This window comes from Pandoraea terrae, from assembly GCF_902459695.1.
In the GTDB taxonomy this organism is placed as follows: domain Bacteria; phylum Pseudomonadota; class Gammaproteobacteria; order Burkholderiales; family Burkholderiaceae; genus Pandoraea; species Pandoraea terrae.
The window spans coordinates 56,963-114,159 of record NZ_CABPRZ010000009.1 but is presented as its reverse complement, the minus strand read 5'-3'; the positions used below and the strand labels follow the sequence as shown (position 1 = coordinate 114,159).

Sequence of the window (57,197 nt, the reverse complement as noted above, 5' to 3'; positions counted from 1 at the left end):
TTCCGGGCCATGATGTTCAGGCGATGCGTGTTACGCGACGACCGGAATCTTGCCGATCCTGGCTTGCCATTCCTTCGGTCCGGTCTGGTGCACCGACACGCCGGTCGAATCGACCGCCACGGTCACGGGCATGTCCTGGACGTCGAACTCGTAGATCGCTTCCATCCCGAGGTCATCGAACGCGAGCACACGTGCGGCGCGAATGGCTTTCGACACGAGGTAAGCGGCACCGCCAACGGCCATCAGGTAGGCGGCCTTGTGCTGCTTGATGGCTTCGATCGCGGCCGGGCCGCGTTCGGACTTGCCGATCATCACGGCCAAGCCCGTCTTCGACAGCATCATGTCGGTGAACTTGTCCATGCGCGTGGCCGTGGTCGGGCCTGCCGGGCCGACGACTTCGTCGCGCACCGGGTCGACCGGACCCACGTAGTAGATCGCGCGGCCCTTGAAGTCGACCGGCAGTGCCTCGCCCTTGGCGAGCATGTCGGCGATACGCTTGTGGGCCGCGTCGCGGCCCGTGAGCATCTTGCCCGAGAGCAGCAGGGTCTGGCCCGGCTTCCAGCTTGTGACTTCTTCCGGCGTCAGCGTATCGAGATTGACGCGCTTGCTCGTCTCGGTGTTGGGCTGCCAGTGCACATTCGGCCAGGCGTCGAGCGGCGGCGGCGCGATCAGCGACGGGCCCGAGCCGTCCAGCACGAAATGCGCGTGGCGCGTGGCCGCGCAGTTCGGGATCATGGCGACCGGCTTCGACGCAGCATGCGTCGGGTAGTCGAGAATCTTCACGTCGAGGACCGTGGCCAGGCCGCCGAGGCCCTGCGCGCCAATGCCGAGGGCGTTGACCTTCTCGAACAACTCGATCCGCATTTCTTCGACCCAGCTGTTCGGGCCGCGCTTGATCACGTCCTGAATGTCGATCGGGTCCATCAGCGATTCCTTGGCCAGCACCATCGCCTTTTCCGCGGTGCCGCCAATGCCGATGCCGAGCATGCCCGGCGGACACCAGCCGGCGCCCATCGTCGGCACTGTCTTGAGCACCCAGTCGACGATCGAATCGGACGGGTTCAGCATCACGAACTTGGACTTGTTCTCCGAGCCGCCGCCCTTGGCCGCGACCGTGATGTCGACCTTGTTGCCTTCGACGATCTCGTAATGGATCACGGCCGGCGTGTTGTCTTTGGTGTTCTTGCGGCCGGCTTCCGGCGGCGCCACGATCGAGGCGCGCAGCACATTGTCCGGATGCAGGTAGGCTTGGCGCACGCCTTCGTTGATCATGTCGGTCAGGCTGCGCTTGGCTTCCCAGCGCACATCCATGCCGACCTTGACGAACACCGTCACGATGCCGGTGTCCTGGCACAGCGGACGGCGGCCTTCGGCGCACATGCGGCTGTTGGTCAGGATCTGGGCGATGGCGTCGCGCGCGGCGGGGCTCTCTTCGAGTTCGTATGCGCGGCCGAGGGCCTGGATGTAATCGAGGGGATGGTAATAACTGATGTACTGCAGGGCGCCGGCGACGCTCTGGATCAGATCGTCCTCTTTGATGACGGTAGACATGAGTTTCTCGGTTTGGTGGGGATTCGTTGCAGTGGCGCAGGCGCCTGGGCGAGGCTGCCGTGGGTCACTTTATACCGGCGGCATTTTACAACGTCTCGGCGGAACGGGTCGGCCGATCGTGACCGCCCGCTGGTCGGGCCGCGTCAGTACGGCTTTCCGGACACGGCGCGGCGAGCTCCCGCGGGCAGGGCGGCCAGCACGATGCCGGTCACCGTGAGCGCCAGCGCGGCGCCTTGCGGCAGGGAGAGGCGTTCCCCGAGGAACAGCACGCCGTAAGCGGTCGCGGAGACGGGCACCATTGCGGTGAACACGCCCGCCAACTGGGCCGGCACGTGACGGATGCCGCGCATCCACAGGAAGAACGAGAACACGCTTGCCGCGAGCCCGTACCAGATCAGCATGGCCCAGTTGCCGGCGCCAAGCACGCTGTAATCCGTCGACAACACCGCGCCGATGCCGACGGGCAGCATCAGGCATAGGCCGAGCAGGTGGGTATAGGCGCAGATATCCAGCGCGGGCAGTTGCGCCGACAGGCGTTTGGAGGCGATGACGTAGACGGCTTCGCAGAACACTGCGCCCAGGACGAAGGCGTTGCCGACCCACGAACCGCCGCTGTCCGCGCCATCCGGGCCATGGCCGGCGGCAGACGCGCCCTTCGACAGGTTCAGCAGCACCACGCCGGCGATGGCCAGGCCGATGGATACGAGTGCGCGTCGTGACGGCGCCTCGCGCAGCAGCGCCCACGACAGGAGGGCGACGCATGCGGGCAGGGTCGCGGTGATGACGCCGGCGGCGGTTGCCGTCGTCTGACGGACCCCGTAGAGCATGAGCAGCGTAAACAGGAACGTGCCGAAGAACGTCTGGATCAGCAGATGCCACCATTGGTTGGCCGAAACGCGGCGCATCGCGGACGGCCGATAGCGCGGCGACAGGGCGATCACGGCGATCACGTAGCGCAGCAGCGCAAATGCCGTGACGGGTATGAGCGCGACCATCGTCTTGCCGATGCCGACGTTGGTCCCCACGATGGTCATGGCGACGGCGAGGGACAACGTCGGGAAATTGGCGAAATTCACGATGGCCTGATTTGGCTGAAACGAGTAGGATTGTAGCGAATGCGCCACGCCTATGGCGGGGGCGCGCCGAACGACGCGTACGTCCCGACGCGGCGAAGAGCGCGGTTTCGCGCCAGTGTAAGGCGTTAGTAAGCCGTTCGTCTTAATGTGGCGTTATCGGCGATTTGCATTTCTGTATTTCCATATAAGAGAGGGGACAACTCATGGCAGCAATCGAATCCGTAATGCAGGAGCAGCGCGTGTTCGCACCGCCTCAGGCATTGGTGGAAAAGGCCCGCATTTCGGGCATGGCCGCTTACGACGCACTCTGCGCCGAGGCCGACAAAGATTACGAAGGGTTCTGGGCGCGTCAGGCGCGCGAGAACCTGAGTTGGAAAAAACCCTTCACGAAGGTCCTCGACGAATCCCGTGCCCCCTTTTATACGTGGTTCGAGGATGGCTTGATCAACGCCTCCTATAACTGTCTCGACCGTCAGATCGAGAACGGGCTCGGCGACAAGAACGCCATCCTGTTCGAAGCCGACGACGGCACCGTCACGCCCGTGACCTATCGGGACCTGCTCGGCCGCGTGAGCCGTTTCGCCAATGCGCTGAAGGCCAAGGGCGTCAAGAAGGGCGACCGGGTGGTGATCTACATGCCGATGTCGATCGAAGGCGTGGTCGCCATGCAGGCGTGCGCCCGGATCGGCGCGACGCACTCTGTCGTCTTTGGCGGCTTTTCGGCGAAATCCCTGAACGAACGCGTCATCGACGCCGGCGCCGTGGCTATCGTCACGGCCGATGAGCAAATGCGCGGCGGCAAGGCCTTGCCCCTGAAGGCCATTGTCGACGAAGCGCTCGCCATGGGCGGCTGTGATGCCGTCAAGTCCGTGATCGTCTACAAGCGTACGGGCGGCAATGTCGCGATGCAGGCTGGCCGCGACGAAGTGCTGCAGGAACTGGTGGCGCAGCAGTCGGAGACGTGCGAGCCCGAGTGGGTGAGCGCGGAGCATCCGCTGTTCGTTCTCTATACGTCGGGCTCGACCGGCAAGCCGAAGGGCGTGCAGCACAGCACGGGCGGCTACCTGCTGTGGGCGTCGCTCACGATGCAGTGGACCTTCGACATCAAGCCGGACGACGTTTTCTGGTGCACGGCCGACATCGGCTGGATCACCGGGCACACGTATATTGCCTACGGCCCGCTCGCGGTGGGCGCCACGCAGATCGTGTTCGAAGGCGTGCCGACATACCCGAATGCAGGCCGGTTCTGGGAGATGATCGCGCGTCACAAGGCGACCGTGTTCTACACCGCGCCGACCGCGATCCGGTCGTTGATCAAGGCGGCCGAGGCGGATCAGGCGATCCATCCCAAGCGATACGACCTGTCGAGCCTGCGCATTCTTGGGACTGTCGGCGAGCCGATCAATCCGGAAGCGTGGATGTGGTACTACGAGAACGTGGGCGGCGGCCGTTGCCCGATCGTCGATACGTGGTGGCAGACGGAAACCGGCGGTCATATCATTTCGCCGCTGCCGGGCGCGACGCCGCAGGTGCCGGGTTCGTGCACGTTGCCGTTGCCGGGCGTGGCCGCGGCGGTCGTCGACGAAACCGGGCACGACGTGCCGAATGGCCAGGGCGGCATGCTGGTCATCAAGCGTCCCTGGCCGGCAATGATCCGTACGATCTGGGGCGACCCCGAGCGCTACAAGACGAGCTACTTCCCACCGGAGCTGGGCGGCAAGATCTATCTTGCGGGCGACGGTTCCATTCGTGATGCCAAGACCGGCTACTTCACGATCATGGGGCGGATCGACGACGTGTTGAACGTCTCGGGCCACCGCATGGGCACGATGGAAATCGAGTCGGCGCTGGTGGCGAACCCGATCGTGGCGGAGGCCGCAGTCGTGGGCCGCCCGGATGAAACGACGGGCGAGGCAATCGTTGCGTTCGTGGTGCTCAAGCGCGCCCGCCCGACGGGCGAAGAAGCCAGGCAACTGGCGCTGGAGTTGCGCAACTGGGTGGGCAAGGAGATCGGCCCGATCGCCAAGCCGAAGGACATCCGGTTCGGCGACAACCTGCCGAAGACGCGTTCGGGCAAGATCATGCGCCGGCTGCTGCGCGTGATTGCCAAGGGCGAGGAAATCACGCAGGACACGTCGACGCTTGAGAATCCCGCGATTCTCGATCAACTCAAGCAGGCGCAGTAAGGACTGCGCGCAGGTGGCGCATACTTCGCAATCCTCGGCGTTTGACGCGATGCCGCCCGATGAGGCGGCATCGTTTCATGATGCCGACTGGCATGCGGCAGCCGCCGACGTTGCCGGGCGGCACTGGCGGCGCTCGTTGTGGCTGGTGGCCGTGTTGTTGGTCATCGGGTTCTGCGTCACCTTCCTTCCGCCCTTCTGGGCGCGCGAGTGGTCGTCGATCCGCTTCGCCGGCTGGCCGTTGCCGTTCTATATGGCCGCGCAAGGGTCGATCCTCGTGGATATCGTTTTGATCATCGTGTATGCGCTCGTGCAGCGTCGCAACGACGCGGATTACCGGCGTGAGCTGCATGCGCTTCGCGCGGCGCGCCATGCAGCGTTGTCGTCCGGGCGATGACTTTCACACGGCGTCTCATTCGTTATTACGCCTACTACACGGCGGGGCTGATTGCGTTCGTGCTCATGATCGCGATGCTCGAGCGCGCGAACGGACCGGGCGTATGGATCGGCTACGCGTTCCTGTTCGTGACGATCGCCGTGTACGCGGTGATCGGCCTGATCTCCCGGACGTCGGACGTGACCGAGTATTACGTCGCGGGCAGGCGTGTGCCGCCGGTGTTCAACGGCATGGCGTGCGCGGCGGACTGGATGAGCGCGGCGTCGTTCATGGGGCTTGCGGGTACGTTGTACGTCTCCGGCTTCGAGGGGCTGGCGTATGTGATGGGCTGGACGGGCGGGTATTGCCTGGTCGCCTTCCTTCTGGCGCCGTATTTGCGCAAGATGGGGCGATATACGTTGCCGGATTTTCTGGGCACGCGTTACGACAGCAACGTGGTGCGCGGGCTGGGCGTGTTCTCGACGATTCTGTGTTCCTTCGTGTATCTCGTCGCCCAGATCCAGGGCGTAGGCCTGATCGCGTCGCGGTTCATCGGCGTCGAATTTACCGTCGGCATCTTCTTCGGCCTTGCCGGGATTCTGGTGTGTTCGTTCCTGGGCGGCATGCGGGCGGTCACATGGACCCAGGTCGCGCAGTACATCATCATGATCGCGGCGTTCCTGGTGCCGACGGCATGGATCGGGCACCAGACCGGCAACGGCTGGTTTCCGCAGTTTACGTACGGGCAGGCGTTATTGAAGGTGGAGGCGCTGGAGCGTGAGCTGCTGGATTCCGAGCCTGAGCGCGAAGTGAGGGACTACTACCGCGAACAGGCCGAGCAGATGCAGCGGCGGCTCGATGGTTTGCCGGACAGCTTCTATCTCGAGCGCGCAGCACTGGAGCGGCAACTGCTCGACACGAAGCGGCGCAACGGGCCGCTGCGCGACATCAAGGTATTGGAGGCAAAGCTGGACGCCTTCCCGCACGACGTGGCGGATGCGCAGAACCAGTGGTTGGCGCTGCACAATAGCTACACGGCGCGGTCGGAACCGCCGCATGCGATGACGGAACCGTTTCCGGCCGCAGACGAGGGGGCGCGGCAGTCGCAGCGTTTGAACTTTCTCTTGCTGATGCTGTGCCTGATGATCGGGACGGCGAGCTTGCCGCACATTCTGACCCGTTACGCGACCACACGAACGGTCCAGGGCGCGCGAAGTTCGGTCGCGTGGACCTTGTTTTTCGTGGCGCTGCTGTATATCAGTGCGCCGGCGTTGGCGGTCATGTTGAAGTACGACGTGCTGCTCCATCTGGTCGGTGCGAGGTTCGATGCGTTGCCGGCATGGGTGGTGCAGTGGCGGCATGCGACACCGTTGCAGCTGGATGTGTCGGACGTTTATCGCGATGGGGTGGTGCAGTGGGGCGAGATCTGGATGCAGCCGGACATGCTGGTGCTGGCGGGGCCAGAGATCGCGGGGTTGCCGTATGTGATTTCCGGATTGGTGGCGGCAGGGGCATTGGCGGCGGTGTTGTCGACCGCGGACGGTTTGCTGTTGACGATTGCGAACGCGTTGTCGCATGACGTTTATTTTCACATGATCGACCAGAGCGCATCGGCCCAGAAGCGGGTGACGACGTCCAAGATTCTGCTGCTGTGCGTGGCGATGTTTGCGGCTTACGTGACGTCGTTGAAACTGGGGAACATACTGTTTCTGGTCGGGGCGGCGTTTTCGTTGGCGGCGTCGTGCCTGTTTCCGGCGCTGGTGCTGGGCGTGTTCTGGAAGCGGACGACCCGCGTGGGCGCGACGCTGGGCATGGTCAGCGGGCTGTCGGTGTGCGTGTACTACATCATGACGACGTATCCGTACTTCACGCGTTTGACGGGGTTTGTTGGCGCCCGGTGGTGGGGCGTGGATCCCATCAGCGCAGGCGCGTTCGGGGTGCCCGTGGGGTTTGCGGTGGCGATCGTATGCAGCCTGCTCGGACCGAAGCCGACGGCGCGCGATGTCCATCTGGTGGATCATTTGCGACGGCCTTGAGTGTCCGGCCGCGGCGTCGGCCAACGAAGTGCCGGTGGCGCGGGCTTGGGTAAACGCGAAGAAACCTGCTATAATGCGCGACCTTCAGGAGAGATGGATGAGCGGTTTAAGTCGCACGCCTGGAAAGCGTGTATAGGTTAATAGCCTATCGGGGGTTCGAATCCCCCTCTCTCCGCCACCTTATTTCATGCGGGTTTCAGCGGTTTTAACGAAACCCGTTTGTGCCATAGATACAGGGTTGTGCCATTCAACCCTTCGATTTGAGCGGATTCACTCGCTCTGCCTTGCGTCGATAGACGCGCTCCGTGGTCTTGCTGTCAGCGTGCGAAAGCAGTGCGCGGGCGTGTTCTACGGACTCCGCATCGCTTGCAACCTTGGCCCGAATGTCGTGCTCGTTGAACGGCACAGTGACTTTGGTTTCGGTCATTACACGGTCCATGAAGTTGCGCCACAGCGACTCCCATCCGCCGGCGCGGCCGGTCTTTTCGTTGATATACCCCACCCCCTCGCGATTGCAGAAAAGCCACGGGGAGATGTTCACCGGTCGTGCAGCCTCTGCATCTTTCACGGCGGCGCGCAGATCATCGTTCCACAGGTAGATGGTTCGCTTGCCGGTGCTTCCCGCTGTCTTGTGTCGTTGGACGTGAATCCCGTCATCCTTGAAGTCGACAGCGGGTCGCAGGCGCAGCAGATCCCCTCGGGCCAGCCCCGTCAGTTGCTTGATGCGAATGTATGCCTGTGCGGCCCGCACGCTGCCTTTCCGGCGCTTCGACGCGAGCGATAGACATTCGGCTATCTCCCAATCCTCCACGTACCGATCCCGTGGCTTCTCGCCTTCCAGGCGCACTTCGCGTGCAAACGGATGGCGCTTCATGTAGCCCCATTGCACGGCTTTGGTGAACGCATGTGATAACACCTCCAACTCGCGCAGGGCGGCGGTACGAGCTTTAACTCGCTGTGGTTTGCCATCAGGCCCCGTCACGGTCTTTGTGCGGGCGTCGGCATAGGTGTAGATGTGGTGCGGCTCGATGGCCGTCAGTGGCCATGCGCAGAAGGTGAGGCGCAGCTTCTTAAGGGCGACCTGATTCTGTGCCTGCGTTGTGGGGGCCTTGGTCGGGACGACCTCCAGTGCATATCGATCGAGCAGCTGGCCGATGGTGGTTGCCTTGTCCTTCGCGCCCATGCGCTCGGCCCACGCTCGATACGCATCGGGGAGCGAACTGCCAAGCCGAAAGCGAGTCTTGCCGTCCCACAGGGCCTCAAGGCCGGGCGGCACGCGGTAGTAGTATGCGCCGTGGGTAAGCTGCCAGCGGGCGGGCAGGCCCTTGTTCTCGGTTTTCCGCTTGCGTGGCATTACATCAGACTCCTATCGATTTCGTACTCGTGGCTTCGGGGGCGCTTGCTCGTGCCGCAGCCAAGCAACTGCTCAACGTGCGCGCGCAAAACAATCATGCTTCCGTCCGGGCGTACCTTGTGCTCTATGCCCAGAACCGATAGGACGTGATCCTGCGACTTGAACTTCGTCCGTCCAGTCAGTTCCCGTACTTCGTCTTGGGTGAGGAATGTTTGGCTCATCGCGATTTCCCCGCCGGCAGTGTCGGGCAAAAGCTCTTTGACGAGGTGAGTGAATTTCGGTCGCGCTTTCGCTCACTTTGAAGAATTCGGCATACATCGGTGATGTCATACGTGCGTGTCACGGTTACCCCCTTGACGTCAGACCATGGCTGCCACTGTGCCAATGGCAGCCATGGTTGCGGCTATGTCCGCCGCCAACGCTCCCTCACATTTAGGAACGACGTGGCGCATGCTGTCCCTCATCATGCCCTTCGTTATGATCAATGCAAGGGCGCATTGGGTCGACGCGACCACGGGTGGTAAATACCGAGCTTTTTCAACTGCGATCGCACGGTTTTCGCGTCTACGCGCACCCCGTGTCGACGATCTATTTCGACAGCGACCGACCGGCATGAAAAGCGGTGTGAGTTTGGGTAGGCTGCCTTCTTGACGGCATACTCGCGCATGGTCGCGACGATGGCTGGATCGTCCAGCTTACTCGCACGCGCGCGCGAGGCCTTATTAGACATGGGCATTCTCAGCTCTCCTTTGTGGAATGAGCGATCAAACAGAAGGGGAACGGCGGGCGCCACGGCTCGAGGTCCGGTGGCAAATCTGTTTCTGTTTGACGCGCGCACTCGTCGCCATGGAGAGCGGTCCGGCCCAGTGGGCCATTTCGGATAGCGGAGATGAACCCGCTGGGCGTCATGCCGAGCGGGCGCGAGGTCTCGCGCGAGATTGCTGGTTTGGTTGGCGCGCCGCAGGCGCGGTGGCGCATGATCAGTCGCGGGACGCAACAGCGTTCCGCTGCAATTGACGAGTTTTATTTCATGCTGATTTAACAGCAGCTGTTAGTTTTCCAACCTTCTCAGGCCGTGTCAAGGGGGCTGCCCGTCTCGTGTCGAGAAATTGAGGCGTCGCCAGGCAGCCCGTCGGCGGCGCTTACTTGAAGTACGAAGAGAAGGCGTGATTGACGTCTTGTGAGTTCAACTCCCCTGATAACCCCTGATGCTGTCCATCTGCTTGCTGCGGAGCGATGTGCCTAGGCTCGTCTTGACACGTACGATTTCTCACATCCTCAAGTGCCTTGAAGTGTGTCTCCAGAATCGACTTCAGGTAATCCGCCCTGTTCCGCGCTGAGCCAAACCCACGGAGCGCCCGCGTCGCGCACGGGTAGGCCGCTTCATTGAAGCTCAGTTGGATCTCAATGCTATCTCGCATCAGCGGGCTCCATTGGCTTTGAGAGCCGCCTCGGCGGCGGTCAGGAACCCCAGCGCATTAGCCATATGAGACCTATCTACATGGCGCACGGCGAAACCCATGGATTTCGAGAGGGCGTCCACATAAAAACGAGCGCCACCACCACTGACGAACACGGTCAGGTCCTCACTAGTTTTCAATGCGGTCAGTACCGCGTCAGTAATTTGCTGTGTGTCCTGAAGTGCCACGCGAAGAAACGGACGGAGGTCCACGGCTTCACCCGCGACAGGGAGATGCTCGCCGGTACGCAATGCATAGTCGACGCGATCAAGGTTGTCTACACGGGTGCCTGTTTTCTCGCTGGTGAGTCGTGCCACCTCACGAACTACGCGAGCTGCACCGCCAGATAAGCCAATGCTGCGGTCGAGGTCCGGGGTGCCATCTTGTTCAATGACGATCGCGTCGGTGGTATGCCAGCCAACGTCCACAATGCAAGTATTCGTGCGGCGCTCGGCGGAGATCAGACCCTGAGCGCGCAGTGTCGCGAATGTGCCCAAGGGCTGCGGGAGTACTACCACTTTGTCAACCACGCACACACCATGCGGGCTCAAATGATGGGCCGCAGAGAACCGCGATTTCAGATAATCCGTGTGTTTGTGCATCGTATGAAGAGGCAGGCCCAACACCAGGCACCTAACCCTCGACGCGCGAATCTTCTGGAGGCACGCCAAGATCAATGCGGCGTATGGCTCGGACTGGGGAAAATTGTCCACCTCGGTGCGGACGACGGACGAGCCCGGCAGAGCCGACATGCTAGTGTCCACGCTATAGGTCGTGCCACCGACGCAGACCTCGACACGGTTGGGATTTTTTCCGAAGTATTCTGCACTGGAGCGAAGGGTGGTGCGCGTTGCGCGAGATACGACGCTGGGGAAGCTGAACTTTTCGACTGACCCGCGGGCACGGTATGCCGCCTTGACGGCGAAATACCCGATGTCGCATGCGAGCACATCAACGATGTTTTCCATCTCGTTTCCTTTCCTTTGTAGTAAATGACAACAACAATCCGACACGCACGCCCAAAGCGTTCATGGCTCGTGAGCGTGACATTGATCGGACAGCGGCCAATCAGCGGCATACCCCGCTGATTGCATTGGGACAGCATCACATCCAGAGCGACGAACGCAAATCGCGATCGGTCGAACGGAGAGCACCTGTGCTGGTCGCTGTCCTTGTGCACAGGGGCGTATTGAAGCAACTTCACGCGCTCGAGCGTGGGCGTCTGCAGCGTAACGACAGACGCGCCCCGTTGCTTAAAGGGGCGCTAAGGTAATTCGATGAAAGGTGAAGTGACGCAAAGTCACGCGTGGCCTCGCGAGGCCACGGCTTTAGTTGCGGTAGGCACGGCGTGATTGCCGTGTTCGTTACTGGAGGGTTGGTGACGGGGCGACGCCGCGGCGCGCTATCGAAAGCTGGAGTGACCAGACTTTTCAGGTTGCGTCGGTGCGCCACGTTGAGATTGATATGCCAATGCGGCTGTCGCCGAGCGAGACCACCCGGCTGACATTGTTTGCTTAGCCGAGCAGGCGAACGAGCTCATACGGGGCTGCTGCGTGCCAAGCTCCGCCTTAGCGCAACGTGGATTGCTGCCGAGGCAGTATCGCGAAATATGAGACGCCCATCATGGCTCGTGACGCTCTGAGCGAGAGGCTTCCCATTTATTGCCGGAAGTTTTCCGGCTTAATTGTTGGAATCCAAATTTATGTGATTCATGCCGCAGAGCGGCTAGTTGCATAGCCTTAATCCTACCGGGCAAAACAACGATCTGCAACGGAGGGGGCGATAAATTGAGGCGCTTCGTTGGGCAATTGATCGTCCACACGGCCGGCACCTAGACGTTCGCAGCCTATGTCGCGTGGCCTCGTCCCCCTGCGCATTGAGGTGTTTAGTGACGTGTGTGAAGCAAGAAGAGAAATGTATCCAATTGATATAAAAAGAAAATTGACTCTTCTCTGGATGTGACACAGCCGTATTTTTATTCGAAAACCTTTCCATCCGCCGCGCAGTGGTTAACGACCGGGAAGATGCTGCCATGTTGGGTACGAAGGTCAACTTCTGGGATGGGGGCGCTATCGATTGCTTTGAAACGACTGACGCGCGGTTCAGTCATGCGCAGCCGACGAGACGCGCGTTAGTGGCGTAGCCGCACGACGTTTGAGTTGATCGCGGCGAAAGAAAAATGGTCGGGATTTTTCGGGAAAGTTAGCTTCGGTAGAGGAGAACGTGGTTCATGGAGCGCAACATGCTCCTGAGCCGCCCCAATGTCCGACTTGGGCCGGAGATTCCTCTTGAGATTGGAGGGGTGTCCAGAGAAGTCGGACTTACGGAGGACTTCCGTCGGATTTGGGCCCTATCGTTTGCCATGAAAGAATGGGACGACCGCGTCCGTCCCCGTCTTGCGCCCCGGTGCTTGAAGCGTCACCAAATACGCCTGCCGGGACCTGTGGATACGCGCTAGAATTTTTCCTTTTCGGGAGAGAGAGGCATGACATCAGCGCTGCTTGTGATCGATTTTCAGAATGGCCTAGTCAGTACGACCCCGTTGCCTGGCGACGTCGCTGAAGTAACAGCCAACATAAACGCATTGACTTCGCGCGCGCGGGGCGCGAACGTGCCAGTGGTGTTTGTCCTGCATGAAGACGATGAGGAGTTACTTCACGGTTCGCCCGCTTGGGAGCTGTCACGGGCTCTGCACGTCGAGCCCGGTGATCATAGGATCCATAAACGCGCTCCCGACTCATTTCTCGACACCGAACTTCAACCGCTGCTCGTGGTGCGCGGCGTAAAGCACGTCGTGGTTTGCGGGTACGCGAGCGAATTCTGTGTTGATACGACGGTCCGTCGCGCTGCCGCAAACGGCTACACGGTGACAATTGCCTCCGACGCACACACCACGCATGACAAGTCGCATTCGGATGCGGCGCGTATTCGTGAGCATCACAACGCGACGTTATCGAACATCGGAAGCTTCGGCCCTAAGATCGCCGCTATACCGACCGACGCGATCAATTTCAAAGTGCCGCTTTGAGTTGCCTGATGGGGGCACGTCACTGAGGGGTTGGTCAACAACCCTGAAAAGTTGAGAAAAAAAGCAAGAGTGACGACGGCGAAATAGGTATCGAGATTGCGCTGAAAGCGTATGCGGATTTTGCCGAAACTGGCCGGCCAGACATGGGCGTTCCATAACCCGATGACGGTGACTGCCTTTCGCTGCTCTCGATGCCACGACGGGCCATACGCGCAGCGATTCGTCGTCGTTTCAAACACCCCAGTCAATTGCATGGTGTCTGCACAGCCGTTCAAAAAACGCCAGCAAGTCATGCCGCTGCTGAATCGATGCGCCTGGGTTTGGTTCTCATATGGGGGATTTTTGCAGAGCGAACGGAATCCCGTTTAATGCCACAGGATCGCGTACGTGAGGACGCCAGTTTTCTTGACGAGAGCGCCGCCTTCGCAGCAATGGCTCAAGCGGTTGCCAAAATTGTCATTAGTTCTCTGGCTTGCCATCCGAAGTCAAACGGTGCCCCTTACTTCCCGATGAGAGGCCTTGTTGGCGAGTCTTGGCCGCCCACCCATCTCTCGCGACCGCTGTGAACGAACGGCATTCGAGAAGTCTACATGGCGGGTCTCGACTCCGCGGTCTTATTGCTGGTCTTCGTCTGAATCTTTTCTAACGGTGAGTTGCTGATTGTCTCCGCCCTCTTTCCGGCGCTCTTGGCGCAGGCGCTGAATCACCAGCTTTCGCGCCACGGTCAGATCGATCTTCCCTGGGGGAAGATGCCTGACACGCGTAGGGGAAATCAGTGCTTCTGTGAGGTCACGAACGGTAAGTTTTGATAAGGGAGGGAGCAGGTCGTTACGGTGACTGTTTTCAAGCGCGAGGGTCGCGGCCCGTTTTGCCTGCAGAAGTTGGTCTTGCAAATGCGCCGGCGCACCGCTGCCTAACCGAGGCGACACTGGATCTGTGTCGCAATGACAGATTGTGCCGTCTGGTACCTTCGGGTCGAGCAACTGCGCTAGCAGTTGCTTCAATTCGGATGTGGAGTACGGGTAGATAACATCCGCAAGTTCTAGCGTCACCCGTTCGCTGTGACTTGGCACCGACGCCCACGGGCAGGCACCGATCACGTATTCATGTCGCTGCATGAATTCCCAGATTCTTCGGAAGAGACGAACAGAATCGAAATTGCGTGTGTCGGCGTGCTGGTCCAGCCATTTCTGGTATGCCGGCAGGCTGGGGATGCCGGATGCCGTTGGGTTGCCGCATTCAGTGAAAAACGTGCGCAACAGTTTCAGTTCATGCGCTCGCCGAGCATCCGCATGCCGGTCAGTTGGGCGAGGATTGCATTTCTGAAACTGACTCAGAAGATCCAAAGTGGACAGACCGTCAGGCCGCGTGGCTAGAAGCAATTGGCGTTGCAGCATCTGGTATTGTTCCAGCGCGTTCGCAAGATTTTTCCCCAGCGCAACCTCCTTGAATCCTGGCGCAGAAGAAAAATAGAAATAGGTGATCCCGCTGCGTTGACGACGGGCACGAAGGCTCGTTGGAAGATTCCCGATATCCATTATCAGCCCCTTACGGTGGTGTAGTGCAGCGTGATGTCTTTGCGGAAGTGCCCGACTTCTTGGGCGCACACTTCGAGACTTTCCAGAAATGTGAAGCCCTGCCCTTGGAGCTCGTTCAACCTACGTTGAACATAGCTATGTCGTAGGCCATGGATGCCAAAGGAGAAGCCGAGCGCCTTTTGCGATGCGCGAGTAAACGCAAGCGACAGCGCCTGTCCCGCCGCAAGATCGAAGGTTGGTGTGTAGGACTTCCTCCTGTCTGACACGATCGTAGGCCAGACGAACCGCAACTGGTTGATTTCTTCGTACATGACTTTAGGGATCGCGACACTTCTGGCCAGTCCTCCTTTTCCCACGGTGGTGCAGCGCACGAAGTTTGTGAGACCGGAAAATAAGTCGCTTCGCCATGGCCGGTCGGGCGATGGTGAGCACTTGTCAACGTCAGACAATGACAACAGCTCGAATGCCCGCATTCCGGTTGCCGAGATCAAGCGAGCCGACAAAGCGTGACGTTGACTCATCTGAGAGACGATGAGGTTGATCTCATCGTTTGTATACGCCCGGGATCGGACGAATGTCGGAACGGACGCGCGGTATCTCGGGAGCTCAATGCATAGAACCTTGTTCAGTGCCTGGCGGTGCTGGTCCAGCGTCTTCTGCTGCCACACAAGACTGTTCAGAAAGAGAAATTCGTCGGCTTCCGCTCGCAAGAATGGCCCCTCTGCCGGCACCTTGCCTGTTGAACGGAAGGCAAGAAAATTCGACACACAGTCTTCATAGACAACGGCGGTTTGACGTGAGCGGATCAGGTGCCGATGAGCGTCGCCCATCGCCTGCTTCTTAACGGAGTAGAGGCACGCATTTCTGATGAGACGTTGAGCGATCTTTCGATGGTTCGTCACGGCTTTGGTAGGCACATCCAGAGTTGGGCGAATTGATCGGAAATTCCCTGGAGGAATTCTGTCGATGCAAGGTATCCAACCCCGCACTTTCAGATAAGTAAGCCTCTTTGACACGCTGTGTCCAGCAATACGCCTCGATTTTTTGGGGCCGGTGATATTGGATGCGCTTGCGTCAAGGCTGCGTGCTTTGAGTATGGGACGGCACAGATTTTGAGGCGTTACGCTTGATTCCCCGCATCGCCCGTGAAATATTTGTCCCGGTCGAGGATGGGAGGTGAACGGTGTCGTGCGCGTTCGATGAAACTGATCTCGACACGCTTTTTCGGCAATCAAAAAAGGGAAAGAAGATGGAAGAAAAGAGTACGAAGCGGTTTCTGCCTAACCCTGCGCGCGTCACTGGTATATCCACCGGGCTTCTCCTGGAGAGCTTCGATCAGCTTGAAGGGTTTCTCCAGTTTTTAGAGCTGACTGAGAGCATGCTCAATGAGCTTCAAATGGAAATAATCAGTCGGTTCAAAAAAGACGCTCTGACGTTCTCGCAAGATATGCTCCTCGCAGAGAAAGATAGCGGGGAGATTGCGCGCCGAATTCGGGAGCGATAGGTTTTTTGAATAACGGCAGGGAAGCACAGACCGTTTCGCCTGGCGCGTTTGCCAGACCGATGCAGACGCCCGCGAATGTGACTGGTACTTGGGGAATGTGTCGACTCCAGACAAGGACTTCAAGGAAAAGCGCCCGCTCGAGGGGCGCCGACTTCGGACGCGGAATGAAGCGTTTGGGGGAGTATTTTGCGGCCGGCTGCCAGCGTGGACCCCCGGAGCATCACGAAAAACTAGCAGCGTACAGGCAGCGCAGGAATCAATCGCAAACCCGATCGATCAGGGCCCAAAGGAGTAACCGTGCCGGTAAAGATCCTCGTTATCCATTCGACCAGTCTCGTTGGCAAGAGCACTATCGTCGCGTCCCTGCTGCATCCGCAACTCAACTCGCCGGGCGTGTTCTCAGTCGAGACGCAAAACCAGGGGGCGGGCAGATACGGTATCGACGTCGTTCGCTATTGCGCCAGCAACTTCCAGCAGCTGTTCGATGACATTATCCTGGAACCCAATGACTTGATCGTCGATGTCAGCGCATCACAGTACTTCTACATCATGGATGAGTTCGACCGCGTTCGCGGTGCCATCAACGACTTCAATGTTGTGATCGTTCCGACGACGCCCGACGGCCGAGTTCAGGAGGATACTATCGGGGCGATCGAGATGCTCCGCAAGGTTGGGCTGCAACTGGAAAAGTTGCGCGTCCTGTTCAACCGCGCAACCGCCGACCAGGACAATGACCCGGATATCCAGTTTGAACGCGTCATCAGGTACCTGAAAGAGACCCCGGGGCTTTACTACTACGAAGGTCTCGTCGTCTACGAGAGTCCAATTCACGCAGATCTTCATGAAGAAGGTCTGTCCTTCCATCAGATGATGAACGACCGCACGGATTACCGCACAGCTCTGGACGAAGAGATAAGACGGGATCCGCGGGGGGCGGAGACAATTCGACTAGTTCGCACGCTCGCAATCCAGCGCACCGTGGCCAGCGTCAAAGAGAATCTTGATCACGTGTTCGCGGCACTCCGCCTCCCGGCTGTCAATGGCGAGACGTAGGCGTAAGCATGCTATTTGGTGGGCCGCGCAGCGCGTCGCACGGGTCTACTTGGCGCCCACCTGGAGTCACTTTGAGGCGGCGGGGATAGTGCCTGAGTGGCCATCCGCGCATTCTAGAATGTGCGAGAGTTCACGACGGTTGCGAGCGCGTAATTCGGCGATCTGCTTCCGCCAAGCCGGTATCACCATCCGCACGGATGGACGCGTCCATGTAGCCCGTGACCCCGGACTCGGTGATGGTTTTCAGAACTTCACGACCATTGGTTGCGATGAACTTTTTCATGATGGAATGACACGTCCGATTCACGGGTTCCAATACTTGTCTTTTGTCCAAGACGACTGCGCGAGCATTGTTGAATCAGTGTCTCATCCGCACCGTTTAAGCGGTGATCCGATGACCTAGAGATTGCTGACCTGGACCCCATGCCAGAGGATGACGAATATCTCGTTGCGGCCATCACTATGGCACGATGGCCGCTCGCCGCAGAGTCATTCCCCCAGCACCGCCCGCACCCCGGCCTCCACATCGGCGACCCGAATATCGGTCGTACGGTCCCGAATCCTGCTTAGCGCCGCCACGCCAAGTGTCTTGTCGAGGATCGCATCGGCATCGGCAATCGAGCGTCCAGTCACCGTCAGCCTCGTCAATGAACACGATCGCAGGCCGGAGGGCTGATTGAATTGCGCCGGACAAGTGCAACTACCAGATCGACGATGCCTCGCCTTAGCCGAATGTGCCAAGGCTGAGCGTCTCAAGCTAGAGGATGTGCTCGTCCGCCTTAACGCAAATATCTGTGCGTCGCACAGTTACTGTGTGTACAGAACGCCGTTTGCCGATTGCGGACCTCACATCAGAAAAAACTCTCGCGATGCTCTATTTTCAGAAAGGTACGTCTATCGACACTCGATGTCGTCTTCTCGCCGTTTCGTCTTGCGTTGCAGTGGGCATGGTGTTCGGCAGCACGCCGGAGCACGCTCATGACGGCGTCACGATATACGGCCTTATCTCAACCGGCTTCAACTACGTTGGCAACCAGAACGGACAGCCACTGTTCTCTGCGATGAGCGGCACGATGCAGGCACCGCGTTTCGGCGTGAAGGGCCGGGAGGAGCTGGGCGACGGAACGGCGGCGATCTTCCGGCAGGAGAACGGATTCAATGTATTGACCGGCGGTACATCGCAAAGGGGGCGCATGTTTATGCAGCGCGTTCGACCGAGTGGCGATGTCTGGTGATTGTTTGAACTCGGACAAACTCATCGCGCAAGAGTTGGCACCACCAAACATCGGGGCGGCCCCGTGAGACCTATTACGAGATGCGCTGAAGGTCGATGAGCTTTATCGGGACGAAGATCACATAGCCGGTCTGCGTCGCGAAGCCGGGCACCGACCAGCCGACCGGCGTGTGGAAGAACGCGAACGCGTTGGCCTGAATGCCGACTATGCTATCCGCCTCTTTGCGGCCCGTGACCCTCGCCAGATCATCCGGCGTCATCGGCTTGATCTGCTCCTTCAGCGGCTCCCAGGCGCCGTTGCTAAAGTCGGAGACGGTGTACTGATCGCCGTTCTTCTCAACCTTCAGAAGCGGCGTGACGGTATCGCCGTCCTTGACACCTCACGTACCGGCGAGCGGATCGCTCGAACCTGCACGGCCGCCACAGGCCGCGAGCATGAGAGCCATAACAACTGCACCCAGATACTTAAACATGAGTTTCCTCGATAAAGTAGAAACGCGCGGTATGGTTAGTGGGTTGGTTTTGAGCAAGCATGCCGCGCGATTCACGTTGCTCAGCGAATACGGAATTTATCCTGGTTCCTGGCTGATGCAAGCCAACCCGGCATGCGAGGTGCTGGTGCAAATAGGTAAGCTGGTTGAGAAGGTTCCTATTAGCAGGACATCCTCCAAGGAACTACACAGTTCCACACGAAGTTAACAGACCCACCGCAAGCACTGTTGCGTGTATACGTCAGCTCGCCCGACAAACTGATTTATGCAACAACGCCCCGTACTTGCCGCGCGAGTTGTAGAAGGTCGCTGTGCTGATGCCCAATTCCCTGCAAATCTCCGGCACCGCCAAACCTGCTTCCGCCCGCTTGAGCGCATTCATGATCTGGCTGTCCGTGAACTTCGACTTCTTCATTCTGTAGAACTCCCTTTGCTGGAATATTCTCCTTTCACGCTCGCTTGCTGGGCGGAGGGATTGCCCCTGACAAAGCAAGTTTTTTAAATTATTGATTTGTTTGATTTTTTCTATTCATGGCCTCTCTTTTTACGCCCGCTTGCGATTTGTGTGAATGGTGTGGTTGCTTTATAAAAACCATGTCAAATTCACCGACATTCGAAAAAATATAGCTAGGCGCATCACCCAAAATTCTCCTCACGCCGAAAGTTTTCGGCGCAACACTACGTGAGGAGTCTCCATGCGATCTGGAAAAATGTTTTTGCGTTGAATTAATTGCGACTGTCAAGATTTTTATGCGTTTTTTGAGTAATATGACAGCGAACCGGAAATTTTATACGCGAACATCGGAACGTAAATCGACAAAACCATTACCGTGCAACGCTGAGAAGGGGGCGCATCAGATATGAATCGATTTTCCGTGGAAAGAAAAGACACGCTCATTTCCGATTTTATCGGGCGTATGAGGGAGCATGGGAGCACGGCTAAGACATTTCGCGGCGCTTTGCGCTTTGCAAAGACTCACATGCCAGTTTGTATTCCGGGAATTGGGCATCTGAAACTGCCGGGCCGCGACCCGGTTACATCGACGGGGCGAACGATTGATTTTGACACGCAGTACAACCGCTCCCACAGTGAACGCATCAAGCGCCGCGCTTTGGCAATTTGCCTGCCCCTCGCTGGGGAGACGCCACTTGAGCGGATTCATCTTCGCCACAGCGTCTGCCGGAACGGAACACCGGACCTTCGTCGTGCTATCGAGACACTATCCATCGAAGCAGCAGAGCAACAGGTTGGCGCGATGCTCATTGAAAATTGGCCTTATCGCCAGTCGGAAAGTTCTTGGGCCGGTGGTGAGCATTCGGTCGCCATCAAGATTGCAGAAATACCCGATGCTACCGGTACAAGCAGACGTGTGTGGTCGGCTAACGGCAAATGGTCGGGCAACAACAGCGCCGCGCACCTAAGCATCACCGAGCGGTGCCTGCACCAACTCGGCGCCAATCTCGTAGTTGGCCGGCTGGTGACGCTTGACGCCGGGCGGATAGGGCCTCGCGAATATAAGGCAGTCTGGGCGGAGCAGGGTCGCGGCTTTGGGCTGAAGGTGGTCGAGGGCTGGATCATCCGGGGATACCACGTCGCTGGCGGGACGGAGGTGGCGGCTCGCAGGAAAGCATCAACTGCTCGTCGAGCAAGACTCGACTCACTTCTTGCCGCACGCAGGCGCTATCGACTTGGTGATGACCGGCACGATTTGGCGTCGGTGACCGTGACGCCACTTGACAGCCTTGCAGTAGGGAACTGCCGTAGCGGCACGAGCTCGTTTATCAAGAAGTTCGACCACCAGATTGCGGGCCGTTCAGCGGTGTCAGGTGCAGAGTTGCTGGAGTGGCGCGACGACAGCTATACCAGGGCCGCACTTTCAGCCGCCTTGGCGCGGACGCGCTCAAAAGATTTCTGAGCGCATATAAGTAACCGGCCGGCAATGCGCGCGTAGACATGCTAGTCTAGCCAGCCTTAGCATATTGTTAATGCCCAAAGAAACGTGTAATTCCATGCATATTGAAATTCCTGAACTGAGCTTGGTCATGCTGGTCGGCGCCTCTAGTGCCGGCAAGTCAACCTTCGCACGAACACACTTTCTACCAACTGAGGTCGTCTCATCTGACCGCTGCCGTGCGATTCTCTCGGATGACGAAACCGACCAGACAGTCACCAGGGATGCGTTCGAACTCCTGCACACCATCGTCGAGAAACGGTTGAAGCTCCGCAGATTGACGGTAGTGGATGCGACGAACGTTCAACCTGCGTCGCGAAGAAAACTTATTGCGATTGCACGGGCGCATAACGTCGACAGCGTGGCAATCGTCTTTGATCTGCCTGAGGACGTTGTGATGAAACGCCATGCCGCACGGACTGACCGCGATTTTCCCGTTCATGTTATCGGTCGGCAGCGGCTTGAACTGTCGAGGTCGTTTCATGGACTGCAGGACGAGGGCATCCGATTTGTACACGTTTTCGCGCAAGCGAGTGATGTTGACGCGGTCACGGTCGGCAGGGCACGTCCGCTGCAGGAGGAAGCCCATCATGGAAGAGGGGCTTGAATGCACCTCATTACACACAACTTCTGGCGGCTGGTGCTCCGCAGAAAGTCGTTTACGGTCAATGACATAGCGGGTGGGGTTGTAAACTCTTTCGGATTGTCGTTCACTCTTGCATTTTGGCCGGCACATGCAGCAAGAGGAAACGAGTTGGGCAGCGACAGAATTCAAGGACATTGACTTGGGCGACCAGCGCCTGAACAAACGGGCCGTGCTGCTAGCGGAGCGGCTCGCAGAGAAGCCGACGGCAAGCATACCCAGCGCATGCGGCGGGTGGGCGGAAACGGCTGCGGCGTACCGCTTCCTGGCTCAGGATGAACTGGACTGGCGCGACATTCTGGCGCCCCACTGGCAGAGTTCTGCGGAGCGGATGCGAGCTTGCGAAGTGGTGCTATGCATCCAAGACACCACGGAGCTGGACTTTAACGGCCAGACCATCACAGGCTTGGGACCGCTGTCGTATGAGGCGCAACGCGGGCTGTATCTGCACCCGACTTACGCGGTGACGCCATCGCGCGAACCGCTGGGCGTGCTTGACGCCTACATGTGGGCGCGCGAGCCGAAGGGTGCGGATGGCGTGCGCCCCGGCATCAAGGAAAGTACCCGCTGGACCGAAGGGTATGAGCGGGTTGCCGAACAGGCGGCTGCACTGCCGGCCACGCGACTCGTCTATGTGGCTGACCGGGAATCGGACATCATGGCGCTGATGGTCAAAGCAAAGGAGTTGGGCCACCCGGCGGATTGGCTACTGCGCTCGCAGCACAATCGCACCTTACCTGGCGGCGGCAAGCTGTGGGACAAAGTGACTGCGGGTGAGCCAGTGGGCAGGATTCACTTCACGCTGGCAGCCCGTCAGGCTCAGCCTGCGCGCGCGGTACGGCAGCAGGTGTGGGCGCAACGTGTCGCGTTGCCTGATGCTGCAGGCGGCGTGGTGAGTGCCACTTGCATCGTCGCCCGGGAGGTCGACCCGCCGGCAGGCGTCAAGCCGATTGAATGGCGACTGCTGAGTAATCGCGAGGTGGACGACCTTGACGCGGCAGCGCAGCTTATTGACTGGTACCGCGCGCGTTGGGAGGTGGAACTATTCTTTCACGTGCTCAAGAACGGCTGTCGGGTCGAGGCGTTGCAACTCGCATCGATGGCACGGCTTGAGCGTGCCTTGGCGCTGTTCATGGTGGTGGCATGGCGTATCGCTCGGTTGATGCGACTGGGTCGAACTTGCCCGGACCTGGATGCCGGGCTGCTGTTCGAGCGGGATGAATGGCGCGCGGCGTTCATTCTCAACAAGAAGAAACCGCCGAAGACGTCACCGCGTCTGAATGAGGTCGTGCGCTTGGTCGCCATGCTCGGCGGCTTCCTGGCGCGCAAAGGCGACGGCGAACCCGGAGTCAAGACCATCTGGCAAGGCCTGCAGCGAGTGATGGATTTCGCCGCCGGCCTTAGGTACGCCCGAGAACTGGGCGACCGACTTGTGTGTAATCAAATGCCTCAAAGGATCGTGGAAATTATGTTGAGCTCGCGTAAGCTGAAATTGCCGCCGGACCGCTTGCGGCGAGGCTGTTGCGGCAAAAGCTCATGCTACTTCACATAATCACGCACTTTGCATAATCGGCCTTGTACTAAACCGCTGACGCGGTAGTGGTGTGGAGTCGATGTCAGTGCCTGGCGTTCGGCCCAGGCGGTAAGTTGACGCTGTACGAGAGCAAGCTGTCGGCGAAGGCAGGCGATCAACGCACTCGATGTGGGAGCAAGGAGAACGCTCGATGATTCAGGTCGACCATGTCGGTATCGCTGCTCGCGACGTGAAGTCGTCCGCGTACCACCTTGACGAAATTCTTGGGATCGGCAAGCCCATTGTCGGCGGCGTTAACGGCGATATGTACCGGCTCAACTTCGGACACGGCACCTTCGTGCTTTTCAACCCGGCCGAGGCCACCTCTGTCTCATACCGGCCGTTGAAGTGGTGATCCCCCACCGCAACGACCGAAAGACAGCCAAACGAGACCCCGTGCCAACTGATGACCATTCCCACGACGCGGTCGTCACCATGGCACGATGGGCGCCCAACACAGCATCATTCCCCCAGCACCGCCCGCACCGCCGCCTCCACATCCGCCACCCGAATATCGGTCGTACGGTCCCGAATGCGACGCAGCACCGCCACGCCAAGCGTCTTGTCGAGGATCGCGTCGGCATCAGCAATCGAGCGCCCCGTCACCCGCCTGTGCAGGAGGTCGACCGCCTCGGACTGCACCCGCCAGCGATTGCCCAGCTTCTTCCTGAGGGCCCCGCGCACATAGCCTGCCATCGCTTTGGGCCCCGGCACGGCGAAGGTGACTTTCTCCTCGAAGCGCCCACCCCGCAGGGCGGCCGTGTCGATGCGATCGTAGAAATTGGTCGCGGCAATGAACATCACGTCCCGCATGCGGCCCCCGGCGCCGTCCATGGTCGTGAGGATCCTCTCGGTCAACATCCCATAGTTCGTGTGCCGCCGGTCCTGCAGGATACCGTCCGCCTCGTCAATGAACACGATCGCCGGCCGGATGTCGCACGCTTCCCGGTAAAGCTTGTCCCAGGAGCGCGGCTCGGCGATGATCTGCGCGCCGGTGAGCTGGAGAAACGCCCAGCCGCTCGCCTTGGCCAGCGCCATCGCCGCCTGCGTCTTGCCGGTGCCCGGCGGGCCGGTAAAGATGAGCCCACGGGGCAGGCTCGCCCCCAGCTGCTCCAGCCGCTCGGCCTGCTCCATCTTGAATGCCAGATCCCGCAGCAGATCGCGAGAGGCTTCGGGCATGATGATGTCCCCGATCGCCTTGACGTGTTCCGGCAGTTGCCCCCGGCGGCCCTGCAGCAGGCGCATCGCCTGCATGCCGATGTCAAACGTGACCGGTCCCCTGAATCCCCCATCCCGGCGCAGCTCGCGCAACTGGCCTCCCAGGGCAGACAGGCGGGCCGCACTGAACCCCTCCCACCGGCCCGCGAGCGCCTGGATGGCCGACCGGTCGATGAAGTCTGCCCCCAGTTCGTCCCCAATCGCGCGGTCGAGCAGTGCCACGCGGGCCGTCAGATCCGGGGCCGGGATTTCAATCTTGAAGTCGAACCGGCCGTCGCGCTTGCCGGCCCCATCCAGCGCGTCCAGCGCATTGGTGGCCGCCACCAGGATGACCCGTGAACCGCGCAGGGCGACGATCTCGGTGAGCATGACATTGGTCAGATCCCGATCCATCGCGTGCGCCCCACCGTCGCGGGCCTTGATGAACGAGTCGATCTCATCGACAAAGAGGACGCAGGTGCCGACCTTGCGCGCCGCAGCAAAGACTGCCTTGACCTTCTGGGGTGTTTCGTTGACCCACTTGGAGGCGGTATCGCCATAGGCAATCGCGAGGAAGGGCACGCCGAGCTGACCCGCCAGGGCCTCGGCAAACAGGGTCTTGCCGTTGCCCGGCTCACCGAAGAGCAGGATCCCGTTACGTGGCCGGACCTGCGCCTCGATGATGTCCTGCGCGGCGCCGAACAGGCGTTTCTTGGTCTCGGTCATGCCGACGACGTCAGCGAAGGTGTAGCGGGCCTCGCGCACGTTGTCGCTGAAGTCATACTCCGGCGCAGCGGGCTGCACGGCCCGTTGGGCGCGAGGTGCCGAGGCGGTCGGCGGCGGGGCAGGGACCGCAGGAGCCACGGGGGCGACTGGAACCCTGGGCACGACGGACGCCGAAGGCGCTACCGGTACTGCAGGCGCTGCCGGTGCGGGGGCTGCAGCTGGCGTGGCCGACGGTACCGAGGGGCTGATCTTGATGGCCAGCGGTATCCAGACCTGGGCGCCAACGATCTCCATGGATGGAACGATTGCAGTGCGATGCAGGTGCCAGAGCCTGATGCCGGCGACGGTCAGTACCAGTACCGCGGGAATGCTGAACAGAGACCGCTCGTATCCTAGGGGCACCAGGCTCAGGCAAAGCACAAGGAATGCGACCCACGTCCAGCCGCGCACGCGAGGGTTGGGCAGCCAGATGAGCGCGGCCGCAACGACGGTCGCACCCAGCACGGTGCCGTTTCGGAGAGCGCCGGCGTGAGCCAGGCCGGGTAATTGGGTGAGCACGGCAGTCAGGCTGGCCAATACTGCGAGAAGGCGGATGCGCTGGAGGGAGCGGGAGTAACGCTGTTTCATAGGGACCTCGGCATTGTGGTGGTCGACGGGGCGCGGCCTTGGCAGAACCGCGCTTCCTGAGGTTCAGTGTCCAACCCGATTGCGCCGATGCAAGTCGGCTTCGAGATGCGGATGTGGGGATAGTTGCGGCTTCAACGCACTCGTTGGGGCCCGAGCCACGTCCGCATCTTCGATGCCAGGCCTGGGGGACTTCCGTCGGTATGGCGGCGTCGATGGGGACGGTAACGCGGCCTTGGAGCCACCGAACGACCTGCCGGCCGTTCGGTTTTGTGATGTGCCTCGGTCGTCCCCAAGCCAAGGGACCGGAATCCGCGGGGGGCCGCAGGGTCTCACTTGCGGCGCCGGCGACGTGCCCACTGGATCGCAGCCATCAGGGGCCGGAGGTAGTCGCGCAGGCTCTGGCGCAGTTCATCGAGAAAGATCTGCCATAAGCGGGGTTGCCGGTTCATCACAAAGCGCTCCTGAAATGAAGGACGAGGCCGTCGGAGACGGTGGGGCGTCACGCGAGATTGCGTGGCCGAGGGGCTTCGGATGTCAGATCAGGCAGGTGGAGGGCGATTTACCGCCGTGTGGCTGGACAGCGCAGAGAACGACCGGCACCTGCCTGGGCGTCCGCGTCGAAGCCACAGGGCAGGCTCAACATCTCATCGAGTTTTGCGGATGCAAGTCGCAGTCACAAAACAACCCATTCAGCAGTTCAACACGCCTGGAATGCCGTCGGCGATGGTCGGCCCCGACGCGATTCGCGAGGGCGTCAATCTGCATCTGGTTTCCTTGGCATCGGGACCAAGGGCCGATCAGTCGAAGAGCTTGCGCCGGACATGGGGGCTGAAGTCTCGAGCCCGATTGGCGCGGGCGCCGACGCACCGAGTCATACCGCCCATCACCACTGATGAGTTTTGCCCTGGCCGTTGGGGAGGTTCAAACCATACGGCCAGGCACCATTTCAGACGAGCGGCTCCGCTGAAAGGGCTGTCATAGTCGGCTGATTGAATTGCGCCGGACAACCGCAACTATCAGATCGACGATGTCTCGCGTTGGCCGAATGTGCCAAGGCTGAGCGTCTCAAACTGGGGGACGTGCTCGTCCGCCTTAGTACTACAGCCGTGGATGCAAGGACACTGGGGGGCACACATCCATGTTTTCGGTAGTGGCACTACTAGGCGCGGTACTGGTGTCGGCGCCGCCATGCCGACCAGGACAACACGTACGCGATAGAGTGAGCGCCGCGCCACAGGATGCGGCAGAGCAGCCGGCGGATCTCCTGCACACTGAGCGGCACCAAACCTTCAGGTGTTATTTTGCCGCGCACCCGCAGGGTGACGAGTACCGCATGGGCCAGCAGGGCCAGCGTGATGTGGCGATACCAGCCCTGCCATCGGCGCACCTCGTACTGATCGAGTCCGCATTCGCCTTTGGTCGCCTCGAAGCCGGTCTCGATTTCCCGCCTGCGGCCCGCGACGTTCACCAGGGCTTGTCGTGTGGCCTTACTGCGCGGCGCGTATACGACGCAATACGCATGTTCGCGTTCCTCGTCCAGGCTGCGTCGCACCAGCAGGTAATGCCCGAAGCGACGCTCCTCTTCGGTGATCTGCAAGCGCCACAGCGGAGTCAGCGCCCAGTCATACAGGCGCTCGCCCTTGGCGCCGGCACCCGCTGACACGCGGCGCCATGCTCTTGCCGGCAGGGCTTGGGCGATCCGGTCTGCCCGTACGTAGTCTGGACCTTTCCACCACAGGGGTTCGTTCTTCGCGATGGCCAGCACGAAAGACTGGTCGCGCGACTCGAGCCACAGCCGCAGCTGGCGGTCACCGCCGTAGACTTCATCCCCCGTGACCCAGCCGCACGGCACCCCTGCGTCCAGCGCCCGCTCGAGCATGCGGCGCGCAAGCTGCGGCTTCGTTGCAAACTCCACCGATCCGGGAATGCCCGCTGCCTCGCAGCGCACACGGTCATCGGTCCACGCCTTGGGCACATACAGTTCGCGGTCGATGAATGCACTGCCGCCACGACCAGCATAGCAGAGGAATACGCCGATCTGCCTGTTCTCGATACGGCCTGCCGTGCCACTGTACTGGCGTTGAACACCGGCCGAGTGCTGTCCCTTCTTGATGAAACCGGTCTCGTCCACAATCAGCACCGCGTCACGCTCGCCCAGTTCTTCGACTACATAGCTGCGCAGCACATCGCGAGCGGCATCAGCGTCCCACTGTGCCCGCTCCAGCAGGTGCTGTACGCCATCGGGTGTCGCTTCGCCGATCCATTCGGCGAGTTGCCAGCCGTTCTTGCGCTCGACTGTACCCAGCAGGCCCTTCAGGTATGCGAGCGACCGCTGTCGGGGCTCTGGACGCCTGAACAGTTCCCCGAGCCGCTGGTGCAGTACCTCCAGTTCACGCTCCCACGCTTTTGCAGTCGAATGAATAGTTTAGACGTGAAGTATTGCTAATTAATATAAGTATAGTAAAAAAATCTACGGCTGTAGTACTAGGCTATATTGCTCGTTTCGGCTTAGCAACAAGGCTCCCGGCAAAATGGATATTTTCGGTGTTATAGAAAAATGGAATCTTGATCGTCCCAACCTTGATTTCAACAGATTCAGTCGGAAAGCCGCAGGGCAAATGGCCGATGACATCCAAAATTGTTATTTGAAAGCCTTGCCGCCATCGGTAGGACGCTTCAATCAGAGTCTTTTCACAGCGACAGAGATTGTCGAAGGCAGGAAGCGCACGGAAGAGCTTGCGTTACCTCTGCTGTTCTCGAAGCAGGTCATGTTGCCGGACCCGCTGTACAGTCTGTTGGCACCGCGCGCTTCGGCGCTATGGAAGCGTTTGCCGGAAAGTGGCAACAAGAGCTATTCCAAAACCCCTCAAATAATATCGTCGTGGAAGAACTATTGGTCCACTGACGTATCCGAGCGCTTCGCGTTCCTCAACTCGACGCTGCCACCGCTGGTCGCGCAGTTGCTTAAGCTTCGACCTATGACCGACGCTGGGCATATCGTCCTTCAACCTTGGGAGGTCGCGGTGGAACCCGAAGTTGAATTACTCAGGAAGTCGGTCGTTGATCTGCTGAAGAAGCCAGATGTGATCAAGGAAATTACGCAACGGTTTGAACAGGCCAAATATTCAGCTGGCGTGCGTCTTGGCCCGATCGGCCTCCAAGTCGCTGAGGACTCGCCATCACAAGGACTGCTGAAGGGCGATCCGATGTGGTTCGGAGACAAGGCAGAAATCCTAGTAATAGGATTCATACATTCCATCGTTGCCAGCAGATATTCATCGAGTCTTTTTGATACGTTACCGGGCGACCGGCTCGTTTACGACTATGTGCGAACGGGTGGAATCCTTAAACCGAAAACTGATCAGATCGTCAGTTCCGTAAAGGTTCCGAATCTGTCGGAAGCGCTTTGGGACGACATTATCGCAATCAAAAACGATTCTGAGCTGCTGAGTCAACTCAAGGATGCGATTGCCGAGGTCGCGTACTGCAATGACGACGACCAGAAGGTGCTCATCAAGGAGGAAATCACGAGCATCGCATCAAAGCTGAAGGCTGAAACGGCTCTGAAAAAGTACGCCAGGTTTTCCGTCTCGGACTTCGGTGTCGGGCTGATTTCCGGCACCGTATCGAATGCAATGACCGGCTCTACCACTGCGATCGCAGCGACAGCTGCCGCTGTCAGCGCAGGCATGTCATTCGGGTACAAGCTCGTTTCGGAATATTTCGGGGCAGAGAACAAGAGTTTGCGGCGGCGCAGGGATGTGATTGTCCGCATCAACCACAAGCTGTAATTCCCGGTCGCGGGTCATGCTCGACGGCTTGAGGCCCGGAGACGGTCGCGATGTGCGTTGCGTGGGCAATTCCCGCTAAAGCGGATGTACAACGGCAGTTCGACCTTCGAAAGGCGACATTCGAAGGTTGATCGCTCGTAAGTCCGCTCAGGGTCGGGGGCAGCCGCTCCCCGTGTCCGGAAACGGTCCCTTTTGAACACCCGCTCACTCCCTGTCCAAAAATCTGCTTGACACCATTTCGTACTTCCCTAAAGTTCCGTACAGGCTTTTTGGACGGGAGAATATGAATGAGCCGGGTGTTTGCCTACTGCCGTGTATCTACGGCAGATCAGACCACAGAAAACCAAGTGCGCGAGATACACGCGGCCGGCTTCAACCTTGAGCCTCGCCGGGTGATTTCCGAATGCGTCAGTGGCTCAGTAGCGGCGAACTTGCGCGCGGGGTTCGCGAAACTGCGCGACCGGTTGGAAGCCGGCGATGTTTTGGTGGTGACGAAGCTGGACCGGCTCGGGCGCAACGCAATGGACGTTCGGGCGACAGTCGACGAGCTTGCGCGCGCCGGTGTCCGTGTTCATTGTTTGGCTCTGGGGGGCGCAGACCTCACGAGTGCTGCCGGCAGGGTGACGATGTCGGTCTTGGCGGCAGTCGCAGAATTTGAGCGGGACTTGCTGCTGGAGCGCACAGCGGCAGGCATTGCGCGCGCCAAGGCGGCAGGTATGTCACTCGGGCGCCCAAGGTCACTGACCGCGAAGAATGAGCGGTTGGTAAGAGAGCGTCTCGTGGAGGGCGCACCGATTGCCGCTATCGCTCGCGAACTGGGTACAAGTAGGCAAACCGTAATGCGTGTAAGAGCGAGGTTTGACGGGGAGCTATGACGTTAATATGGGGGGCGTTGTAGTGGGGAGCGTGCACTGACGGCGTGTCCGATTCAAATCCGGCTCGCGAAGTAATCCGAAGATGGCCAGCTAGAATGCCGAAAAAACGGTGTGTGCTTACTTCGTGCAACCAGTTGCAAAATCGTAGAATCCAGACTTGTGATTAATTCAGTGCTGCCTAGCGCATCACCGAGGCGGAAATTGCGGCGCCACTTCTGACTATCCCAGGGGGTGGCGCAAATGCCCATAATACAGACCACATACAACATGAAAGCGTCGGAAGCGATCCAGCAAATACTGACGGATGTAGCGAGCGCTAAAGCGAACGGGAACCAGCAGATTATCATCGCCAACCTTGAGGCGTATTTGGCCTCGGCGTTAACGAAAGCTCAAGCCGAAGAGTCATCCGCCGGCGCCGAACAGATCACCGAGGCCGAGCATAATCTGGAAGTGTGGAAGGCGCAGCTTACCGCTAGCACTAACCACAGCATCGAGATGTTCAAGTCGGTAATCGAGGCGGGACAGACCGCTCTTCGTTCAGCAATTGTTATCAATGGAGGTGCTGCGGCCGCGCTGCTCGCTTTCGCCGGAAACGCGATCACCAAGGGGCAGTCGTTGTCAGGTGACCCCCTCCTGTCCAAGGTCGGCCTCGGTCTCGGGTGGTTTGTTGCCGGAATCGGCTTCGCTGGTTTCGCCACCGGCCTGCGGTATTTGGGCCAGTTTGCCTATTCCGCGTGGCATGCCAATCGGCAAAGGAGCTACGCGAGGGTGATCGGCGACGTGATTAATTGTATGACTATCGCCTTAGGCATCGCATCATTCACAACCTTCTTCATCGGTGGTTATTCGACCTACTCCGCTATCGCTAAGCCCAGCGAGACGCCGATTACCTATGTAACTCCGCAGCGGGGAGGGTAGCGTCAGATTGGGCCCGAGGGCTGACGAAGGAGTGTGGCGTATCCCATCCGACAATTCTTAAGGTGTGAAATGAGTTCAAGCAAAAAAGGCCAGATCGAGAGCGCCAAGATCGTCATCGGCGATGTGTTTTCGCGCTTCTGGTTCCGCATTCCCGACTATCAGCGTGCCTATGTGTGGGGCAAGGACGAGATCTCCGAACTGATCGATGACGTGAATTACGCCAGTGAACACAACCCGGAGGGGCAGTATTTCCTGGGCTCGATGGTGCTGCGCAAGGCCACACGCACGTCGGACGGCGTGAGCTTTGAGGAATACGAGTTGCTAGACGGGCAGCAACGCCTGACCACTCTGATGCTGATGCTCGCTTGCATTCGCGACCGGGTGACGGATGCCAAGCTCAAGGGCGCGTGTCGCGAGATGCTGTTCCAGGAAGAAAACAAGTGGAAGAAGATTCCTGGCCGCAACCGCATTGTTTATGACATCCGCGACAATGTTGGCACCTTCATTGAAAGGTACATCAAGGCCGATGGTGGTTCGCGCAGCGCGGACCTGCCAGGCATCGCGGCCAGCAAGAACCTGTCGCTGGCCAATATGGCGGCGGGCATGCAGACCATTCATGCCAGCATCGATGGCGCCGAGCGCTTCCCCAGTGCAGCCGACTTTGACCGCTTTGTCGGCTTTCTGCTCAACAACGCGCTGTTCATCTATGTGGCCACGGAGGATCTGGACGATGCCTTCCGTCTCTTTACGATCCTCAACGACCGAGGTATTCCCCTGTCGAACAGCGACATCCTAAAGGCAAAAAACCTGGGCGCGATCACCGGGGAGAAGGATCGCGGCAAGTGGGCCGAATACTGGGAAGAGGTCGAGGGCGAGATGGGCCGCGACGAGTTCGACCGTTTTCTGTCGCTCGTGCGGACCATTTATGTCAAGGACAAGGCGCGCGAGGGCCTGCTCAAGGAGTTCGATGAACGGATCTATGGCGCCAAGCCGCCGCTGCTGGCGCTGGGCACGGACACCTTCGGTGCTGTCAAGGCCCACAAGGATGCCTATGACGAGGCCATCCAGTTCGAAGGCCAGCCAGCCAGCTTGGGCAATGCCTACCGCAACCGCATCAACGTGATGCGCCGGGGGCTTCCGGCCACGGACTGGATTCCGCCAGTGCTGGCCTGGTATCGCAAGTTCAAGGCACAGAGTCTGATCGACCTGATCGAGCGCATCGACAACAAGTTTTCAGCGGACTGGATTCTCCAGCTCACGCCCACTCAGCGCATCAGCAACATGAACGATGTCCTCAAGGCCATTGAAGCGGCTGCGACCCCCGACGGCGTCCTATCAAGCAACGTTTTCGACTTCGATGACAAGCTGCTGGCGACCCTGCTCGACGGCGCCATCTATGGTCGGCGTTTCGCTAAGTACGTACTGCTGCGCCTGGAGTACCTGCTGGCCAGCCACGCCGCTCCGCTGAATCTGCCTGACGAAATCAGCGTAGAGCACATCCTTCCGCAAACCCCGGGCAAAACCAGCCAATGGCTCAAGGACTTCACTGAGGAGCAAAGGGAGTCGTGGCTGCACCGGCTCGGCAATCTGACGCTGCTGTCGCGTCGGAAGAACACGTCGCTGGGCAACCTGGACTTCGCGGACAAGCGGGTGCGGTACTTCGAGGATCGCGTCGAGAGTCTGCCGAATTCTCAGCGCCTGCTGGCATCGGGCACGTTCGCGCTGGCTGACTTGGAGGCGCGTCACAAGGATCTGCTGGACCGGCTGGCTGAGTCTTACGGGGCTAAGCCATGACTGATGACTAGCGCGCGCTAATCCGCAACAGTACCACCGAGTTCCTGATATTCACCGGCCAGGCCGGTGAGCAGAGCATTAAGGCGTGCTATGAGGAGCCCGCAACGGTTCAGGCGCAGAGGAATGCTAGTGGATCAGCTATAGCAATTGGCCGGGTCTGCAGGTCCGCCTCCGCCCCCGGCCTGAGTCCCTCGAAAGGCAACAGGAACCTCGAACCGATGACAGCGCTCGGGATGAAATCCGTGTGGACGCTCACTTCGTGCAGCAGGTTGCAAATTTTGACTGGTACACAGGTGCTGGTACACAGGTGCTGGTACACTGATGGCAGACAGGGAATCGTAAGTCGTTGATTTTCATTGTTCTTGGTGGCTCCGGACTAAAGTCCCCCTCTCTCCGCCACCTTATTGCATGCGGGTTTCAGCCGTTTTAGTGAAGCCCGTTTGTGTCGTTCAGCCCTTTGATTTGAGTGGATTTACCCGCTCAGCCTTGCGTCGATAGACGCGCTCGGTGGTCTTGCTGTCAGCGTGCGCCAGCAGTGCGCGGGCGTGCCCAAGGACTCCGCATCGCTCGCCACCTTGGCCCGAATGTCGTGTTCGTTGAACGGCACAGTGACTTTGGTTTCGGTCATTACACGGTCCATGAAGTTGCGCCACAGCGACTCCCATCCGCCGGCGCGGCCGGTCTTTTCGTTGATATACCCCACCCCCTCACGATTGCAGAAAAGCCACGGGGAGATGTTCACCGGTCGTGCAGCCTCTGCATCTTTCACGGCTGCGCGCAGATCATGGCTCCACAGGTAGAGGCGCTTCATGTAGCCCCATTGCACAGCTTTGGTGAACGCATGTGTGGATTTGCCCCTGTACCTCCGGACACCGCCTCACACCAAAGTTGATGAAGCGGTCCTGCGCCGGCCTCGCGCGGCTGCGTCTGACGCGAGCGACTCGATGATTGGGCAGTCGGGCCGGTCGTCGCCATTGCAGCAGTGCGCCAGGTATTCGAGCGTGGCCTTCATCTCCTGGAGCTCCTTCAGTTTTTCATCCAGCTCCGCGATGTGCGTCTGGGCCAGTGCCTTGACCTGTCGGCTGGAGCGCTTGCGGTTCTGCCATAGGTCGAGCAGTTCGCTGATCTGGTCCAGCGAGAAGCCGAGATCCCGGCTGTGCCGGATAAACCGCAGCATGCCCACGTCTTTGTCGCTGTACTGCCGATAGCCGGCGTCCGTGCGGCTCGCCGGGGGCAACAGCCCGATGCCTTCATAGTGCCGGATCATTTTTGCCGAGACGCCGGAGGCGGAGGCTGCTTCGCCGATGTTCATGGTCGGGCTCCTTGAATCGGGTTGGCGCCGGTCGCCGCGCCGCGCCAGCGGCGCAGCATCAGCGCATTGGTGACGACGCTCACGCTGCTGAAGGCCATGGCCGCGCCGGCGATGACCGGGCTCAGCATGCCCAACGCCGCCAGTGGAATGCCCAGCACGTTGTACGCGAACGCCCAGAACAGGCCCTGTTTGATTTTCGAGTAGGTACGGCGCGAGACGTCGAACGAATCCGCCACCAGGCGCGGGTCGCCGCGCATCAGTGTGATGCCCGCCGCCTCCATCGCGACATCAGTGCCCGTTGACATCGACAAACCAACGTCCGCCGCCACCAGAGAGGGTGCGTCGTTCAATCCGTCGCCCACCATCGCCACGATGTGGCCCTGCTTGCGCAGTTCTTGCACGATGGCAGCCTTGTCGCCCGGCAACAGTTCCGCGCGGACTTCATCGATGCCCAACTCGTGCGCTACGGCACGGGCGCTGCCCTGGTTGTCGCCAGTCAGCATCACCGTGCGGATGCCCAGTTCGCGCAGCCGCGCGACGGCGGCGTAGGACGCGGGTTTGACCGTGTCGCCAAAGGCCAGCAGCCCCAGCATGCGGGCCCGGCTGTCCCCCCGTGCCAGCAGCCAGGAGATAGTCCGCCCCTCGCCCTCAAGGCGCTGGGCCACGGCCAGCAGCGTGCCCGGATCGGCACCCGTCTCGTTCATCAACCGCGTACTGCCCAGCAGGAGATGCTGGCCGCCGACGACGGCCTGCACGCCTCGGCCTGGCAGGGCTTGGGCCTCATGCGCCGGCGGTACAGTAGTGCGTTGATCCCGGACTTTCTCCATTACCGCATGGGCGAGCGGGTGGTCGCTGGTCTTCTGCAGTGCGGCGGCGAGTTGCAGCACCTCATTCGGATCACCCTTGTCGGCCGCCTCGATCGCGACCAGCGACGGCTTGCCTTCGGTTAGCGTGCCCGTCTTGTCAAAGGCCACGGCGGTCACCGAGTGCGCCACTTCCAATGCCTCAGCATCCTTAATCAGAATGCCCTGGCGCGCGGCCACGCCGGTGCCGGCCATGATGGCCGTGGGTGTGGCCAGGCCGAGCGCGCAGGGACAGGCGATGACGAGTACCGCCACTGCGCTGATTAGCGCCTGTTCCCCATCGCCGCTATACAGAAGCCAGCCGCAGAAGGTCAGCAGTGCAAGACCGAGGACTGCGGGAACGAAGATGGCGCTCACCCGATCGACGATGCGCTGGATCGGGGCTTTCGCCGCCTGCGCCGACTCGACCATGCGGATGATTCGGGCGAGCGTGGTCTCGGCGCCGATGGCCATCGTGCGGACCCGCAGCACACCTTCCTCGTTGACCGAGCCGCCGGTCACGTGGTCGCCGATGGCCTTGGCCACCGGCATGCTTTCGCCGGTGATGAGCGACTCGTTGACGTGGCTGCGGCCGTCGACGACTGCGCCGTCCACCGGCACCCGCTCGCCGGGACGGATGACGACGATGTCACCGACCGCAACCTGTGCGACCGGTGTGGAGACTTCGATGCTGTCCACCAAAACCCTTGCTACCGTCGGCCGCAAGGCATTCAGCGAACGGATGGCGTCGGCGGTCTGCCGCTTGGCGCGGGATTCGAGCCATTTGCCAAGCAGCACCAGCGTGATGACCGCGGCCGAGGCCTCAAAGTACAGATGCGACGACATGCCATGGCCGGCGTGCTTCCACAACAGGTAAACCGAAAGTCCATACGCCGCGCTCGTGCCCAGCGCGACCAGCAGGTCCATGTTGCCGGTCCCGGCCTTCACGGCCTTCCAGCCAGCGCGGTAGAAGCGCGCGCCGAGACAGAACTGCACCGGCGTCGCCAGAGCCAGTTGCACCCAGCCGTCCAGCGACCAGTCAATGTCGAACAAGTCCAGCAACATGGGCAGCACCAGCGGCAGCGTCAGCAGTGTCCCGACGAGCACCGGCCACCATTGCGGAAGGCCTGTGGCGGCTGGGGCAGTGGAGATTGCCTCGACCGGTTTGGCAGCATATCCGGCCTTGTCGATGGCGGCTGCCAGTGCCGCGTACGACACGCCGTCAACCATAGTGACAGTAGCCTTCTCGGTCGCGAGATTCACGGCCGCAGCCGACACACCGGGGACTTTCAGCAGCGCCTTTTCCACCCGGGCCACGCACGACGCGCAGGTCATGCCTTCGATCTCAAGCTCGGTCTGGCGGGAGCGGACTTCGTAGCCAGCCTTGCGCACGGCGTCGGCAAGCGCCCAGGCATCCATGCCGGCGGAGGCCTGGACGGTGGCCTCCTCGGTCGCCAGGTTCACCGCGGTGCTTTCGACGCCTGGCAGCGCCTGTAGCGCCTTCTCGACGCGCACGACGCAACTCGCGCAGGTCATACCTTCGATGGGGAGCTTGAACTCCAAAGATGCGGTCGGTGCGACGGCTGTGCTCATGGGGATCTCCGGTTCGTTGGTGTTTCGACAGGCCGTCAGCTTGATCCTTGCCACTATTGGAAGGTCAAGCGAATCAGAACAGAAATCTCCGATTGCTTCATAACTTTTTCGGCAGGGCTATTGACATTCCCATCGTGGGAAGCAAGACAGTGCGACACACCAACTCGCCGCCAAGTTCAACAAGAGATGAAATTCATGACTTGCCCTATCCTCCGATGGCCTTCGCGTACAGGCAGAACGATGGCCCTGCTGCTGGCCACCGTGGGCGCCCATGCCGAGCCGCAGCAGGCAGCGCCGCAAACTGCGCCAGTGCTGGTGTACTCGTCGGCGTTCGCCTCCTACAAGGGCTACGCAGACCAGCCCGTCACGCCCTGGCGCGAGGCCAACGATACCGTGGGTCGTATCGGCGGCTGGCGCAGCTATGCCAAGGAGGCCGCTCAGGAGACATCACCCGCAGCCCCCGCGGGGGCCGCTTCGGCTTCCGCGCCGTCAAGCCACGATGCCGGTCACGGCGCTCACCTTGGGAGCCGGCCATGAGCAGCGTCCATGCTGCTTTCCGCAGCCGCTTCTCGCTCGTGGCCCTGGCCCTGTTCGCGCTTTCGGGTTGCGCCAGCGTGAACCTCGAACAAAGCCTGACGCGCACCAACGAGGAGGCGGCAAGCTTCACCGGCGGCCGACTGGCCCTGGCCGCGACGCCCGAGGATCGGGTAGCGCACGGGAAGACAGCGTCCGAGCTGCTGGCCCAGCCGCTCGGGCAGCAGGAGGCCGTGCAGCTGGGCCTTGCCAACAGCCCAGCACTGCAGGCCCTGCTGGCCCAGCACGCGGCCGACACCGCGCGTGCGGCCCAAGCCGGCCGCCTGCCCAACCCCATCTTCAGCTTCGAACACTTGCGCAACGGCGACACGCTCGAACTCGGCCGCATGATCTCCATCGGCCTGCTGGACCTGCTGACCCTGCCATTGCGCCGGGAACTGGCCGAACACCAGGTCGAGCAAGCACGATTGCGGCTGACCTCCGACGTGGTGGATCAGGTCACCCAAGTGCGCCAGGCCTGGGTGCGCGCAGTGGCCGCACAGCAAAGCCTGCAGTACGCCGGGCAGGTCTACGAGAGCGCCGAGGCCAGCGCCGAACTCGCGCGCCGCATGCAGGAGGTGGGCAACTTCAGCAAGCTCCAGCGCGCGCGCCAACAGGCCTTCTACGCCGACGCGGCAACTCAGCTCGCGGCCGCGCGCTATGCGGCCACGACGGCGCGCGAGGAACTGGTGCGTCAACTGGGTTTGACCGAGGCCCAGGTACAGGACTTGAAGCTGCCCGAGCGCCTGCCCGATCTGCCCAAGCAACCTCTGCAGCCGGCCGAAGTGAGTCAGGCAGCCAGCCGCCGGCGCCTGGATGTGCGACTTGCCCAAGCCGAATTCGACGCTGCGGCTCGCGCCCGGGGTCTGACCCGCGTGACCAGCGTCACCGGCATCGAGCTAGGCGTAATTCGCAACACGACCTTCGACAGCGCGGCAGGCAGCAGGACCACGGGGCGCGGCTACGAGATCGCCCTGAGCCTGCCGCTGTTCGACTGGGGCGATCTGCAGCGCGACGCCGCCAACGGCCAGGTCCTGGCATCGGCCCAGCGCCTGGAAGCCACGCTTCGCATGGCAGGTTCCAGCGTGCGTGACAGTTACTCGGCCTACCGCACGACCTACGACATCGCACGTCACCAACGTGACGAGGTCGTGCCGCTGCGCAAGACCATCTCGGACGAAAACCTGCTTCGCTACAACGGCATGCTGATCGGCGTGTTCGATCTGCTGGCCGATGCACGCGACCAGGTGGGAGCGGTAATGGCCGCCATCGCGGCCGAGCAACAGTTCTGGCTGGCCGACGCGGCCCTGCAAGCGGTCCTGATCGGCCGGCCCACAGCCAGCGCCGTCGCGACAACCGCCAGTGCAACGGGAGGGAGCGCAGATGCCGCGCAATGAATCCATCCGTCAATTTCACGCAAGGACTCCGACATGAATTCGAGAAGACAGTTTTTTTCGCTGGCCGGAGGCGCTATCGCCGCGGCCAGCGTCAGCCGAGTGGCGATGGCAGCGCTGCCCGAACCTGTGATCCAGACTTCGGCCAATACGATGGCACCACTGGTTCCGAACACGGGCCGGCCCTACAACCCCGTGGTCACGCTCAACGGCTGGACCTGCCCCTGGCGCATGAACAACGGCGTCAAGGAATTCCACCTCGTCGCCGAGCCCGTCGTGCGCGAGATGGCCCCCGGCTTCAAGGCCCATCTCTGGGGCTACAACGGCCAGTCACCTGGGCCAACCATCGAGGTGGTCGAAGGCGATCGCGTTCGCATCTTTGTGACCAACCGCCTGCCCGAACACACCAGCCTCCACTGGCACGGCCAGCGGGTGCCCAACGGCATGGATGGGGTCGCGGGTCTGACGCAGAAGGCCATCCCGCCGGGTAAGACCTTCGTCTATGAGTTCACGGCACGCCGCCCCGGCACCTTCATGTACCACCCGCATGCCGACGAAATGGTGCAGATGGCCATGGGCATGATGGGTTTCTGGGTCACGCACCCCAAGGCCAGGCACCCACTGATCGACGAGGTGCAGCGCGACTTCTGCTTCCTGCTCAACGCCTACGACATCGAGCCTGGCGCCTACACACCCAAGGTCATGACCATGCTGGACTTCAACCTGTGGTCATGGAACAGCCGCGTCTTCCCCGGCATCGACTCGCTCAACGTGCGACGGGGCGACAAGGTGCGCATCCGCGTCGGCAACCTGACCATGACCAACCACCCGATCCATCTGCACGGCCACGAGTTCATGGTCACGGGCACGGATGGCGGGCCGATCCCGAAGTCCTCGCGTTGGCCCGAGGTCACGACCGACATCGCTGTCGGGCAGATGCGCCAGTTCGAATTCATTGCCGACGAGGAAGGCGACTGGTCCTTCCACTGCCACAAGGCCCACCACACCATGAATGCCATGGGCCACGACGTGCCGACCATGATCGGCGTGGACCACAGCGGCATGGCCGGCAAGATCAATCACCTGATTCCCGACTACATGGTGATGGGCGAGCGCGGCATGGCCGACATGACCGAGATGGAGATGCCGATCCCCGACAACACCGCGCCCATGATGACCGGCCAAGGCCCGTTCGGTTCGGTCGAGATGGGCGGCATGTTCAGCGTGCTCAAGGTGCGGCGCAACCAGAAGCCCGGCGACTACAAGGACCCGGGCTGGTACCAGCATCCACAGGGCACGGTAGCGTCCGAGTACCAAGGCGCGCTGAACGAGCCGGTGCGCTCGTCCTCCAGCGGGAGCGGCACCATGCCGCGCGCGCAGCAGCCGGCCCAGCAGGTCGAGGTGCAGGTGCGCAAGCCCGGCGGCCATGGGGACCATTGACCCCTCATCGCATGTCGAATCGCGAAATTGAATACATCCTCACGCACCTCAAGTACAACGAGACTTCGGATGAAAGCCACTGTGCTTTGCCTACAATGTGCCATAACCCTCGTCGCGTGTTCAGGTGCTTCGGCACAAGAATCGGCAACTTTCGCAATGCGCTCCTTGACTCCGGAAGCCGCGTTGCGCGCCGCACATGCGGCGCTACAGAGCTGCGCGCGCAGCGGGTATCAAGCCAAACTTGCGTCGCCCCCAAGAGACCCGCGTCAAGCGGTTTACTTCAACCCAAAGGAGGGAGCCTTATGAAACTCAAAGCCAATTTTTCCCCGATGCTCAGCGCCGTGCTGAGTCTCTCGTCGGCGGCTTGGACCGGCGTCGCCACAGCCCAGACCGCGGGCGCGCCCGCAGGCCAGCATGCCGCCGCGCCGGCCAGTTCCTACCTCACTGACGGTGAAATCCGCAAGGTTGACAAGGCATCCGGCAAGCTCACGATTAAGCATGGGCCGATCAAGAGCCTCGACATGCCCAGCATGACCATGGTGTACCAGGTGCGCGACGCGGCCCTGCTCGACAAGGTGCAGGCCGGCGACAAGGTGCGCTTTCGCGCCGAGTACGAGGGGAGCAAGTTCCTTGTCACCGAGATCCTGTTGGCCCGCTGAGGGCAAAGCGTCTGTTGGAAAAGACCAAATTGTGCTGGTGCGTTCCTGGAACAGTTGGCAGAACTGCCTGTCTGGAACCGCCTTGCGAGTCGATTGCATCTCAAGCCAGAGATATCGACAAGGATTCGATATGCACCCCTTGACATTCCAGCGATGGGAAGACTGATAGTTCCAACATCTCATCAACAAACTCAGTAGGAGAGATCTCATGATTGCCTTTGAAGTTAAAGACATGACCTGCGGCCACTGTGTCAGCGCGATTACCAAGGCGCTGAAGTCTGTGGACAACCATGCCGGGTTCACCATCGATCAGGCTAGACACCTGGTGATGATCGAATCGGCCGACGCCGATCCGAAGGAGCTTCGGGATGCCATTGCGGATGCGGGCTACTCGCCTGTGCGAGTCGAGGAAGGAACGGTCAAAGCATCTGCTCAGGCGAACACGTGCTGTGGACATTAGTAATGAATTTCCTCGCTTGCAGCGCCGCACGCTCGCACTGATCGCTGTCATAGCACCACTGCTGGGGCTATTCATCTATGCCGCCGTGCGCCCTGGGCCGCTGGCGTCGTATGCGGTGACGGTGGCCAACCCGTTCAGCGAAGCTGAACTTTCATCAATTGCTTGGTACTCGGGTGGCGCTCCTCGCGGCCACGGACGAATTTCCATGCACCAATAGACGGTGGCATCGTCGGGTATACGTAGCATGCGCAGACCGGTGAAGATTCCGGCGTCGTACTTCGGGATGGTCCTAGGCCTTGCAGGTCTCGGGCAGGCGTGGCGCACCGCGGTGCGACTATGGGATCTGCCGCCGGTCGTAGGCGAAGCTCTTCTGGCGACCGCAGGACTGGTCTGGGCCATACTGATCGTCGGCTACTTGTGGCAAACCATCCGGAACTTCGAGATGGTAAAAGCCGAGTTCCTGCACCCCGTGCAGGGCGGTACGCCTGCGTTGGTGGCGGTTTCGACTTTGCTCGTCGCCATGGCAGTCCTTCCGTATTCAATTACCCTGGCGCGGTTTCTGGTCATCAGCGGCATTGCGTGGCACGTGGGCTTCTCTCTCTGGCACACAGGCACGCTCTGGCAAGGCGGGAGGAACTCGGTGGACATGGTGCCGACCCTGTATCTGCCGACCGTTGCTGGCAATTTCACCAGCGCAGCGGCACTCGGTTCGTTAGGCTGCCCGGACTGGGGCTGGCTATTCCTGGGTGCGGGGCTGTTCTCATGGTTGGCCCTCGAATCGCTGGTCATCCAGCGACTATGGCATTCGACAGCGGTACCCGCGCCTCAGCGCCCTTTGATTGGCATTCAGTTCGCCCCGCCGGTCGTTTGCGCCATGGCTTGGTTGGCGTTGTCTCCTGGCGGCGCGGACCACTGGCTTCTCATGCTATGGGGCTATGGTCTTTTCCAGTTACTGCTTGGCCTACGCCTCGGGCCCTGGTTGGGCGTGCAGCCCTTCATCCCTGCCTACTGGGCCTATACGTTCGGAGTCGCCGCCGCGACGGTCAGTGGACTGAAGCTAGCGCAGTCGGGCGTCCGGTCGGCACAAGTGCTAGCTTTACCGGTCTTCGTCGGTGCCAACCTATTCATTGGATACCTCGCCATACGTACGGTCCACCTGTTTGTCACAAGTCGGTCCTACCCACAGCGGTTATCCTCGCCTCACGAGGACTGATGCACGGGTACATCCACGCCTGAGGCTAGCCCAAAATCAGTACCGGTCTAAGTTGGAAATCCGGCTCTGGGGGCCACCCTCGAGTGCGGTCTTGAGCCGCCAGACCGTTAACCGGGCTATGGGGTACCCAACACATGTCCGTTGACGGTCTTGCCGTACATGGAGTTGGGCGAATTATGATATTTCGCACGCGTTGCTTCGACTGAGCCTGCGAACCGCGGATCCTGTGGCCGTTCGTGGCAGAAGCACGTGCCCGATATGCCAGATCATCACGCGGCCTGTAGCGTGGCGCCTTTGTCGCTGGAAGGTTGGTGGGACGAACCCGGCGGATGGCGCAGATACCAGCGACCTGACATGAGCGGTAAATCGATTCGAATTGCACCGTCGATCCTGTCTGCGGACTTCTCCAGACTGGGTGCCCCGGTTACGTCTGGCGGGCCAGACTGTGTCTCGACCATTGCAGCCACAAGATACCCATCGTCGCAAGAACAATCGGCGGCAGGATCAATCCCGATACAAGCGTCCATCCGAACGCAGTCAACAGCCCCCCCGACACGAAAGAGCCGATAACCATCGCGCCGAACACGACAAAATCATTGATCGACTGAACACGCGGCCGATCCTCTGGCGTATGGCAGGTCAGCACCAGCGCGGATGCTCCCAGAAATCCGAAGTTCCAGCCCACGCCCAGAAGCACCAATGCCCTCCAAAAATGATTGAGCGTCATGCCGCTCATGCCTGTGATGGCAGCAAGCGCGGTCAAGGCCAGTCCAGCGAGCGTGACGTTGGGCGCGCCGAAGCGGGAGATCAGGCGACCGGTAAAGAAGCTCGGTGCGTACATGGCAACGACGTGCATCTCGATGCCATAGTTGGCGTGCACGCGCGACATCCCGCACAGCTCCATGGCGAGCGGGGCCGAAGTCATCATGAAATTCATCATCATGTAGCTCACGACACCACAGAGCATTGCCACCATGAACCGCGGCTGCCAAAGAATTTCGGCGATCGGGCGTCCGACGGTTCGGCGGGAAATCTGTGGCTGGTGCTCGAACTTCACCCCCTGCAGCACAAGGGCCGAGAGCACCGCCACCCCGGCGGAGGCAAGGTAGGTGACCACATAAGTATGGGGCGCCCCTAGATTCATCGTGGCCGTGACCAACTGCGGCCCGAGCACACCGGCGAAGACGCCACCCGCCATGACCGTCGACAGCGCCCGAGCACGATCCGGCGGGCGTACGCATTCTGCGGCCGCGAAGCGGAAGGTCAGCACGACAGCTGCATACGCACCACCGAACAGCATGGCAAAGCAAAACAACGTGAAAGACTGGATAACAAGCGCCAGTGCGGCAAGGAGTCCAACGGTGACGCCACAAAGATTGCCGAACAGGAAGGTCACGCGCCGGCCATAGCGCCGGGTCATCACACCTACTGGCAGTGTTGTCATCGCCATCCCGATGACGAACACTGAGATCGGCATGGTCGCCAGGGCTGGACGTGAGGCAAGCATGTTGCCAATGATGGCGCCGGTTGCATACACGACGGTCGAGTTGGCACCAGCCAGCGCCTGTGCCGATCAGTTGCAAATATGTTTGTCCTGTCATTTCCAATAAGAACAGCCACATATCGAAGCAGCACCCTTGCACGGATGGTTTTACACGGCCACTGCCGGTTGAGATCAGCATCGAATGGGTACAGTCACTTACGGTGCCCAAGGTACGACGGCTCAAGTGCTTGTAAGACCCCTTCGCGTGTCCCGCGAATGCACGTGGAGGTTTCGGGCTTCGCTTATCCCAACGGGAGCGGGCTTTTTTTTAACAGTCAGTCCTGCTTTGGCCGACTTAGTCGAAAGCTAGTCTAAGTAAGAAGAAAAGCGCACCTACTCGGTGTCACGCGAGTACGAAACCATGGGCCGTCTCGGGCAAGAGAATGCGCTTAGAGTTTGCAAGAAATTCAAAGCCGGCTTTTCAAGAATAAAGTAAGGATACTTAAACGATACTTTCAAATGCACAACAATCAGAGGATTGCTTTCTTCCCGACTCAAGCATCACCCGGGAGTTAAACCCATCATGCGCAAAGCCATTCCGCAACAGGCGATGTTCAAATGAAGGTGTCGGATCCTGAGAAACTTGCCGGCGCACTGACCGCGAACTGATTCGATCCAGGCGGGAAAGTGTGCAAGATATCCCCGCCTGGATCGATCCGCTGGATCATCACTCTCCCAGCGATACCGAAGAAATCTGACTCCGTAACGGAGTATTCGGCATGCGTAGTGTGACGATGAACGCTGCTGCACAGATGACGGCAGTAATGCCATACAGTAGTTCAAAGTTGGCGGAGATGTGAGATGCCGCCATTGCTCCCGAAGCGACAGCGAGCCCAGACGCCACAAGCGCGCCTGCCAACGTCGAGCCACTTGCACCGCCAACCGAGCGAAGCACGAGCAGGGCGCCCGTGCCAGCACCAATGTTCTTGGACGGAACGGCATTCTGCGCACTCATGATGGTGCCCAGCAGGCAGACACCTACGCCCGGTCCGGTGATGACCATCGCGCCGACCGTCATCCACACGGGTGCGCCAGCCGGCATGAGCGCCGACAAAGCCAGCCCGAAGCAACTCAACGCGGTAGCAATGCGCAAGGCCCCGCGTATCGTGCCTTTGCGGCGCGCGTACATGCTACCAAGTAGATTGCCGCTGACGTTCGAGAGCATGAACGGCGCAACATACAGGCCTGATTCCGCCGCGCTTGCGTCTCTGAGCAATTGGGCATAGAGCGGGATGGAGAAAAGGCAGACGAAGAGCACCACCGCCATCAGCGTCGAGACAAGCACGCTCGATACATAGGTCGGGTTGGCAAACACAGGGGGCGGCAGGACCGGATCCCGTGCGCGTTTTTCCTGCGCCATGAGCAGGGTCGCCAGCACACCGCCAACGGCCAACATGCCCACAACCTCGAAAGACAACCACGGATACTCGCGCCCGCCCCAGCCAAGCGCAAGCAGCACCGTCGAGATGGTGCCGGCGAGCAGAAGCATGCCGACCAGATCGATCCGTGCCTTGTGTCCGTTGGCATGCGTCTTGATGTTTCGAAGTCCGCGGCTGCAAGCCCAGATCGCGAGTGCCCCCAGCGGCAGATTGATCCAGAAGATCCAGCGCCACGACCATTGCTCGGCGACGAATCCGCCGACGAGCGGTCCACTGATCGACGCGATCGCCCATACCGCTGATAGATACCCTTGATAGCGCCCACGTTCACGCGGCGGCGCAACGTCTGCGATGGCTGCCTGAGCAAGGGCCATCAACCCGCCTCCGCCCAAGCCTTGAAGCGCCCGGAACCAGATCAGTTGATGAATCGACTGTGCGAGTGCGCAAAGTGCCGAAGTCGCCATGAAGATCGCGATACAGCTCATCAGCAACCTGCGACGCCCGTAGGTATCGGAAAGCTTGCCATAGACCGGCGTACTGACCGTCGAGCAGATGAGATAGGCCGCGATGATCCAGGACAACTGCCCAAATCCGCCCAGATCTCCCGCGATGGCCGGTACCGCCGGTATGACAACGGTCTGATCGAGTGCCCCGAGGAGAATACAGAGAACGACACCGGAAATGACGCGCATCACATCTGCGTGAGGCAGCGCGTCACCGGTATTGGCAACCGAATCGACGGTGGCCTCTGAGACTTGTGACATTGGTTTATCGCTCCGTGAAAGCAATGGGCACGGTTCGACGGCATGGCGCCGAACGTGGCGAAGCGAGGGCTTCGCCAGCGCAGACCATTAAACGGCAAACCGGGCATCGCGTATGTCGATCAGCCGCCGACCGATGTTGAGCAAATGACAGATTCCACAGGCCGGCGATGCCTGTCATTGCTCTGCATATTGCCTGTTACAACGGGCGGCGGCTTACGGCGCTCAAATCGCCAGCGCGACGAGGAAGCGAGACACCATGTTGTAGGCAGCCACAGTCGCGACAGCCTCTACCGTCTTCGTTTCACCGAAGAGCGCCTTCATGCGATCGATGACTGCTTCGTCCACCCGCACGTACTTCGTCGACTGATCAACCAGCTCGATGAGCAGTTGCTCCTTCTCGTCGAACGGGCCGGTGGCGCGATGCGCCTTGATGGCGGCACATTTCTCTTCAGTGCCGCCCGCTTGCAGGTACGCGGGGTGATGCACACCCCATTCGAAATCCGCGCCGTTCAATACGGCAACGCGAAGCATGATCAGTTCGAGGTATTCGAGCTCGAGGCTGAAGTCTGCGCGCACACGACGCAACAGCTCGTTCCAACCCGTCGCCAGCGGGAAGCTCCGCAGCAAGACGCGATCGATACCGATGAGTTCGCCATTCGGGCGGCGAGCCTGAATGCCGGCCAGCAGTTCCGGAGGGACAGGATCGCCGTCTTGCCAGGGGGTAACACGCACTGCACTCATTGAAAACTCCTTCTTTCAGTATGACTGGTAGCGTCCGAGGCGTCGTGGCGGGAGCGCGCGATGGCGAACTCGGTAACAACACCATACGACGTGGCACCATGTTCAATGGTCCGCGCATTGGGCGGCTCCGGCAAGGCGCATATTCTTTGAAAGTTGGAAACAAATTCTTTGTGAGATACGGGCCGAAAATCGAGCTGCCCTGCGCCTCCTGCAACCTGATTCACGTTGCGTTCATGCCGTTCTGTGCGGGGCTCCTCCTGAATCTGCGATTCAAGGCGAGCCCGTGGAACTACGTCCTGAGCGCTTTCGGTGCGCTGATCGGTAGCCTGATCAGCCTGTTGTTCATGTTCGCCAAAGCGCCGCCGTACACGACGCCGACCGGATCTGCGATCTTCGGACTGCACATGTACACGTGGTCCTTCATGATCTTCACGGGCGCGATCATGTATTGCGTCGTCACGTTGCCGCTGCTCTCGCAGATGAGCGATGTGGCACCTGAATCGGCGACGGTGAACAAGCAGGCGGCCGGGCGCGTCGTCATGACGGTCTTCGTCTTACTGGTGGGGGCTAACCTGGTTTCCGCGTTCCTGCAGAACGGTTTCCACACGTTCAAGGCCGGCGGGCAGAAGCTCTACCAGATGCTGTACGACGGCGACGTCATGAAGCCCTGAAGTGACACGACCGCGCGGCTCCCATCGAGGTGAGGGAGCCGCGCGGTCGGTGGCAATGCAACTGTATGTGTCGGCGCGTCGAAATCTCGGTCGGCATCTTCGACAGAAGCGGCTTCGACTCCCGGGGTGATGCTCGCGCATATAAGCCCGCGGGCTATCCCCCATGTCCATGGGGAAGGCGTAGACGAATGCCGACGTCGATCCGTACCCGAGCTCCATTGCCGTGCGCGTAACGCCCAGGCCACTCGCGAGCAGTTCAATTGAGCGTAGCAATCTCATGCGTCGACGCCACGATCTCAGCGACATGCCTGTGTCGGCCAGGAAGCGACGCGCCAGCGTTCGCGAAGACATACCGAGAGTTTGGGCCCGCTCTTCAACGCAGCGTGATTCCGCCGGATTCATATAGAGCGACTCACAAAGGCTGGCAAGCGACACTTCCCATGGCCAACTCAGTGCGGCTGGAGTTGCCTTTGCGCGCTCGACCTGATCGAAGATGAGACGGGTGACCCGCTGGAGGTAGTCGCAATCGACAATCCCGTCCTTCCGGAGCGTCGCCGCTTCAACGATCAATGCCTGCAGCAAGGGCGACACGTTGAACACGAAGGGCATCCCCGGCAGGGCATGCCCGAGTTCGCCATCTGCTATCCAGAGGCTTCGGAAGTCCGCACCCAGCAGGGACCCGACCCGGTGCGCCGTATCTCGCGGGAGTTACACCGCTTGCTCAGGGGCAATGAGAAAAGACCGTTGCTCGGCGACGACCGTCAGTGGCCCGGATATTGCATAGACTACCTGGTGCCATTCATGCGAGTGCTCGGCAAACTCGTGCCGGGCCGGAATTCGCTGTACACGGACGGTCAGCGGATCGGGAGGGCGGAGCCCTCCATCCTGGCGGAGCGTCGTCCACGTCATTGCAGGCCGGTGTCCGGGCGGCGCTTGACGGCAGCGCTGGAAGTCAGCCGCCATTGCCCATGGTCAGGACCATGCGGAACTTGACCTCGCCGGAGCGCATCTTCCGCACGGCCTCATTGGCCTTTTCCAGCGGCATCGTTTCAATCTGTGGCCGTACGTCTGCCAACACACTGAAGTTCAGTGTACGTTCGTTCTCGTACGCAGAGCCGGTAATCGACCCGACGATGCTTCGCTCGCCGCCGACCATCATGCCCGGCGACACGGTGAGCGGCACCTTGCCAGTACCCAAAAGCACCAGTCGACCTTGCGGCGCGAGGGCTGGCATCACGGTCGAGATGGCGTCCGCGCTGCCTACGGTACTCACGATCGCCTGTGCACCGCCCATTTGCTGGAGGCGCTCGACCACGGCGTCCGTGTTCGTGTCGAGATAGACGTGAGCGCCAAGCGCGAGTGCGTCCTGCTCGATATCCTTGCCGCGACCAATCGCTACGACCTTGAAGCCCATCTTGCGGGCGTATTGCAGGGCCATATGACCCAAGCCACCGACACCATAGATGGCTACCGTATCGCCCGCCTGTGCGCCGGACTTTTTCAGTGCGTTGAACGTGGCGATGCCGGCGCACAAGATGGGCGCGGCTTCCGTCGAACTCAGTTCGTCGGGAATTGCCACGAGGCCTGTAGCGCGCGCGATCATCATTTCGGCATACCCGCCATCACACGACGCGCCGAGGATCGGCTGATTCGGGCAAAGTTGGAATTCTCCGCGGCGGCATTGCTGACACTCGCCGCAATGACCACCCTTACGGCCAACGCCGACCCGTTGCCCGAGCTTCCACATCGACGGCACGCCGTCGCCAACGGCCGCGATATGTCCGACCACTTCATGGCCCGGCACTCGCGGCGGGTGCAAATCCGGATTGGCGTTGTCGATGTCGGCGGCATCTGCGCCGCACACTCCACATGCGTCGACTTCGATCAACACTTCGCCCGCACCTGGCTTGGGGGTAGGGCGCTCGACCAGTTCGAGCGGGTTTGCGAAGCCGACTTGCATTGCGCGGTAGGTGGTTTTCATGATCGTCATCCGGTACTTGGAACGGTTACAGGTCTGCATGCCCGGGCCGTGGAGGCCGCTGTGCGCACGCGATGGTTTAGTGCATCAAATCAGGTCAGTGGAGCAGCGACTGCGTTCGCATGCTGCGCTTGTCCTGGACAAGCAATTCCCGCACGCCTATCGACGCCGCCTCGACGGCACCAGCCACATACCCCGGAAATTGCGGCGACCACTCGCTGGCGATGCCGATGACACGCCCGTGCCACGGCGCCGACGAGGCGGTGGAGGCCGGCGCACTGCTGTGCATGCCATAGCCGACCAGATCTTCGGGTGTCGCGACAAACGAGTCCGCAGCCCAGTCCTTGATGACGTGCGCGACGGGGTTGGCCGCCTTGTCGCCGAACAACCGGATCAACTGCATACGGCACTTTTCTAGAAGTGCACCCTCCGGAAGCGACGCACGCACGTTGGGCGGGACGCCGATGAAGCCGAACAGCGCGCCTATGCCATCGGGAACGGAGGCATCGTGAATCTCGGCCATGGGTCCCCGGCCGCTGCGTGCTTCGCCTGAGAGCTGCTGCTCGCGCCAGAACGGTGTGTCGTACACCGCGACGTGCTTCGCGTGAGGTGCCATCCAAGTATTCGTGTGGCGCCATGCCGTCACGAGCGATTCGGGCAGCGGCGGATCGAATACGATCCGCGACACGGCGATGCGCGGCGGAATCGCCAGCAGGACGCGCTCTGCGCGGAGGGTTGTGCTGGCACCCGAGGTATCTGCAACGTTGATCTCGACGCGGTCCTCACCCGAATTCAACCGCTTGACCGTCAGGCCGGTACGAATGTTGGCCGGGGGCAATCTGTCAGCGAGGGCATCGATCAACGCGCCCATGCCACCGTACAGGCGAACTGAGGCGGGTACGTTCGGATAGCCTCGCATCCGATTGGGTTGGCCGCTGGCTTGCTCGATCAGCATATCCCCCGTCTCGTGCTGCTCGAACGTCGGGAGATCCAGGGTGTCGATCACTTGCCGGAGCTGCGGTTGGTAATCCGGCCAGTACCAGGTCGGGCCCAGATCGAACGTGTGAGTCCCCGCCTTGGTCTCGTCATCGATGTTCAGCGACAGGATGCGGCCGCCAATGGCCTCCTTCGCCTCGATCACGACATAGTCGTGAATACCTTGCTGGGTCAACTGATACGCGGCGAACAGACCGCTGAGGCCGCCGCCAATGATTGCAATGTGTACGGTATCCATGGGTCATTTTCCCCCGTTTTCGGAGACAGGTACGCTGCGCTTCACGTACACGGTCGTGCCATGTGGGCCTGCGGCCGGCTTGGCGGCGTCCCCTGCCGGCAAGCGGATCCAGCTGCCGGCGGGGTGAGACGCGCCGTCGACATCGAGCTCGCCTTGCAGGACAAGTAGCTCGGCCAATCGCAGATCCTGAAGATGCGATGGCTTGAACACGGGCTCGCCACCGTCGAGATGCAGCAGTTCGACGTGCTCGGTGTCATCGGTATGGAGATGGCAGGTGGTGCGACCTTGAGACGTTCGCCAGCGCACGGGATCGCTGGTATCGATGCGCACCTCGGGGCCGGAGGCCGCCGGCATCTGCATCAGTTTCACGAAGATCATCGCGCCAGGACCGCTTGACGGCTGATGGGCCGACCCCGGCGGATTACGCAAGTACCAGCCCTGCGGGTAGTCGTTCTTGCCTTCGGAAAACGTTCCGGACAGCACAAGAATTTCTTCGCCGCCGGGATGGCTGTGCGCAGGAAAAATCGAATTTGACGCGTATCGCACGATGCTCGTGGCGCGTGCCTTCTCGGCGCCGATCCGGTCGAGCATCACGCGTTCCACGCCACGCTGTGGTGACGGTACCCAGACATATTGGTCGGGTGTCACGATGGCGCGGCGCGAGAAATCGGAATTGACAAGCATGGTGTTGAGTCTGTGTGGCGAGTGGGCAGGGCACGACGCACGGGGGACATCGAGCCCCGCCCGCCACGTCGGTTAGGCTTGGGGCAGCGCAGCCATCGCGTCGAAGACACGCGACGAATACACCAGCGCAGCGCCAGCGTTCAGCGCAATCGCGACGCCCAGGGCTTCAGCGACTTCCGCGCGCGTCGCGCCGAATTCCACCGCCTTCTTGGCGTGCACCGAGATGCAGCCGTCGCAACGCGTCGTCACGGCGACAGCCAGTGCGATCAGCTCGTGGGTCTTCGAGTCGAGTTGCCCCGTTTTGACCGCTGCGTCCTGCACGGTGTTCAGGCCGCGCATGACGTCCGGCGTCAGTTCGGCAAACTCGCCGATACGTTCAAACAGGGCGGCGCGGTACGAATTCCAGTCTTGCATCATGGTTCATTGCTCCTGAGGGGCGATAGTGGTTCATGTCGATTCGTCGCACGCGGCAGCACAGGACTTGTGACTGCCGAACCCGCACGACGTATCGATATTTTTCCTTTCGCCAATCGGCTTCGCAAACGAGATTACCTGTGCAACATGGATAGAAAATCTATTGCGCCTCGCGAGGGCTCGTCAGGCAAGGCTCTTGCTGCGCGAGCGTCCCCACTGGAGCCACACCACACCGATGACGCCGATCGCCAGCGGCGGCAGCATGAGGCTCGAGACGGCCGTCCAGCCCATCGAGGTCAGCAAGCTGCCGGAGGCGAACGAGCCGATCACCATCGCGCCGAACACGACGAAGTCGTTGATCGATTGAACGCGCGGCGCCTCTTCCGGGGAGTGGCACGTCAGGACCATGGCAGAGGCGCCAAGGAAACCGAAGTTCCAGCCGAAGCCCAGCAGCACGAGCGCCAGCCAGAAATGCCCCACGGAGACGCCTGCCATGCCAACGAACGCTGCGCCGGCGGTCAGTGCGAGGCCAACCAGCACGATTCGGTGTGCACCGAAACGCGAGATCAGGCGGCCGGTGAAGAAGCTCGGCGCATACATCGCAACGACGTGGAGTTCGATGCCGAAGTTCGCATGCTGGCGGGGAATGCCGCACAACTCCATTGCCAGCGGGGCCGAGGTCATCATGAAGTTCATGAGCATGTAGCTCACGACGCCGCAGAGAATCGCCACGAGCAGTCGCGGATCGCGCAGGAACACGGACACGGGGCGTCCCTCCTGGTGCACGTCTTCCTTTTGCGCCTGATCGAACTTGCCGCCCGCCAGCACGGCGGCGGAGAGAACTGCCACGGCAGCTGCCGCAAGGTAGGTCGCTGCATAAGCGTACGGCGGCCAGACGTTCATGGTGCTGGTCACCAATTGCGGCCCGAGAACGCCGGCAAGCACGCCGCCTGCGAGCACTGTCGAGAGCGCCTTGGGACGGTCGGCGGGCGACACGCACTCGGCGGCCGCAAAGCGAAACGTAAGCACGACGGCGTTATAGGCGCCGCCGAAGATCATGGCGAACGTGAACAGCGAGAACGAATGAATGACCAATGCGAGCGCTGCTACGAGGCCCATGGCGACACCGCAGGCGTTGCCGATCACGAACGCCGTCACGCGACCGTAGCGCTTGATGACCGAGCCTACCGGCAGCGTCGACAGTGCCATGCCCAGTACGAATATGGAAATGGGGAGCGTTGCGAGCGAGGGATCCGGTGCCAGCATGTTGCCGATGATTGCGGCCGTCGCGTACATGACGGTCGAGTTTGCGCCGGCCAGTGCTTGCGCCAGTGACAGGCGCAGCACGTTGCGGTTGGTGGTCAGCCCTAACATCTTCAAAGTGTCCTTTCGTCGTAAGTCGGCGAAGCCGTGCCGAACGGCCGCCAAGGGAGCTGCCAGAACCGCACGTTCATGCAGACGCGGGTGTGATGCGGCCGAGCGCAATGCCTGTCGCGCTTTCTTCATTGATTGAAGCTGCGTAGGCGGCAACGGGAAAGCCGATAGACAGATTCAGACGCTCGACGAGCATCTGTGGGGCAGGCGATCTTGGTACGGATAGAGGAAATTCTGAAGGATGCGACGCGCGGCGACAAACAAGAAAATCTGCGCCGTAGACAAAGAATTTCTTCGTTGGATAGGCGGAGCCGTTGTCGCCGTGCGGGCGCGCGGTCGTTCGGAGGCGCGGGTGGCTCAGGTGCCGGACGCCTGAGAGGATTGCGCTTCTTGCATGAGCCAGTCGCGGAACGCTTTCAGTCGCGCAAGCGAAGCGCACTCTGGCCGATAGACGACGTAGTAGGCAAGCTTCGACGGGAACGAGATGTCCGAAAACAGACGCACGAGGCGCCCTGACGCCAGATCTTCCCGAGCCATGACGCTTCTCGCCAGTGCAATGCCGCGCCCGTCGGTGGCGGCTTGCAGGACCGATGCCGAATTGTTGATCGTCAGGCCTGTTCTTGCCGAGGGTGCTTGCTCGCCCGTAACGGAGTTGAGCCAGGTGTCCCATGTCACGAAGCCGGCCTGACTGTCGACGGACAGGTCGTGAATCAGCGCAGCATCCAGCAAGTCCTTGGGCGACTGGATCTCCCGATGTTGCTTCCTGTAGGCAGGGGAGCACACCGGAAACACCTCTTCATCCAGTAACTTCTCCGCCGTGAGATCCGGCCAGCAACCGCTACCGTAGCGAACGCCGATGTCGATGCCTTGTACTGCGAAATCGATGAGCTTCAGGCTCGTATCGAGGCGAACGTCGGTCTCAGGGCACAGTTCCTGGAAACGATGAATGCGCGAAAGCAACCACTTTGCTGCAAACGCGGGACTGACGGTGACCGTGAGGACGCCCGTGGCGGAGCCTTCCTTGAGTCTGGAGAAACCGAGATTCAAGCGATCGAATCCCGCGCGGATATCGGGTAGGGCGCGCAGCGCCGATTCCGTAGGAATCAACCGGGCACGACCGGTCCCGTTTCGAAGAAACACGGGCGACCCGAGCCACCCCTCCAGGCTTCGCACCAGTTGGCCGACAGCCGCAGGCGTGACATTCAGCTCTTCCGCTGCGGCTGAAAAACTTTGATGCCGTGCGCTGGCTTCGAATGCCCGCAAAGCGTTCAGGAATATGGGTGCTTTCATGTTCGAAATTTTTTCTATCAGATTCAAATAGATTATCTCATTTGCCGCGTGCGCATCCATGGGCAAACAATGGCAACGTGGGAAGCAAAGCCCGCATGCAATGTCGCCACAACAACCGACGCGCCGCGGTCAGAAAGCGAGGAAGGTTACATAGATTTTCTTCGGCTTGAAAGCCTGATGGGCGACTTGCGCGCCGGTTTCGAAGTTGCCAACTAACCCTTCTGGGAGAACCTCATGACGTTTTTGGAAATCACCCTGCGTATCCCCCATGCCAACCGCGGCGCGGCGGCTGCTGTGTACCAACGCTACAAGGGGCCGTTCCTCGAGACCATCGCCGGTGCTCGTTCGAAGCAGCTTCTCGTGCGTGAAGAAGATGTGCAGGTGCTGCATGGCTTCGAGACGGCTCAGCAGGCTGGCGCCTACCTGACCAGCGATCTGTTCACGAAGGACGTCGTTGGAGAACTGGGCCCGCTGCTCGCCGGCGAGCCGGACGTGCGCATTTACGACGCCGTGGAATGAACTGAGTTCTTTCGCGCGTGTCCGCGCAGATGTGCTCTGCGCAGGCGCGCGCCACGAATATTTTTCCGATTCGTGAGAAGAAGTCAAAACTCGCTTCACCTGCGCTCATTAATTCGCAGGGCAACTACGGATAGGGGGCAGCGTAGTCAAAAAATAAACTCAGTGCTCATGGATTGATTCGAACGAGACCGGATTCACGAAGACTGATTCGGAGTCGAAATAGAACGGAACCGTCATCGATTCGCGAGCGATGGAAAGTCACAGAAAGATTTTCCACATTGAATAGATTCTTCAATGCTGAGGGTGGCGAAAAATGGCAAATATCGGCAGCGGCGCAGTTTCGATCGGACAGACATCGGGCAGTCGCATTCCCTTCACGGCGTATGACGCCGGTTGGGTCGTGTTGTGTATCGGGATGGCGATTGGCTCAGGCGTGGTTTTTATGCCATTGCAGATGGGCATCAAGGGATTCTGGACGTCCGCCGCAGCTCTGGGGATCTCGTACCCGGCCGTGCACTACCTGTCGAACCTTTATATCCGGTCGCTCTCGGCGAGTGGCGAGTGCAAGGATTACACGGGGATCATCACGGAATACCTGGGCAAGAACTGGGGCATGCTGATGAGCGCGGCCTACTTCCTGACTTTGACCAAAGGCATGCTGGCATACGCCGCGACTATCACCCACGACAGCGCCTCGTATCTGCAGGTGTTTGGTGTGACGCAGCAATCGCTCGCGTCGACGGCCTGGTTTCCGCTGTGCATTATCGGTGTGATGGTGGCGATTGCCTCGCGCGGTGAGCGCCTGCTCTTCAAGGTGTCCGGTCCGCTGATCGTCGTGAAACTGTCGATCGTGTTGATCCTCGGCCTGTCGATGATGCCGTACTGGAACCTTGGCAATGTCAACTTCCTCGCTCCAGACGGTGCCTTGTCGTTCGTTCGTGACGTGCTGGTATCGCTGCCGTTCGCGGTGTTCTCGATCGTGTACATCCAGATCCTGAACCCGATGAACGTGGCCTTCCGCAAGGTGGAATCGGACCCGGCCGTCGCCACGTACCGCGCGCTTCGTGCCAGCAAGTATGCGTACATCATTCTCGTGGTGAGCGTGCTGTTCTTCGCGTTCTCGTTCCTGTTCTCGATCACCGCGGACGAAGCGCGTTATGCTGTGTCCCAGAATATTTCCGCGCTGGCCCTGGCCGCACGTGTGATTCCGGGCGACACGGTCAAGCTGCTGTCCACCACGCTGAACATCGTCGCAATCCTCTCGGCGTTCCTCGGCATTTATCTGGGCTTCCACGATGCGCTCAAGGGCATCGTCCTGAATGTGGCGGATCGCTTCATGACGCGTGGCACCACGTTCGATCGCCTGCTCCCGTTTGGTATCGCCATCGCCTCGACGCTAATGCTGACGGGCTGGGTCGTCGCGAACATCTCCTCGATGGCGCTGCTGCAGTGGAGTACGCCGGCGTTCGGGATCGTGTCGTGCCTGATTCCTTGCTATCTGGTTTGGCGAGTTCCCGCACTGAAGAAGTTCCGTGCCCAGAGCGTGTTGTTCGTGGCGTTCACCGGGGTCCTTCTGTGCATATCGCCGTTGTTCAAGCTGCTGGAACACTGATTGAGCGTCAAAGCGCCCGGTGTTGTGGCAGCACCCTGGGGCCGTCCCCGTCCGATCTGGGCGCGCGACGGCCTTCACCTCTTTATAGAAAGACGATGAAGAGTCTCGCATCACTTGGCCAGATCACCGTATTCGTACGCGTCGCAGAACTTGGCAGCCTCACGGCGGCGGCAAAGGAACTCGAGATCACACCATCGGCAGTCAGCAAGAGCCTTGCGCAGCTGGAAGCGCATCTGGGCATGCATGCTGATCATGCGGACCACGCGCAGCCTCAAGCTCACCGAGCACGGGCGAGTCATTTTCGATAGGGCCAGCGCGATTTTGGCTGACGTCGAGATGACGCTGGACGCCGCCCGCCAGTTCACCCGGCCGGAGGGCGTATTGCACATGACCGGTTCGATCGCGTTCGGGTCGGGCCGCCTGGCAGATCTGATCTCTCGATATCTGATGCAGTACCCGAAGGTCGACGTCCGTGTCTCGCTCGAGGACCGCATCGTCAACCTCGCAGAGGAGGAGATCGATGTTGCG

Annotated in this window: 50 protein-coding genes, 1 tRNA gene and 4 pseudogenes (1 of these 55 cut by a window edge); 28 read left to right on the top strand and 27 right to left on the bottom strand. The window is 60.5% G+C overall.

Translation table 11 applies throughout. The annotated features are described in order from the left end of the window. Positions 1-30: 30 nt before the first annotated feature. Together PTE30175_RS12655 and PTE30175_RS12650 are read right to left on the bottom strand one after the other, a co-directional pair. Entirely contained in the window at positions 31-1,551 is a 1,521-nt protein-coding gene (locus tag PTE30175_RS12655; protein WP_150697402.1) for a fumarate hydratase, read from the bottom strand. Positions 1,552-1,694: 143 nt separating this feature from the next. Then, positions 1,695-2,627, bottom strand: a complete 933-nt coding sequence (locus tag PTE30175_RS12650) for a DMT family transporter (RefSeq protein ID WP_224788745.1) — start codon at positions 2,625-2,627, stop codon at positions 1,695-1,697. Between the two features lie 203 nt (positions 2,628-2,830). Here PTE30175_RS12650 and acs point away from each other — a divergent pair, with 203 nt between their 5' ends. The 4 genes from acs to PTE30175_RS12630 all read left to right on the top strand — a co-directional run bounded on the left by acs (position 2,831) and on the right by PTE30175_RS12630 (position 7,400). Continuing rightward, positions 2,831-4,813 (top strand): acetate--CoA ligase, encoded by a 1,983-nt coding sequence (gene acs, locus PTE30175_RS12645; RefSeq protein ID WP_150697401.1) that lies wholly within the window; start codon positions 2,831-2,833, stop codon positions 4,811-4,813. A gap of 13 nt (positions 4,814-4,826) precedes the next feature. Beyond that, positions 4,827-5,207 (top strand): DUF4212 domain-containing protein, encoded by a 381-nt coding sequence (locus PTE30175_RS12640; RefSeq protein WP_224788744.1) that lies wholly within the window; start codon positions 4,827-4,829, stop codon positions 5,205-5,207. Next, positions 5,204-7,222: a sodium:solute symporter family protein gene (locus PTE30175_RS12635; RefSeq protein ID WP_150697400.1), complete on the top strand. Its 2,019-nt coding sequence runs from the start codon at positions 5,204-5,206 to the stop codon at positions 7,220-7,222. The genes PTE30175_RS12640 and PTE30175_RS12635 overlap by 4 nt, the downstream gene beginning before the upstream one ends. 87 nt (positions 7,223-7,309) lie before the next feature. Continuing rightward, positions 7,310-7,400: transfer RNA gene (locus tag PTE30175_RS12630), tRNA-Ser, on the top strand. Positions 7,401-7,469: 69 nt separating this feature from the next. Here PTE30175_RS12630 and PTE30175_RS12625 read toward each other — a convergent pair. After that, entirely contained in the window at positions 7,470-8,576 is a 1,107-nt protein-coding gene (locus PTE30175_RS12625) for a site-specific integrase (RefSeq protein ID WP_191629028.1), read from the bottom strand. Then, positions 8,576-8,797, bottom strand: a complete 222-nt coding sequence (locus tag PTE30175_RS12620) for a DUF4224 domain-containing protein (protein ID WP_150697399.1) — start codon at positions 8,795-8,797, stop codon at positions 8,576-8,578. Before PTE30175_RS12620 ends, PTE30175_RS12625 begins: the two co-directional genes overlap by 1 nt. A 668-nt stretch (positions 8,798-9,465) precedes the next feature. On the opposite strand from PTE30175_RS12620, the gene PTE30175_RS28240 reads away from it, so the two are divergent. Further along, on the top strand, positions 9,466-9,618 hold the full coding sequence (locus PTE30175_RS28240) for a hypothetical protein (protein ID WP_191629026.1): 153 nt from the start codon (positions 9,466-9,468) through the stop codon (positions 9,616-9,618). Positions 9,619-9,996: 378 nt separating this feature from the next. Here PTE30175_RS28240 and PTE30175_RS12615 read toward each other — a convergent pair whose 3' ends face one another. Beyond that, positions 9,997-11,004 carry a ParM/StbA family protein gene (locus PTE30175_RS12615; RefSeq protein ID WP_150697398.1) on the bottom strand — a complete coding sequence of 336 codons (1,008 nt, stop codon included), beginning with the start codon at positions 11,002-11,004 and terminating at the stop codon, positions 9,997-9,999. 1,517 nt (positions 11,005-12,521) lie between these two features. Here PTE30175_RS12615 and PTE30175_RS12610 point away from each other — a divergent pair. Continuing rightward, positions 12,522-13,064, top strand: a complete 543-nt coding sequence (locus tag PTE30175_RS12610; RefSeq protein ID WP_150697397.1) for an isochorismatase family protein — start codon at positions 12,522-12,524, stop codon at positions 13,062-13,064. A gap of 614 nt (positions 13,065-13,678) precedes the next feature. On the opposite strand, the gene PTE30175_RS12605 is transcribed toward PTE30175_RS12610, so the two are convergent. Continuing rightward, positions 13,679-14,602, bottom strand: a complete 924-nt coding sequence (locus PTE30175_RS12605) for a hypothetical protein (protein ID WP_150697396.1) — start codon at positions 14,600-14,602, stop codon at positions 13,679-13,681. Positions 14,603-14,604: 2 nt separating this feature from the next. Continuing rightward, positions 14,605-15,432: a site-specific integrase gene (locus tag PTE30175_RS12600; RefSeq protein ID WP_150697395.1), complete on the bottom strand. Its 828-nt coding sequence runs from the start codon at positions 15,430-15,432 to the stop codon at positions 14,605-14,607. A 419-nt stretch (positions 15,433-15,851) separates the two neighbouring features. Here PTE30175_RS12600 and PTE30175_RS12595 point away from each other — a divergent pair, with 419 nt between their 5' ends. Continuing rightward, on the top strand, positions 15,852-16,106 hold the full coding sequence (locus PTE30175_RS12595; protein WP_150697394.1) for a hypothetical protein: 255 nt from the start codon (positions 15,852-15,854) through the stop codon (positions 16,104-16,106). 297 nt (positions 16,107-16,403) lie between these two features. Then, the gene (locus tag PTE30175_RS12590; RefSeq protein ID WP_150697393.1) at positions 16,404-17,159 is read left to right on the top strand and encodes a hypothetical protein; all 756 of its coding nucleotides are present in this window, start codon (positions 16,404-16,406) and stop codon (positions 17,157-17,159) included. Between the two features lie 130 nt (positions 17,160-17,289). On the opposite strand, the gene PTE30175_RS28235 is transcribed toward PTE30175_RS12590, so the two are convergent. Both PTE30175_RS28235 and PTE30175_RS28230 read right to left on the bottom strand, forming a co-directional pair. Further along, on the bottom strand, positions 17,290-17,442 hold the full coding sequence (locus tag PTE30175_RS28235) for a hypothetical protein (RefSeq protein WP_191629024.1): 153 nt from the start codon (positions 17,440-17,442) through the stop codon (positions 17,290-17,292). A 206-nt stretch (positions 17,443-17,648) separates the two neighbouring features. Next, positions 17,649-17,792 carry a hypothetical protein gene (locus tag PTE30175_RS28230; RefSeq protein ID WP_191629022.1) on the bottom strand — a complete coding sequence of 48 codons (144 nt, stop codon included), beginning with the start codon at positions 17,790-17,792 and terminating at the stop codon, positions 17,649-17,651. A 314-nt stretch (positions 17,793-18,106) separates the two neighbouring features. Here PTE30175_RS28230 and PTE30175_RS12585 point away from each other — a divergent pair, with 314 nt between their 5' ends. Further along, positions 18,107-18,394, top strand: coding sequence for a porin (locus tag PTE30175_RS12585; RefSeq protein ID WP_150697392.1), 288 nt, complete (start codon positions 18,107-18,109; stop codon positions 18,392-18,394). A gap of 73 nt (positions 18,395-18,467) precedes the next feature. On the opposite strand, the gene PTE30175_RS12580 is transcribed toward PTE30175_RS12585, so the two are convergent. Together PTE30175_RS12580 and PTE30175_RS12575 are read right to left on the bottom strand one after the other, a co-directional pair. After that, complete coding sequence (locus PTE30175_RS12580; RefSeq protein WP_150697391.1) at positions 18,468-18,653, bottom strand: hypothetical protein; 186 nt, start codon at positions 18,651-18,653, stop codon at positions 18,468-18,470. 502 nt (positions 18,654-19,155) lie between these two features. Continuing rightward, positions 19,156-19,299, bottom strand: a pseudogene (locus PTE30175_RS12575) (transposase); the annotation flags it as partial. 445 nt (positions 19,300-19,744) lie between these two features. Between PTE30175_RS12575 and PTE30175_RS12570 the strand changes: the two are divergent. From PTE30175_RS12570 to PTE30175_RS12555, 4 genes and pseudogenes are all read left to right on the top strand, one after another. Next, complete coding sequence (locus PTE30175_RS12570; RefSeq protein ID WP_150697390.1) at positions 19,745-20,800, top strand: hypothetical protein; 1,056 nt, start codon at positions 19,745-19,747, stop codon at positions 20,798-20,800. Positions 20,801-20,894: 94 nt separating this feature from the next. Next, entirely contained in the window at positions 20,895-21,443 is a 549-nt protein-coding gene (locus PTE30175_RS12565) for an AAA family ATPase (RefSeq protein ID WP_150697389.1), read from the top strand. A gap of 127 nt (positions 21,444-21,570) precedes the next feature. Further along, positions 21,571-22,896: pseudogene (locus PTE30175_RS12560) on the top strand (IS4 family transposase); the annotation flags it as partial. A gap of 307 nt (positions 22,897-23,203) precedes the next feature. Next, entirely contained in the window at positions 23,204-23,407 is a 204-nt protein-coding gene (locus tag PTE30175_RS12555; RefSeq protein WP_150697388.1) for a hypothetical protein, read from the top strand. A gap of 107 nt (positions 23,408-23,514) precedes the next feature. Here PTE30175_RS12555 and PTE30175_RS12550 read toward each other — a convergent pair whose 3' ends face one another. Both PTE30175_RS12550 and PTE30175_RS12545 read right to left on the bottom strand, forming a co-directional pair. Further along, positions 23,515-25,602, bottom strand: a complete 2,088-nt coding sequence (locus PTE30175_RS12550) for an AAA family ATPase (protein WP_224788743.1) — start codon at positions 25,600-25,602, stop codon at positions 23,515-23,517. A gap of 1,159 nt (positions 25,603-26,761) precedes the next feature. Then, positions 26,762-28,024 carry an IS701 family transposase gene (locus PTE30175_RS12545; RefSeq protein WP_150697387.1) on the bottom strand — a complete coding sequence of 421 codons (1,263 nt, stop codon included), beginning with the start codon at positions 28,022-28,024 and terminating at the stop codon, positions 26,762-26,764. A gap of 109 nt (positions 28,025-28,133) precedes the next feature. Here PTE30175_RS12545 and PTE30175_RS12540 point away from each other — a divergent pair, with 109 nt between their 5' ends. The 4 genes from PTE30175_RS12540 (at position 28,134) to PTE30175_RS12525 (ending at position 32,980) form a co-directional block, all read left to right on the top strand. Next, positions 28,134-29,393 (top strand): hypothetical protein, encoded by a 1,260-nt coding sequence (locus PTE30175_RS12540; RefSeq protein ID WP_150697386.1) that lies wholly within the window; start codon positions 28,134-28,136, stop codon positions 29,391-29,393. Positions 29,394-29,680: 287 nt separating this feature from the next. Further along, positions 29,681-30,268, top strand: a complete 588-nt coding sequence (locus PTE30175_RS12535; protein WP_150697385.1) for a recombinase family protein — start codon at positions 29,681-29,683, stop codon at positions 30,266-30,268. A gap of 267 nt (positions 30,269-30,535) precedes the next feature. Then, the gene (locus tag PTE30175_RS12530) at positions 30,536-31,186 is read left to right on the top strand and encodes a hypothetical protein (protein ID WP_150697384.1); all 651 of its coding nucleotides are present in this window, start codon (positions 30,536-30,538) and stop codon (positions 31,184-31,186) included. A 33-nt stretch (positions 31,187-31,219) separates the two neighbouring features. Continuing rightward, positions 31,220-32,980, top strand: a complete 1,761-nt coding sequence (locus tag PTE30175_RS12525) for a DUF262 domain-containing protein (RefSeq protein ID WP_191629020.1) — start codon at positions 31,220-31,222, stop codon at positions 32,978-32,980. Between the two features lie 472 nt (positions 32,981-33,452). On the opposite strand, the gene PTE30175_RS12515 is transcribed toward PTE30175_RS12525, so the two are convergent. From PTE30175_RS12515 to PTE30175_RS12505, 3 genes are all read right to left on the bottom strand, one after another. Next, positions 33,453-33,791, bottom strand: a complete 339-nt coding sequence (locus tag PTE30175_RS12515) for a site-specific integrase (protein WP_150697383.1) — start codon at positions 33,789-33,791, stop codon at positions 33,453-33,455. A 66-nt stretch (positions 33,792-33,857) separates the two neighbouring features. Continuing rightward, entirely contained in the window at positions 33,858-34,292 is a 435-nt protein-coding gene (gene cueR, locus PTE30175_RS12510; RefSeq protein ID WP_150697382.1) for a Cu(I)-responsive transcriptional regulator, read from the bottom strand. After that, positions 34,289-36,727, bottom strand: coding sequence for a heavy metal translocating P-type ATPase (locus PTE30175_RS12505; RefSeq protein ID WP_150697381.1), 2,439 nt, complete (start codon positions 36,725-36,727; stop codon positions 34,289-34,291). The genes cueR and PTE30175_RS12505 overlap by 4 nt, the downstream gene beginning before the upstream one ends. A 195-nt stretch (positions 36,728-36,922) precedes the next feature. On the opposite strand from PTE30175_RS12505, the gene PTE30175_RS12500 reads away from it, so the two are divergent. The 6 genes from PTE30175_RS12500 (at position 36,923) to tehA (ending at position 42,466) form a co-directional block, all read left to right on the top strand. Continuing rightward, the gene (locus PTE30175_RS12500) at positions 36,923-37,264 is read left to right on the top strand and encodes a hypothetical protein (protein WP_150697380.1); all 342 of its coding nucleotides are present in this window, start codon (positions 36,923-36,925) and stop codon (positions 37,262-37,264) included. Beyond that, entirely contained in the window at positions 37,261-38,697 is a 1,437-nt protein-coding gene (locus tag PTE30175_RS12495; protein WP_150697379.1) for a TolC family protein, read from the top strand. Before PTE30175_RS12500 ends, PTE30175_RS12495 begins: the two co-directional genes overlap by 4 nt. Before the next feature lie 33 nt (positions 38,698-38,730). Then, positions 38,731-40,134 carry a multicopper oxidase family protein gene (locus PTE30175_RS12490; protein WP_150697378.1) on the top strand — a complete coding sequence of 468 codons (1,404 nt, stop codon included), beginning with the start codon at positions 38,731-38,733 and terminating at the stop codon, positions 40,132-40,134. Positions 40,135-40,436: 302 nt separating this feature from the next. Next, positions 40,437-40,793: a copper-binding protein gene (locus PTE30175_RS12480; protein ID WP_150697377.1), complete on the top strand. Its 357-nt coding sequence runs from the start codon at positions 40,437-40,439 to the stop codon at positions 40,791-40,793. A gap of 208 nt (positions 40,794-41,001) precedes the next feature. Next, positions 41,002-41,253: a heavy-metal-associated domain-containing protein gene (locus PTE30175_RS12475; RefSeq protein WP_150697376.1), complete on the top strand. Its 252-nt coding sequence runs from the start codon at positions 41,002-41,004 to the stop codon at positions 41,251-41,253. Positions 41,254-41,497: 244 nt separating this feature from the next. Next, positions 41,498-42,466 (top strand): dicarboxylate transporter/tellurite-resistance protein TehA, encoded by a 969-nt coding sequence (gene tehA, locus PTE30175_RS12465; RefSeq protein ID WP_150697375.1) that lies wholly within the window; start codon positions 41,498-41,500, stop codon positions 42,464-42,466. A gap of 116 nt (positions 42,467-42,582) precedes the next feature. On the opposite strand, the pseudogene PTE30175_RS28660 reads toward tehA, so the two are convergent. The 4 genes and pseudogenes from PTE30175_RS28660 to PTE30175_RS12445 all read right to left on the bottom strand — a co-directional run. Next, a pseudogene (locus PTE30175_RS28660) lies at positions 42,583-42,705 on the bottom strand (c-type cytochrome); the annotation flags it as partial. A 185-nt stretch (positions 42,706-42,890) separates the two neighbouring features. Further along, entirely contained in the window at positions 42,891-44,027 is a 1,137-nt protein-coding gene (locus PTE30175_RS12455) for an MFS transporter (protein ID WP_150697374.1), read from the bottom strand. Between the two features lie 649 nt (positions 44,028-44,676). Then, positions 44,677-46,152 (bottom strand): MFS transporter, encoded by a 1,476-nt coding sequence (locus tag PTE30175_RS12450; RefSeq protein WP_224788742.1) that lies wholly within the window; start codon positions 46,150-46,152, stop codon positions 44,677-44,679. Positions 46,153-46,374: 222 nt separating this feature from the next. Then, a complete protein-coding gene (locus tag PTE30175_RS12445; RefSeq protein ID WP_150697373.1) occupies positions 46,375-46,893 on the bottom strand; it encodes a carboxymuconolactone decarboxylase family protein in 519 nt (172 codons plus the stop codon). A gap of 146 nt (positions 46,894-47,039) precedes the next feature. Here PTE30175_RS12445 and PTE30175_RS12440 point away from each other — a divergent pair, with 146 nt between their 5' ends. Continuing rightward, the gene (locus PTE30175_RS12440; RefSeq protein WP_150697372.1) at positions 47,040-47,564 is read left to right on the top strand and encodes a hypothetical protein; all 525 of its coding nucleotides are present in this window, start codon (positions 47,040-47,042) and stop codon (positions 47,562-47,564) included. Here the strand turns inward: PTE30175_RS12440 and PTE30175_RS28655 are convergent. From PTE30175_RS28655 to gcvA, 7 genes are all read right to left on the bottom strand, one after another. Beyond that, positions 47,448-47,966 (bottom strand): helix-turn-helix domain-containing protein, encoded by a 519-nt coding sequence (locus tag PTE30175_RS28655; RefSeq protein ID WP_263596284.1) that lies wholly within the window; start codon positions 47,964-47,966, stop codon positions 47,448-47,450. The two genes, PTE30175_RS12440 and PTE30175_RS28655, sit on opposite strands and share 117 nt — an antisense overlap. Positions 47,967-48,516: 550 nt before the next feature. Beyond that, positions 48,517-49,545, bottom strand: a complete 1,029-nt coding sequence (locus PTE30175_RS12430; protein ID WP_150697371.1) for an alcohol dehydrogenase — start codon at positions 49,543-49,545, stop codon at positions 48,517-48,519. 94 nt (positions 49,546-49,639) lie between these two features. Next, positions 49,640-50,776 (bottom strand): flavin monoamine oxidase family protein, encoded by a 1,137-nt coding sequence (locus PTE30175_RS12425; protein ID WP_150697370.1) that lies wholly within the window; start codon positions 50,774-50,776, stop codon positions 49,640-49,642. A gap of 3 nt (positions 50,777-50,779) precedes the next feature. Beyond that, positions 50,780-51,460 (bottom strand): cupin domain-containing protein, encoded by a 681-nt coding sequence (locus PTE30175_RS12420; protein ID WP_150697369.1) that lies wholly within the window; start codon positions 51,458-51,460, stop codon positions 50,780-50,782. 72 nt (positions 51,461-51,532) lie between these two features. Next, entirely contained in the window at positions 51,533-51,877 is a 345-nt protein-coding gene (locus PTE30175_RS12415) for a carboxymuconolactone decarboxylase family protein (RefSeq protein ID WP_150697368.1), read from the bottom strand. Between the two features lie 180 nt (positions 51,878-52,057). Beyond that, a complete protein-coding gene (locus tag PTE30175_RS12410; protein ID WP_150697367.1) occupies positions 52,058-53,248 on the bottom strand; it encodes an MFS transporter in 1,191 nt (396 codons plus the stop codon). A gap of 357 nt (positions 53,249-53,605) precedes the next feature. After that, positions 53,606-54,538, bottom strand: coding sequence for a transcriptional regulator GcvA (gene gcvA / locus PTE30175_RS12405; RefSeq protein WP_150697366.1), 933 nt, complete (start codon positions 54,536-54,538; stop codon positions 53,606-53,608). A gap of 234 nt (positions 54,539-54,772) precedes the next feature. Here gcvA and PTE30175_RS12400 point away from each other — a divergent pair, with 234 nt between their 5' ends. From PTE30175_RS12400 to PTE30175_RS28650, 4 genes and pseudogenes are all read left to right on the top strand, one after another. Continuing rightward, positions 54,773-55,057: a hypothetical protein gene (locus PTE30175_RS12400; RefSeq protein ID WP_150697365.1), complete on the top strand. Its 285-nt coding sequence runs from the start codon at positions 54,773-54,775 to the stop codon at positions 55,055-55,057. Positions 55,058-55,370: 313 nt separating this feature from the next. Further along, the gene (locus PTE30175_RS28225; RefSeq protein WP_191629018.1) at positions 55,371-56,669 is read left to right on the top strand and encodes an amino acid permease; all 1,299 of its coding nucleotides are present in this window, start codon (positions 55,371-55,373) and stop codon (positions 56,667-56,669) included. 95 nt (positions 56,670-56,764) lie between these two features. Then, positions 56,765-56,977, top strand: coding sequence for a helix-turn-helix domain-containing protein (locus PTE30175_RS29225; protein ID WP_150697364.1), 213 nt, complete (start codon positions 56,765-56,767; stop codon positions 56,975-56,977). Beyond that, positions 56,913-57,197: pseudogene (locus PTE30175_RS28650) on the top strand (substrate binding domain-containing protein) (it continues 513 nt past the right edge of the window). Before PTE30175_RS29225 ends, PTE30175_RS28650 begins: the two are co-directional and overlap by 65 nt.

Coding starts and splice junctions, on each gene's coding strand:
- PTE30175_RS12415 (WP_150697368.1), bottom strand. CDS start 51,877: ATGATGCAAGACTGGAATTCGTACCGCGCCGCCCTGTTTGAACGTATC.
- acs (WP_150697401.1), top strand. CDS start 2,831: ATGGCAGCAATCGAATCCGTAATGCAGGAGCAGCGCGTGTTCGCACCG.
- PTE30175_RS12540 (WP_150697386.1), top strand. CDS start 28,134: ATGGATATTTTCGGTGTTATAGAAAAATGGAATCTTGATCGTCCCAAC.
- PTE30175_RS29225 (WP_150697364.1), top strand. CDS start 56,765: ATGAAGAGTCTCGCATCACTTGGCCAGATCACCGTATTCGTACGCGTC.
- tehA (WP_150697375.1), top strand. CDS start 41,498: ATGCGCAGACCGGTGAAGATTCCGGCGTCGTACTTCGGGATGGTCCTA.
- PTE30175_RS12625 (WP_191629028.1), bottom strand. CDS start 8,576: ATGCCACGCAAGCGGAAAACCGAGAACAAGGGCCTGCCCGCCCGCTGG.
- PTE30175_RS12620 (WP_150697399.1), bottom strand. CDS start 8,797: ATGAGCCAAACATTCCTCACCCAAGACGAAGTACGGGAACTGACTGGA.
- PTE30175_RS12505 (WP_150697381.1), bottom strand. CDS start 36,727: ATGAGCACAGCCGTCGCACCGACCGCATCTTTGGAGTTCAAGCTCCCC.
- PTE30175_RS12495 (WP_150697379.1), top strand. CDS start 37,261: ATGAGCAGCGTCCATGCTGCTTTCCGCAGCCGCTTCTCGCTCGTGGCC.
- PTE30175_RS12500 (WP_150697380.1), top strand. CDS start 36,923: ATGACTTGCCCTATCCTCCGATGGCCTTCGCGTACAGGCAGAACGATG.
- PTE30175_RS28225 (WP_191629018.1), top strand. CDS start 55,371: ATGGCAAATATCGGCAGCGGCGCAGTTTCGATCGGACAGACATCGGGC.
- PTE30175_RS12595 (WP_150697394.1), top strand. CDS start 15,852: ATGGAAGAAAAGAGTACGAAGCGGTTTCTGCCTAACCCTGCGCGCGTC.
- PTE30175_RS12585 (WP_150697392.1), top strand. CDS start 18,107: ATGGTGTTCGGCAGCACGCCGGAGCACGCTCATGACGGCGTCACGATA.
- PTE30175_RS12615 (WP_150697398.1), bottom strand. CDS start 11,004: ATGGAAAACATCGTTGATGTGCTCGCATGCGACATCGGGTATTTCGCC.
- PTE30175_RS28235 (WP_191629024.1), bottom strand. CDS start 17,442: ATGAAAAAGTTCATCGCAACCAATGGTCGTGAAGTTCTGAAAACCATC.
- PTE30175_RS12600 (WP_150697395.1), bottom strand. CDS start 15,432: ATGGGCGACGCTCATCGGCACCTGATCCGCTCACGTCAAACCGCCGTT.
- PTE30175_RS12400 (WP_150697365.1), top strand. CDS start 54,773: ATGACGTTTTTGGAAATCACCCTGCGTATCCCCCATGCCAACCGCGGC.
- PTE30175_RS12605 (WP_150697396.1), bottom strand. CDS start 14,602: ATGGATATCGGGAATCTTCCAACGAGCCTTCGTGCCCGTCGTCAACGC.
- PTE30175_RS12550 (WP_224788743.1), bottom strand. CDS start 25,602: ATGAAACAGCGTTACTCCCGCTCCCTCCAGCGCATCCGCCTTCTCGCA.
- PTE30175_RS12655 (WP_150697402.1), bottom strand. CDS start 1,551: ATGTCTACCGTCATCAAAGAGGACGATCTGATCCAGAGCGTCGCCGGC.
- PTE30175_RS12420 (WP_150697369.1), bottom strand. CDS start 51,460: ATGCTTGTCAATTCCGATTTCTCGCGCCGCGCCATCGTGACACCCGAC.
- PTE30175_RS12480 (WP_150697377.1), top strand. CDS start 40,437: ATGAAACTCAAAGCCAATTTTTCCCCGATGCTCAGCGCCGTGCTGAGT.
- PTE30175_RS12450 (WP_224788742.1), bottom strand. CDS start 46,152: ATGTCACAAGTCTCAGAGGCCACCGTCGATTCGGTTGCCAATACCGGT.
- PTE30175_RS12445 (WP_150697373.1), bottom strand. CDS start 46,893: ATGAGTGCAGTGCGTGTTACCCCCTGGCAAGACGGCGATCCTGTCCCT.
- PTE30175_RS12530 (WP_150697384.1), top strand. CDS start 30,536: ATGAAAGCGTCGGAAGCGATCCAGCAAATACTGACGGATGTAGCGAGC.
- gcvA (WP_150697366.1), bottom strand. CDS start 54,538: ATGAAAGCACCCATATTCCTGAACGCTTTGCGGGCATTCGAAGCCAGC.
- PTE30175_RS12425 (WP_150697370.1), bottom strand. CDS start 50,776: ATGGATACCGTACACATTGCAATCATTGGCGGCGGCCTCAGCGGTCTG.
- PTE30175_RS12535 (WP_150697385.1), top strand. CDS start 29,681: ATGAGCCGGGTGTTTGCCTACTGCCGTGTATCTACGGCAGATCAGACC.
- PTE30175_RS28655 (WP_263596284.1), bottom strand. CDS start 47,966: ATGAATCCGGCGGAATCACGCTGCGTTGAAGAGCGGGCCCAAACTCTC.
- PTE30175_RS12570 (WP_150697390.1), top strand. CDS start 19,745: ATGAATCGATTTTCCGTGGAAAGAAAAGACACGCTCATTTCCGATTTT.
- PTE30175_RS12555 (WP_150697388.1), top strand. CDS start 23,204: ATGATTCAGGTCGACCATGTCGGTATCGCTGCTCGCGACGTGAAGTCG.
- PTE30175_RS12580 (WP_150697391.1), bottom strand. CDS start 18,653: ATGACGCCGGATGATCTGGCGAGGGTCACGGGCCGCAAAGAGGCGGAT.
- PTE30175_RS28240 (WP_191629026.1), top strand. CDS start 9,466: ATGAACCCGCTGGGCGTCATGCCGAGCGGGCGCGAGGTCTCGCGCGAG.
- PTE30175_RS12565 (WP_150697389.1), top strand. CDS start 20,895: ATGCATATTGAAATTCCTGAACTGAGCTTGGTCATGCTGGTCGGCGCC.
- PTE30175_RS12610 (WP_150697397.1), top strand. CDS start 12,522: ATGACATCAGCGCTGCTTGTGATCGATTTTCAGAATGGCCTAGTCAGT.
- PTE30175_RS12635 (WP_150697400.1), top strand. CDS start 5,204: ATGACTTTCACACGGCGTCTCATTCGTTATTACGCCTACTACACGGCG.
- PTE30175_RS12475 (WP_150697376.1), top strand. CDS start 41,002: ATGATTGCCTTTGAAGTTAAAGACATGACCTGCGGCCACTGTGTCAGC.
- PTE30175_RS12490 (WP_150697378.1), top strand. CDS start 38,731: ATGAATTCGAGAAGACAGTTTTTTTCGCTGGCCGGAGGCGCTATCGCC.
- PTE30175_RS12515 (WP_150697383.1), bottom strand. CDS start 33,791: ATGAAGCGCCTCTACCTGTGGAGCCATGATCTGCGCGCAGCCGTGAAA.
- PTE30175_RS12430 (WP_150697371.1), bottom strand. CDS start 49,545: ATGAAAACCACCTACCGCGCAATGCAAGTCGGCTTCGCAAACCCGCTC.
- PTE30175_RS12410 (WP_150697367.1), bottom strand. CDS start 53,248: ATGTTAGGGCTGACCACCAACCGCAACGTGCTGCGCCTGTCACTGGCG.
- cueR (WP_150697382.1), bottom strand. CDS start 34,292: ATGAACATCGGCGAAGCAGCCTCCGCCTCCGGCGTCTCGGCAAAAATG.